Source organism: Escherichia sp. HH091_1A, from assembly GCF_030295175.1.
GTDB classification, from domain to species: Bacteria; Pseudomonadota; Gammaproteobacteria; order Enterobacterales; family Enterobacteriaceae; genus Escherichia; species Escherichia coli_F.
In genome coordinates this window covers 2,984,536-3,042,206 of sequence record NZ_AP025747.1, presented here as the reverse complement: position 1 = coordinate 3,042,206, position 57,671 = coordinate 2,984,536, and the positions used below count along the sequence as shown (strand labels likewise).

The following is a 57,671-nucleotide window of genomic DNA, read 5'->3' as shown; positions in this document are numbered from 1 at the left end:
TTAAATCATTGGTGCCGATACTAAAGAAATCAACTTCTTTGGCTAAATGACGTGCAATTGTTGCGGCCGCTGGTGTTTCCACCATTACGCCGATTTCAATTGACTCGTCAAACGCTTTACCTTCGTCGCGCAGTTCCTGTTTGTAGATTTCGATCTCTTTGCGCAGTGCACGCACTTCTTCAACAGAGATGATCATCGGGAACATGATGCGCAATTTACCGAAAGCAGAGGCACGCAGGATAGCGCGGAGCTGATCGCGCAGGATCTCTTTACGATCCATCGCGATACGGATAGCGCGCCAGCCGAGGAACGGGTTCTCTTCTTTCGGGAAGTTCATGTATGGCAGCTCTTTGTCGCCGCCGATGTCCATGGTACGAACGATAACCGCCTGAGAGCCACACGCTTCAGCCACTGCTTTGTAAGCAGCAAACTGTTCTTCTTCAGTGGGCAGCGCGTCGCGGTCCATGAACAGGAACTCAGTACGATAAAGACCAACGCCTTCAGCGCCGTTACGCTCAGCACCTTCAACGTCACGAACCGTACCGATGTTAGCGCACACTTCTACCTGGTGACCGTCCAGCGTAATAGCTGGCAGATCTTTCAGTTTAGCAAGCTCTGCTTTTTCAGAAGCCACTTGCTCCTGAACAGCGCGCATTTTATCAATAACTTCGTTGGTTGGATTGACGTAAACCTGATTATTTACGGCATCCAGAATCAGATAGTCGTCATTTTTCACCTGAGAGGTGACGCTACCGGTACCCACGATAGCAGGCAGTTCCAGAGAACGCGCCATGATAGAGGTGTGGGAAGTACGGCCACCCGCGTCGGTGATGAAACCCAGCACCTTCTTCAGGTTCAGCTGTGCGGTTTCGGACGGCGTCAGATCAGCGGCAACCAGAATGACTTCATCCTGAATGGCGCTGAGGTCGATAATCTTCAGGCCCAAGATGTTGCGCAGCAGGCGCTTACCGATATCACGTACGTCAGCCGCACGCTCTTTCAGGTATTCATCATCCAGCTCTTCCAGGGCAGAAGCCTGACCTTCGATAACTTCATGAGCAGCTGCGTCAGCTGTCATGTGCTTATCTTTAATCAGGGCTATGATTTCCTGCTCCAGCTCCTCATCTTCGAGTAGCATAATATGCCCTTCAAAGATGGCTTCTTTTTCTTCACCGAACGTTTCACCAGCTTTCGTTTTGATCGTTTCCAGCTGGGCTGATGCCTTGGCACGACCGCTCAGAAAACGTTCAACTTCCTGATCAACCTGGTCGGCAGAAATTTTTTTCCGGTCAATGACAATTTCGTCTTCTTTCAGAAGCAGAGCTTTACCGAAAGCGATACCCGGGGATGCTAAAATGCCTGAAATCATAACCCTACCTTACTTGTGACTGATTTTTAAAAGAACCCGGGAAATTACTCGAGTTCCGCCATCAGTTTAACCAGATGTTCAACCGCTTTATGTTCGTCTTCGCCTTCTGCGGAGATAGTCACAACGGTACCTTGAGTCAGGCCCAGAGTCTGCAGTTTAAACAGGCTTTTCGCGCTGGCGCTTTTGCCGTTGGAAGTCACAGTAATTTCAGAAGTGAAGCCCTTAGCTTCTTTTACAAACTGGGCAGCAGGGCGGGTGTGCAGACCGTTCGGAGCGGTAATGGTAACTTCTTGCTGGAACATTGTATTTCCCCAACTTATAGGTTTAGTGTTGTGGAACTAAAGTCTAGCCTGGCGGTTCGACTTTAGCCTGTATTGTTAGCGCCAGTTTTTAACAGACGCGACGCACGAAGAGCGCAATACAGTCCTTTGCTGGCGGGTGTTGACCGCTGACGTTTCGTACGTCATTAAACATTATGCCGCTAAAGGAAGAATTGAACCAAATCATAAAATCGATTCAGCTATGGCTTTTCCTGTAACGATTAATTTCGCGCATCAAAATAATTAGTCTGGTTAAATACCAGTTCCGACAGGCTGAATCAATGCCAGGAGGGGCGAAAGTTTGAAGCAGGCCACAAAAAAGCACCTGAAAAGGTGCTTTTTTACGCATTTTTAACAAGCTGGCATTACTGTTGCAATTCTTTCTCAGTGAAGAGATCGGCAAACAATGCGGTGCTTAAATAACGCTCACCCGATGACGGTAGAATAACCACAATATTCTTGTTGGTAAAGCTTTCATCTTCTTGTAGTTTCAACGCTGCAGCAACAGCCGCTCCAGAAGAGATACCTGCAAGAATACCTTCCTCTTCCATCAGACGACGCGCGGTAGAAATAGCTTCTTCATTGGTGATGCCAATGACTTTATCGACCAGCTTGAGATCAAGGTTAGCCGGGATAAAACCAGCGCCAATCCCCTGAATTTTATGCGGGCCAGGTTTAATCTCTTCACCTGCCAGCGCCTGGGCGATAACCGGAGAATCGGTTGGCTCCACGGCGACAGAGATGAGATCGGTCTTGCCTTTGGTGCCTTTAATGTAGCGGCTGACGCCGGTCAGCGTACCGCCAGTCCCAACACCAGCAATAAATACATCAACCTGACCGTCGGTATCTTCCCAGATCTCCGGACCGGTGGTTTTTTCGTGAATTTCAGGGTTTGCCGGATTGCTGAATTGTTGCAGCAGTAGGTATTTCTCTGGATTGCTGGCGACAATTTCTTCTGCTTTTTGGATTGCGCCTTTCATGCCTTTAGCACCTTCGGTCAGCACCAGGTTTGCACCTAACGCTTTCAGCAGCTTGCGGCGTTCGATACTCATGGTTTCTGGCATGGTCAGGGTGAGTTTGTAACCGCGAGCGGCAGCCACATAGGCCAGTGCAATCCCGGTATTACCGCTGGTTGGTTCAACCAGTTCAACGCCTGGTTTCAGCACGCCGCGCTTTTCGGCATCCCAAATCATGTTGGCACCGATACGGCACTTAACGCTGAAGCTGGGGTTACGGGATTCCACCTTCGCCAGAATGCGTCCGTTACCGATGCGATTCAGGCGAACCAGCGGCGTCTGACCGATAGTCAGCGAGTTATCTTCAAAAATCTTACTCATGGCCTGTCCTTAACTGTATGAAATTGGGATACAACAGGTAGCATACCCGCTCAGAGAATATGCGGAAGTAAGGATTTAGCATATCTATATGCAGAAGGGAAATAATGAAATGCAAGATGGAATAAGGGGTGGCATAAGCCACCCCTGTTTCACACAAACGGTTTACAAAATAACCGGTAGATTGTTACCGCCACATCGCGTGTTTATCGCGATAGCAATCGACCCACATAGCTGTCGCGCCACAAACGGCAACGGGCATGATGAACAGGTTAAGCAACGGGATCATCGTAAACAGGCTGGTTAAAGCACCAAACTGCATATTGGTGATTTTGCGTGTGCGCAGGGCGGTACGCATCTCTTTAAACGGCACTTTGTGGTTATCGAAGGGGTAATCGCAATACTGGATGGCTAACATCCAGGCACTAAACAGGAACCACAGTACCGGCGCGACGGTTTGCCCAATGCCAGGGATGAAGTAAAGAATTAGCAATACAATTGCGCGCGGCAGATACCAGGCAAATTTTTGCCATTCGCGTTTCATGATTCGCGGCACATCTTTCATGATACCGAAAATTCCGGTATCTGGCGGTGTAGCGCCAGTCAGTCTTGCTTCCAGTTGTTCAGCCAATAAACCGTTGAACGGAGCAGCAATCCAGTTAGCAATCGTTGAGAAGAAATAGCCAAACACTAACAGCACAGAGATGACAGCCAGGGGCCACAACAGATAGCTCAGCCATTGTAACCAGTCCGGAACGTAACTCATGAGCGTCGGGATCCAGACATCGAGCTGCGTAAAGAGCCACCAGAATGCGCCCCCCATCAACAAAATATTGACCAACAGCGGTAAAATAACAAAACGCCGAATCCCAGGTTGCGAGACGAGCTTCCAGCCTTGCGCAAAATAGTAAAAACCGCTGCGTGGGGCAGATGTGAATGATGAAACCATAATCAGGATGAGCTCCTTTTGACCAATCCCAGGAAAATTCTGCGTATTTTACCGGGTAATTGCGCAATGGACAGTTAGGATATGTTCGAAAAAACAGCAAAAAGCACGATTTCATCTATCTTTGTGCTGTGAAAGTTAATAGTGCACTTGCACTTGAGGTAATCGGCAAATACTCTTAGTGAGTAAATGTTTGCCGTGGTGGCAAGGTGTTAGAACAACAGAGAATATAATGATGCAGGATTTGCGTCTGATATTAATCATTGTTGGCGCGATCGCCATAATCGCTTTACTGGTACATGGTTTCTGGACCAGCCGTAAAGAACGATCTTCTATGTTCCGCGATCGGCCATTAAAACGAATGAAGTCAAAACGTGACGACGATTCTTATGACGAGGATGTCGAAGATGATGAGGGCGTTGGTGAGGTTCGTGTTCACCGCGTGAATCATGCCCCGGCTAACGCCCAGGAGCATGAGGCTGCTCGTCCGTCGCCGCAACACCAGTACCAACCGCCTTATGCGTCTGCGCAGCCGCGTCAACCGGTCCAGCAGCCGCCTGAAGCGCAGGTACCGCCGCAACATGCTCCGCGTCCAACGCAGCCGGTGCAGCAACCCGTGCAGCAGCCTGCCTATCAGCCTCAGCCTGAACAGCCGTTGCAGCAGCCAGTTTCGCCACAGGTCGCGTCAGCGCCGCAGCCAGTGCATTCAGCACCGCAACCGGCACAACAGGCTTTCCAGCCTGCAGAACCTGTAGCGGCACCACAGCCTGAGCCTGTAGCGGAACCGGCTCCAGTTATGGATAAACCGAAGCGCAAAGAAGCGGTGATTATCATGAACGTCGCGGCGCATCACGGTAGCGAGTTAAACGGTGAACTGCTTCTTAACAGCATTCAACAAGCGGGCTTCATTTTTGGCGATATGAATATTTACCATCGTCATCTTAGCCCGGATGGCAGCGGCCCGGCGTTATTCAGCCTGGCGAATATGGTGAAACCGGGAACCTTCGATCCTGAAATGAAGGATTTCACTACTCCGGGTGTCACTATCTTTATGCAGGTACCGTCTTACGGTGACGAGCTGCAGAACTTTAAGCTGATGCTGCAATCTGCGCAGCATATTGCCGATGAAGTGGGCGGTGTAGTGCTTGACGATCAGCGCCGTATGATGACTCCGCAGAAATTGCGCGAGTACCAGGACATCATCCGCGAAGTCAAAGACGCCAACGCCTGATACACTTAAGGCAAATTAACTCCTCTTCGAACCCCCGCTTGTCGGGGGTTTTTAGCATTGATGGTGCGATATGGAATCAATCGAACAACAACTGACAGAACTGCGAACGACGCTTCGCCATCATGAATATCTTTATCATGTGATGGATGCGCCGGAAATTCCCGACGCTGAATACGACAGGCTGATGCGCGAACTGCGCGAGCTGGAAGCCAAACATCCAGAGCTGATTACACCTGATTCACCTACCCAACGTGTAGGTGCTGCGCCGCTGGCGGCTTTCAGCCAGATCCGCCATGAAGTGCCCATGTTGTCGCTGGATAACGTCTTTGATGAAGAAAGCTTTCTTGCTTTCAACAAACGCGTACAGGACCGTCTGAAAAGCAACGAAAAAGTGACCTGGTGCTGTGAGCTGAAACTGGATGGTCTTGCCGTCAGCATTCTGTATGAAAATGGCGTTTTAGTCAGTGCAGCGACCCGTGGCGATGGCACTACCGGCGAAGACATTACATCAAACGTGCGTACTATTCGCGCCATTCCGCTGAAGCTTCACGGCGAGAATATCCCGGCGCGTCTGGAAGTTCGTGGTGAAGTGTTCCTGCCGCAGGCCGGCTTCGAAAAGATCAACGAAGATGCGCGACGCACAGGCGGGAAAGTGTTTGCTAACCCGCGTAATGCGGCTGCAGGTTCACTGCGTCAGCTTGATCCGCGTATTACAGCGAAGCGACCGCTCACTTTTTTCTGCTATGGCGTCGGTGTTCTGGAAGGTGGCGAGCTACCGGATACTCATCTTGGCCGTTTACTGCAATTTAAAAAGTGGGGATTACCGGTCAGCGATCGGGTAACGCTTTGTGAATCGGCGGAAGAGGTGCTGGCGTTCTACCACAAAGTGGAAGAAGACCGCCCGACGCTGGGCTTTGATATCGACGGCGTGGTAATTAAGGTCAACTCACTGGCACAGCAGGAACAGCTTGGCTTTGTCGCGCGTGCCCCGCGCTGGGCAGTAGCGTTTAAATTTCCGGCGCAGGAACAGATGACCTTTGTGCGTGACGTCGAGTTTCAGGTTGGGCGTACTGGCGCGATTACGCCTGTTGCGCGTCTGGAACCTGTCCATGTTGCTGGTGTGCTGGTGAGTAACGCCACACTGCATAATGCTGACGAAATCGAACGTCTTGGTTTACGCATTGGCGATAAAGTGGTGATTCGCCGCGCTGGCGACGTGATCCCGCAGGTGGTTAACGTCGTGCTTTCTGAACGCCCGGAAGATACCCGTGAGGTTGTATTCCCGACGCATTGTCCGGTATGTGGTTCTGACGTCGAGCGTGTGGAAGGTGAAGCGGTTGCCCGCTGTACCGGTGGCCTGATTTGCGGTGCTCAGCGTAAAGAGTCGCTGAAACACTTTGTTTCCCGCCGTGCGATGGACGTTGACGGTATGGGCGACAAAATCATCGATCAACTGGTTGAAAAAGAATATGTCCATACCCCGGCGGATCTGTTCAAACTCACCGCAGGCAAACTGACCGGACTGGAGCGCATGGGGCCGAAATCGGCACAAAATGTGGTTAACGCGCTGGAAAAAGCGAAAGAAACCACCTTTGCCCGCTTCCTCTATGCACTTGGCATCCGTGAAGTCGGCGAGGCCACCGCAGCAGGTCTGGCGGCATATTTCGGCACGCTGGAAGCGCTGGAAGCCGCTTCGATTGAAGAGCTGCAAAAGGTGCCTGATGTTGGCATTGTCGTTGCCTCCCACGTTCACAACTTCTTTGCCGAAGAAAGCAACCGCAATGTCATCAGCGAGCTGTTGGCGGAAGGCGTTCACTGGCCTGCGCCGGTGGTGATTAACGCGGAAGAGATTGACAGCCCGTTTGCTGGTAAAACCGTGGTGCTCACGGGCAGCTTAAGCCAGATGTCGCGTGATGACGCTAAAGCTCGACTGGTCGAACTGGGGGCGAAAGTCGCGGGCAGCGTGTCGAAGAAAACCGATCTGGTGATAGCGGGTGAAGCTGCAGGATCTAAACTGGCGAAGGCGCAGGAACTGGGCATTGAAGTCATCGACGAAACGGAAATGCTGCGTTTGCTGGGTAGCTGAGATGGAAAAAGAGCAGCTGATTGAAATAGCCAATACGATAATGCCGTTTGGCAAATACAAAGGGCGTCGATTAATCGACCTGCCGGAGGAGTATCTTCTGTGGTTTGCCCGCAAAGATGAGTTCCCGGCAGGGAAGCTCGGTGAGCTAATGCAAATCACGCTGCTGATTAAAACCGAGGGGCTGACGCAACTGGTCCAGCCCCTGAAACGCCCACTTTAAGCTTTATCGGCGCTGCTTTCCTGCTGCGCCTGTAACTGTTCGGTCTGGCGTTTGTATCGACGCGCCAGCACCGCACAGACCATCAATTGGATCTGATGGAAAATCATCAGAGGCAGCACCATCATACCGATCACCGATGTGGGGAACAGAATGTTTGCCATCGGGATGCCATTTGCCAGACTCTTTTTCGAACCACAAAAGACGATAGTAATTTCATCTGCCTTATTGAAGCCTAGTCGGCGTGCCATAAAGACGTTAACTACAATCACGATAGCCAGAAGAACGCAACTGACCACCACGATAAACAGCAATGATCCCCAGCCAACTTTGTGCCAGATACCGTTAACGACGGCTTCGCTGAATGCCGTATAAACCACCAACAGAATGGACGTCTGGTCAGTTTTCGCAATCCATTTTTTATTACGCGACACCCAGTCACCAATCCACGGCCGCGAAAGATGCCCCAACACAAATGGCAGCAGCAGTTGCAGCATTATCTTACCTACCAGCTCAAGGCTGCCCCCTGCACCGTGAACATTCATCACCAGGCCAACCAGCAACGGTGAAAGGAAAATCCCCAGTAGGCTGGATGCTGACGCAGAACAAACCGCCGCCGCGACGTTACCGCCCGCCATTGACGTGAAGGCGATTGCAGACTGCACGGTCGCGGGGAGAATGCACAAGTAGAGAAAACCGGAGTAGAGCATCGGGTCGACATTTACCGGTTTCCACCACGCAAACAGCACGCCCAGAATCGGAAACAGCACGAAGGTGCTGCACATTACCCATAAATGCAGTCGCCAATGACCACCGCCTGCAATAATGGCCTCTCGCGATAACTTCGCGCCGTGCATAAAGAACAGCAGAGCAATGGCTGCGGTAGTCAGATTTTCAAAGAAGGGAACGAAATCGCCCCTGGCCGGAAAGAAAGAGGCCAGCAACACCACCGTGATCAGGGTTAAGGTGAAAGGATCGAGGATACGAAAAAGTTTCATAAAGACTCCAGATGATCGATGGTTCTATTGTGCTTCTTCCAGTTTGAGAAATAAAATTGATTTATTGCATCCATTCATGAAGAAAACAGATGAATTATTCTTTAAAGCAATTAAAGGTTTTCGTCACAGTAGCGCAGGAGAAAAGTTTTAGTCGTGCAGGAGAGCGTATCGGCCTGAGCCAGTCGGCAGTGAGTCACAGTGTGAAGGAGCTGGAAAATCATACTGGTGTTCGCCTGCTGGACAGAACCACGCGTGAAGTGGTGCTTACAGATGCAGGGCAGCAGTTGGCTTTGCGTCTTGAGCGACTGCTGGATGAACTTAACAGCACGTTGCGCGATACCGGGCGTATGGGGCAACAACTGAGCGGAAAAGTTCGGGTCGCTGCCAGCCAGACCATTTCCGCGCATCTTATTCCGCAATGCATTGCTGAAAGCCATCGCCGCTATCCAGATATTCAGTTTATCCTCCACGATCGTCCGCAGCAGTGGGTGATGGAAAGTATTCGCCAGGGAGATGTCGATTTTGGCATCGTCATCGATCCAGGCCCAGTGGGCGATCTGCAATGTGAAGCGATTCTTTCCGAGCCTTTCTTTCTGCTTTGCCATCGCGATAGCGCTTTGGCCGTGGAAGATTATGTACCCTGGCAGGCATTACAGGGAGCGAAATTGGTGTTGCAGGATTACGCGTCAGGCAGCCGACCGCTGATTGACGCAGCGCTGGCGCGCAATGGTATTCAGGCGAATATTGTGCAGGAGATTGGTCATCCGGCGACGCTGTTCCCGATGGTAGCCGCAGGCATCGGCATCAGTATTCTTCCCGCACTGGCGCTACCATTGCCTGAAGGTAGCCCGCTGGTGGTAAAGCGCATTACGCCGGTGGTTGAACGCCAGTTGATGCTGGTGCGCAGGAAGAACCGTTCACTTTCCACCGCCGCTGAAGCGTTATGGGACGTAGTACGAGACCAGGGCAATGCGCTAATGGCTGGGCGGGAAGGGGATCCGTTGTATCAGATATAGAGTGAATTCATACTGCCGGGAGCTCCGGCAGTAATCAATCAGAAATTAAATTTGATGGAGTAGATTATCGCATCCTGGTAAAAATCTTCGCCCAGTTTGTCATCCGCATAACGATACTGAATCCCTGTGGTGATGTGTGAAGTTGCATTCCACCAAAGTGCGACGGCACCATTCAGACCTTCTTTGCCGCCATTACCTGCCGCGTAGGTGGCATCACGATCAAACTCGTACTCGTTCCAGTTGGTGAGGGTGAATTTCTCACTGCCCAGCATAAAGCTGTAACCTGCAACCCAACCGGCGACATAACCGTTATCGCCGGTATAATAGGTTTGGTCTGTATAGCGTTTTGCAAAGAACGGTTTGAACCACCAACCGCTGCCGGTGAAATTGTAGCCGATCCCGTAAAGGAACATATCGTCATGGAAATTCACACGATTCGCAGAACCGTAGGTGCCATACGCATGCAAGTAGAGATTAAATCCGGTGTCACCCAGGTAAATACGGTTGGTATTTTTAAATGTATAACGCTGCTCGCTACCCTGTTTATCATGACGATCATTATAAAAGTTTTCCCAGTCGAAGAACCCGTACATTTCTCCCCAACTAAAGTTAGCGCCGCCTTCCAGTTCCAGATATCCAAAATCATCTTTGTGTGATTTGGTCGACGATTTCTCAGTGGTTCTGCTAGTCCAGTCAAGATAATGAATACCTATATCAGCAAAACCGCCTTTAAATTCTGCATGGGATACTGCTGGTATCGCCAATACAGAAGAGAGTGTCAGAGTAAAAAGATGTTTTTTCATAGCATAATTCCCTATGCCGATCGTTATTAGTTGATTGCTTAATAAAAAGGTTGATTAAAAGCGGCATATTGTTAATGCAAGGGAAAGGAGAGTACCAATACAGTTTTTTCAGCCTATTAATAGTGAAAAAATATAAATATATCGATATCGAATAACTATCGGATACATGAAAAAAGTGTATTGGTATGAGGTAGGGCAATCTCGTTATAAAAAGGCGTTAGATTCCACCCTACAAAAAAAGGATATATATGTATCAGGCTCAGTTTTCTCATAACCCACTGTATTGCGTAGATATTATCAAGACTTATAAACCTGATTTCACGCCACGAGTGGCCTTTATTTTAGGTTCCGGGCTGGGCGCGCTGGCCGATCAGATTGAGAACGCGGTCGCAATTTCCTACGAAAAGCTGCCTGGGTTCCCGGTAAGTACCGTACACGGTCATGCGGGTGAGCTGGTGCTGGGTTATCTCCAGGGGGTGCCAGTGGCGTGCATGAAAGGTCGCGGACATTTCTACGAAGGTCGTGGGATGACCATCATGACGGATGCAATCCGTACCTTTAAGTTGCTGGGCTGCGAGTTGCTGTTCTGCACCAATGCGGCTGGCTCACTGCGTCCTGAAGTGGGGGCCGGCAGTCTGGTCGCATTGAAAGATCACATCAACACCATGCCGGGAACGCCGATGGTGGGTCTTAATGATGAACGTTTTGGTGAGCGCTTCTTCTCGCTGGCGAATGCCTACGATGCGGAATACCGCGCACTGTTACAAAAAGTGGCGAAAGAAGAGGGGGTCCCTCTGACGGAGGGCGTGTTCGTCTCGTATCCGGGGCCGAATTTCGAGACTGCGGCGGAAATTCGCATGATGCAAATTATTGGTGGGGATGTTGTTGGTATGTCTGTGGTGCCTGAGGTTATTTCAGCTCGCTATTGCGAACTTAAAGTCGTTGCGGTCTCTGCGATTACCAACATGGCGGAAGGTCTGAGTGACGTGAAGCTTTCTCATGCCCAAACGCTGGCAGCAGCGGAACTCTCAAAGCAAAACTTTATTAATCTTATTTGCGGCTTTCTGCGCAAAATTGCCTGAGTAAAACAACAATAAACGGCCTCACTGAGTGAGGCCATATGATGCGACAAGGAAACGATTATGAGCATCGCTTTGCGCTTAAAGGTAATGTCCTTTTTGCAATATTTTATCTGGGGGAGCTGGCTGGTTACCCTCGGTTCTTACATGATTAATACCCTTCATTTCACCGGCGCTAATGTTGGCATGGTTTACAGTTCCAAAGGGATCGCCGCGATTATTATGCCTGGTATAATGGGGATCATCGCAGACAAATGGCTGCGTGCAGAACGTGCATACATGCTGTGTCACCTGGTGTGTGCAGGCGTACTTTTTTATGCGGCATCCGTAACTGATCCAGATATGATGTTTTGGGTGATGTTAGTCAATGCGATGGCGTTTATGCCGACTATCGCGTTATCGAACAGCGTCTCTTATTCCTGTCTTGCTCAGGCAGGGCTTGACCCGGTGACCGCTTTCCCGCCCATTCGCGTTTTTGGTACGGTGGGGTTCATTGTCGCGATGTGGGCAGTAAGCCTGCTGCATCTGGAATTGAGTAGTCTGCAGTTGTATATCGCGTCCGGTGCGTCATTGCTGCTGTCGGCTTATGCGCTGACTTTGCCGAAGATTCCGGTTGCGGAGAAAAAAGCGACTACATCGCTTGCCAGCAAGCTGGGTCTGGATGCCTTCGTGCTGTTTAAAAATCCACGCATGGCTATCTTTTTCCTCTTCGCCATGATGCTGGGTGCGGTGCTGCAAATTACCAACGTTTTTGGCAACCCGTTCCTGCATGATTTCGCCCGTAATCCTGAGTTTGCTGATAGCTTCGTGGTGAAATATCCGTCCATTTTACTGTCAGTTTCACAGATGGCTGAAGTCGGTTTCATTCTGACGATACCGTTCTTTTTGAAGCGTTTCGGTATTAAAACCGTCATGCTGATGAGTATGGTGGCGTGGACGCTGCGCTTTGGCTTCTTTGCCTATGGCGATCCATCACCAACCGGGTTTATTTTGCTGTTGCTGTCGATGATTGTTTACGGTTGTGCATTCGATTTCTTCAATATTTCTGGTTCGGTCTTTGTCGAACAGGAAGTTGATTCCAGCATTCGTGCCAGCGCCCAGGGCCTTTTTATGACGATGGTAAATGGCGTCGGCGCATGGGTTGGCTCGATTCTGAGCGGTATGGCAGTGGATTACTTCTCGGTGGATGGCGTAAAAGATTGGCATACCATTTGGCTGATGTTTGCAGGGTATGCTCTTTTCCTCGCAGTGATATTTTTCTTTGGGTTTAAATATAACCATGACCCTGAAAAGATAACGCATCGTTCAGTTACACATTAAAAGGATTCGCAGCTCTGTTCCTTGGGGCTGCTTTTATGATAAAGGTTAATTAGTGAAAGATATTTTATTTTCTTCTGGCGTTGGTTTTGGCATTGGTGCTTTGTTTACAATCGTGCGATTACCTATTCCTGTTCCAAATGTATTGCCGGGTATATTATCCATCGTGTTTATGTATGTCGGATATCTGGTGGTGAAATACTTTATGCCATGATAATTTAATACGATGTATTTTTTATATGGAGCACTTAATTATGGAACGCATATATAGAACAGATCTTAAGTTGCTCCGTTATTTTCTTGCCGTAGCGGAAGAGTTGCATTTTGGTCGCGCAGCAGCGCGTTTAAATATGTCTCAGCCTCCGCTCAGTATTCATATTAAAGAGCTGGAAAATCAACTCGGCACGCAGCTTTTTATTCGCCATTCGCGCAGCGTCGTACTGACACACGCGGGCAAAATCTTGATGGAAGAATCGCGTCGATTGCTGGTGAATGCAAATAATATATTGGCTCGGGTTGAACAAATAGGTCGGGGAGAAGCAGGGCGGATTGAACTCGGGGTTGTGGGAACGGCAATGTGGGGACGGATGCGCCCGGTTATGCGGCGATTCCTTAGAGAAAATCCTAACGTTGAAGTTCTGTTTCGCGAAAAGATGCCCGCGATGCAAATGGCCTTGCTGGAACGCCGCGAACTTGATGCCGGGATCTGGCGAATGGCGACAGAACCACCGACTGGTTTTACCAGCTTACGGTTGCATGAATCGGCGTTTCTGGTGGCGATGCCTGAAGAGCATCATCTCTCATCATTTTCCACCGTCCCGCTGGAAGCGCTACGTGACGAGTATTTCGTTACAATGCCGCCCGTGTACACTGACTGGGATTTTTTGCAGCGAGTTTGCCAGCAGGTGGGATTTTCACCGGTTGTTATTCGCGAAGTTAATGAACCGCAAACGGTACTCGCCATGGTCAGTATGGGTATTGGTATCACATTGATAGCGGACAGCTACGCGCAGATGAACTGGCCCGGTGTCATATTCCGTCCGCTCAAAGAACGCATCCCGGCAGACTTATATATTGTTTATGAAACGCAGCAGGTGACGCCCGCGCTGGTTAAACTGCTGGCGGCGTTGGCGCAGTAGATGAGAGGCACGGGAACTGCCGGACATAGTTGGTCTGATAAGCGAAGCGCATCAGGCAATTTCGCAAATTGCAGATAGCAAAAAAGCGCCTTTAGGGCGCTTTTTTACATTGGTGGGTCGTGCAGGATTCGAACCTGCGACCAATTGATTAAAAGTCAACTGCTCTACCAACTGAGCTAACGACCCGAAGTGGTGGGTGATGACGGGATCGAACCGCCGACCCCCTCCTTGTAAGGGAGGTGCTCTCCCAGCTGAGCTAATCACCCACTTCGGTACTTCACATTGTTACAAGAAATCTAGCTGGCGAGAAAGTGGTGGGTGATGACGGGATCGAACCGCCGACCCCCTCCTTGTAAGGGAGGTGCTCTCCCAGCTGAGCTAATCACCCACTTCTCAATTTCTTGCTACACGGCGGAGACTACATAAAGTAGTTGGTGGGTGATGACGGGATCGAACCGCCGACCCCCTCCTTGTAAGGGAGGTGCTCTCCCAGCTGAGCTAATCACCCCCGCTGTGTGGAGTCGCATTATAGGGAGAGTTCAAAATGAGTCAACGCATTTTCTAAAGAAATTGTTCGTTCGTCGTAAATTTAAGCAAGATGATCGCAAAACAGACCGTGTTGCGCAATTTCTCAACGAAAACAATAATGCATCATGTAGCAACCCGAACTACATTGAGGAATCAGGCGGGAGTGATAGAATATCGCCCACTCAATTTTTCCAGGATTTGCCGGTTGTCGGCATCTTTCTAAACGTAAGGCCATTTCATGAAAATCAAAACTCGCTTCGCGCCAAGCCCAACAGGCTATCTGCACGTTGGCGGCGCGCGTACTGCTCTTTACTCCTGGCTTTTTGCACGTAACCACGGCGGTGAGTTCGTGCTGCGTATTGAAGACACCGATCTTGAGCGTTCCACGCCGGAAGCTATCGAAGCCATTATGGATGGTATGAACTGGCTGAGCCTGGAGTGGGATGAAGGTCCGTACTTCCAGACCAAACGTTTTGATCGCTACAACGCGGTGATCGATCAGATGCTGGAAGAGGGCACTGCCTATAAATGCTACTGCTCCAAAGAGCGTCTGGAAGCGCTGCGTGAAGAGCAAATGGCAAAAGGTGAGAAACCACGTTATGACGGTCGCTGTCGCCACAGTCATGAGCATCACGCTGATGATGAGCCGTGTGTCGTACGTTTTGCTAACCCGCAGGAAGGTTCTGTTGTTTTTGACGATCAGATCCGTGGTCCGATCGAGTTCAGCAACCAGGAGCTGGATGATCTGATTATCCGCCGTACCGATGGTTCCCCAACCTATAACTTCTGTGTGGTTGTCGATGACTGGGATATGGAAATCACCCACGTTATCCGTGGCGAAGACCATATCAACAACACACCGCGCCAGATTAACATTCTTAAGGCTCTGAAAGCGCCGGTACCGGTTTACGCGCACGTTTCTATGATCAACGGCGATGACGGTAAAAAACTGTCCAAACGTCACGGGGCGGTCAGCGTAATGCAGTATCGTGATGATGGTTATCTGCCTGAAGCACTGCTGAACTATCTGGTGCGTCTGGGCTGGTCCCACGGCGATCAGGAAATCTTCACTCGTGAAGAGATGATCAAATACTTCACTCTGAATGCCGTCAGCAAATCTGCCAGTGCGTTCAACACCGACAAGCTGCTGTGGCTGAACCATCACTACATTAACGCGCTGCCGCCGGAGTATGTTGCTACTCACTTACAATGGCACATTGAGCAGGAAAATATCGATACCCGTAACGGCCCGCAACTGGCTGATCTGGTAAAACTGCTGGGTGAACGCTGCAAGACGCTGAAAGAGATGGCTCAGAGCTGCCGTTATTTCTACGAAGATTTTGCTGAGTTCGATGCCGACGCCGCGAAAAAACATCTGCGTCCGGTAGCGCGTCAGCCGCTGGAAGTGGTTCGTGACAAACTGGCCGCGATTACTGACTGGACCGCTGAAAACGTTCATCACGCTATTCAGGCGACGGCGGATGAGCTGGAAGTGGGTATGGGTAAAGTTGGTATGCCGCTGCGTGTCGCCGTAACCGGTGCGGGGCAATCTCCGGCGCTGGATGTTACCGTTCACGCAATCGGTAAGACCCGCAGTATCGAGCGTATCAACAAAGCGCTGGCATTTATTGCTGAACGCGAAAACCAGCAGTAATTAGCGCAGAAAAGATAAACGGCAGGAGAGATCCCCCTGCCGTTTTTTATTTATTCTGATTCATCTATGTCGAGACGAGCAAGGAAATGACGAATTCCTTCACGTGACAAAAATTGCGCAACTTTTTCCTGCTCACTGTGAGTCATGTTGTCTATTGCGCTGATGATTTGCCGATAAGCAGGGGTGCGAATACCCGGTGCGTATTCGGCAAGGGGTTCTTCGGCTTCCAGAAGCATCGGCGTGTTATGGAAGGCTGGTGTATTCTGAATAAACTCGCAAACTTGCGTATCGATCAGAATAAGTCTGGCACGACCGCCTTTCACGCCGGGAAATTTTTCCGTTTTCCAGCCTTTTTCTCTGATCCAACGGTTAACAGTTTGTTTAGCCACACCGAGGCATTCCGCCAGTTCTTCGGTGGTCATTTTATTGCGTAATCTTTTCATATTATTTGCTATCGCGAATCCCTAAGCGTTGTAATAACCCGATAATCCCTTCCCGCAGAAGCAAGGATGTAAACTGTTTTTGTTCAACTGGCGTCATCTCTTTCGCCAGTGTCACCAGCAACACTTCAAGCGGCGCATCACCAGAAAGGGCTGGCGCTTCTCCCTGACCTTCCGGACGTTCAGCATTGCGAATATATTCACGAACCTGTTCATTGACGTGAACCAGTCTGGCTTTGCCACCCTGGACGCCTGGTTTTGGTGATGTCGTCCAGCCTTCCTTGCGTACCCATTTATTAATGGTCTGACGGCTATAACCGGTCAGTCTGGCAAGTTCATCTGGCGTCATCCTCTCCTTGAACATAACAATTCCCTGAATGTATGTAGGTCTATTAGCGGTTCATTTTATAACACCACTTTACAGGAAACCGTGACATGAATAACTACTGAATGCGAGCGGTTTTCCAAAATTGTTCATTTGCCTGATTTTTCAGCGATTGAAACTACACGCTGCAATTTGCCGTTGACACATTCGGGCGGAATTCATATGATGCCGCCCGTCAACTCGACAAGCTTTACGTGATGGGGCTATAGCTCAGCTGGGAGAGCGCTTGCATGGCATGCAAGAGGTCAGCGGTTCGATCCCGCTTAGCTCCACCAAATTTTGCACCCAGCAAATTTGGTACGTAAACGACTCGTGGGGCTATAGCTCAGCTGGGAGAGCGCTTGCATGGCATGCAAGAGGTCAGCGGTTCGATCCCGCTTAGCTCCACCAAATTTCAAACCCTCGCTGCAAAGCGGGGGTTTTTTGTCTCTGCCTTTTGCCGCTTTTGTAATACAGTCTACATCCTGGCAGTGCCGTGTGGTGAATGCATCACTGACTGAAAAAACAGCAACAGGCTGGCCCCTGTTTGCTTCGCGATGCGAATAAACTTATTATTTGTGTGCCTGAAAACCCCGATCAGTGAGAGTAGTGTACTCATGTTTGTGGAGCATAACCTGATAAAAAATATCAAGATATTCACACTAGCGTTTACGCTCACCGTGGTACTTATTCAGCTATCCCGTTTTATTTCGCCACTTGCCATTATCCATTCCAGTTATATCTTTCTGGCGTGGATGCCACTGTGCGTAATGCTGTCAATCTTGTTTATCTTTGGCTGGCGCGGTGTCGTTCCCGTTTTATGCGGGATGTTTTGCACCAATCTGTGGAACTTTCATCTCTCTTTTTTACAGACCGCGGTCATGCTCGGCAGCCAGACGTTTGCAGTCCTGTGTGCCTGTGCAATATTACGCTGGCAATTGGGAACGCGTTGGCGTTATGGTTTGACCAGCCGATACGTCTGGCAACGTCTCTTCTGGCTTGGTTTGGTGGCACCGATTGGCATCAAATGCAGCATGTATCTTGTGGGGAATTTCTTTGATTTTCCGCTAAAGATATCTACCTTTTTCGGCGATGCGGATGCCATTTTCACGGTCGTTGATTTGCTAAGCCTTTTCACCGCAGTGCTGATTTACAACATGCTGTTTTACTATCTCACCCGCATGATTGTAAGTCCCCACTTTGCGCAGATACTGTGGCGCAGGGATATCGCTCCGTCGTTGAGCAAAGAGAAACGCGCATTTACCTTAAGCTGGCTGGCAGCTCTTAGCGTGCTGCTACTTCTGATGTGTACACCGTATGAAAATGACTTCATTGCCGGTTACCTGGTACCTGTTTTCTTTATCATCTTTACCCTCGGGGTCGGTAAGCTTCGCTATCCGTTTTTAAATCTCACCTGGGCTGTTTCAACGCTTTGCCTGCTGAATTACAACCAGAACTTTTTGCAAGGGGTACTAACCGAATATTCGCTGGCATTTATTCTCGCAGTGCTGATTTCCTTTAGTGTTTGCCTGCTCTATATGGTGCGCATTTATCATCGTAGTGAATGGCTTAACCGACGCTGGCATTTGCAGGCGCTGACCGATCCGTTAACGCTCTTACCCAACTTTCGCGCGTTGGAACAAGCACCAGAGCAAGAGGCTGGCAAGAGTTTTTGCTGCCTGCGTATTGATAACCTTGAGTTTATGAGTCGTCATTACGGGTTAATGATGCGCGTTCACTGTATCCGCTCAATTTACCGTACGTTAATGCCGCTGATGCAGGAAAACGAAAAGTTGTATCAATTGCCGGGGAGTGAACTGCTATTAGTACTGAGCGGGCCGGAAACGGAAGGGCGACTCCAGCATATGGTTAACATCCTGAATAGTCGGCAAATTCACTGGAACAATACCGGGCTGGATATGGGCTATGGTGCTGCCTGGGGGCGTTTTGATGGAAATCAGGAAACCCTGCAACCCTTGTTGGGGCAGTTAAGCTGGCTGGCGGAGCAATCCTGCGCACATCATCATGTGCTGGCGCTGGATAGCAGAGAGGAGATGGTTTCCGGGCAGACCACTAAACAGGTGCTATTGCTGAATACCATTCGCACGGCGTTAGATCAGGGGGATTTGCTGCTCTACGCCCAGCCAATTCGCAACAAAGAGGGTGAAGGTTATGATGAGATCCTCGCGCGACTGAAATATGACGGCGGCATTATGACCCCGGATAAGTTTCTGCCCCTTATTGCTCAGTTTAACCTTAGCGCGCGTTTTGATTTGCAAGTGCTGGAATCCTTGTTGAAGTGGCTGGCCACACACCCTTGCGACAAAAAAGGCCCGCGCTTTTCAGTTAATTTAATGCCGCTCACGCTGCTACAAAAGAATATTGCCGGGCGGATTATTCGTCTGTTTAAGCGTTATCACATCTCCCCGCAGGCGGTCATTCTTGAGATCACCGAGGAGCAGGCGTTTTCTAACGCAGAAAGCAGCATGTACAACATCGAGCAGCTGCATAAGTTTGGTTTCCGGATTGCGATTGATGATTTTGGCACCGGCTATGCCAACTACGAACGGTTAAAGCGTTTGCAGGCTGATATCATCAAAATCGATGGCGTCTTTGTGAAAGATATCGTCACGAACACGCTGGATGCGATGATTGTGAGATCAATTACCGATCTGGCGAAAGCGAAGTCATTGAGTGTGGTCGCGGAGTTTGTCGAGACGCCACAGCAGCAGGCGCTATTGCATAAGCTCGGGGTGCAATATCTGCAAGGGTATTTGATTGGTCGCCCTCAGCCATTAACTGATTAACAGGCGTAAAAAAAGCAGGGAATTATCCCCGGCTTTTGTGGCTGATGACAAACAGAAAAATGCCTGATGCGCTACGCTTATCAGGCCTTGTATTATCCCTCCTGTGCAGAGAAAATCGGCCAGTTTTCTCTGCCTGCAGTCCGCATGCCGTATCGGGCCTTAGGTTTTCAACCTGTTGCGTAGATTTATGCAGCGGACTGCCTTTCTCCCAAAGTGATAAACCGGACAGTATCATGGACCGGTTTTCCCGGTAATCCGTATTTGCAAGGTTGGTTTCACGATGGAACATGAACTTCATTATATCGGTATCGACACCGCTAAAGAGAAACTGGATGTCGATGTGTTGCGTCCTGATGGTCGTCATCGCACCAAAAAATTCGCTAACACCACTAAAGGGCACGATGAGCTGGTGAGCTGGCTGAAGGGTCACAAGATTGACCATGCGCATATCTGCATCGAAGCGACCGGCACCTATATGGAACCTGTCGCAGAGTGCCTTTACGATGCAGGCTACATAGTGTCAGTCATTAATCCTGCGTTGGGTAAAGCTTTCGCTCAGAGTGAAGGACTGCGTAACAAGACTGATACCGTGGATGCGCGCATGCTGGCAGAGTTCTGTCGTCAGAAGCGCCCTGCAGCCTGGGAAGCGCCTCACCCGCTTGAACGCGCGTTGCGTGCCCTGGTAGTACGCCACCAGGCGCTGACAGATATGCACACGCAGGAACTGAACCGCACTGAAACGGCGCGGGAAGTCCAGAGACCGAGCATTGATGCTCACCTTCTGTGGCTTGAAGCAGAGCTGAAGCGTCTTGAGAAGCAGATAAAAGACCTGACAGACGATGATCCGGATATGAAACACCGCAGGAAACTGCTGGAAAGTATCCCGGGTATCGGAGAGAAAACATCTGCGGTATTACTGGCTTATATCGGTCTGAAGGACCGCTTCGCCCATGCCAGACAGTTCGCCGCTTTTGCGGGTCTGACACCACGGCGTTATGAATCAGGCAGTAGTGTGAGAGGGGCAAGCCGGTTGAGTAAAGCCGGACATGTGTCGCTTCGCAGGGCGTTGTATATGCCTGCAATGGTAGCCACCAGTAAGACTGAGTGGGGACGGGCGTTCCGCGACCGTCTGGCGGCTAATGGCAAGAAAGGAAAAGTGATTCTCGGCGCGATGATGCGCAAGCTGGCACAGGTGGCGTATGGAGTGCTGAAGTCAGGCGTACCGTTCGATGCGTCACGGCATAATCCGGTAGCTGCGTAAAAATCGCGGAAGGGATGAAAAAAACAGCGCCTGACGGCGCTGTGTCTGGCATGCCTGCAATCTGGGAAACCAGGGTAGAAAAAAACTTGCAGGCCATAACAGTATCTACATGGAATTGAAGCCGGGGAATTATCCCCGGCTTTTTAATTAATGAATTGGACTTACAGCACCAGTGCTGCGATTGACGCAGACAGCACACTCACCAGAGTAGAGCCGTAAACCAGTTTCAGACCGAAGCGAGAAACCACGTTACCTTGCTCTTCATTCAGGCCTTTAACTGCACCTGCGATAATCCCGATAGAAGAGAAGTTAGCGAAGGAAACCAGGAACACAGAGATGATGCCTTCAGCACGCGGAGAGAGCGTGGAAGCAATTTTCTGCAGATCCATCATCGCAACGAACTCGTTGGAAACCAGTTTGGTCGCCATAATACTGCCCACTTGCAGTGCTTCACTGGAAGGAACACCCATCACCCAAGCAACCGGATAGAAGATGTAGCCCAGGATGCCCTGGAAGGAGATGCTGTAGCCAAACCAGCCAGTCACAGTGGCAAACAGTGCGTTCAGCGCAGCGATCAGGGCGATAAAGCCGATCAGCATCGCGGCAACGATAATGGCAACTTTGAAACCTGCCAGAATGTATTCACCCAGCATTTCGAAGAAGCTCTGACCTTCGTGCAGGTTGGACATCTGAATGTTTTCTTCACTGGCATCAACACGGTAAGGGTTGATCAGCGACAGCACGATAAAGGTGCTGAACATGTTCAGTACCAGCGCCGCAACGACGTATTTCGGCTCCAGCATCGTCATGTATGCACCAACGATGGACATCGACACGGTGGACATCGCCGTAGCTGCCATGGTGTACATACGATTGCGGGAGATTTTGCCGAGGATATCTTTATAGGCAATAAAGTTTTCAGACTGACCCAGAATCAGAGAGCTGACGGCGTTGAAGGATTCCAGTTTGCCCATACCGTTGACTTTGGAGAGCAGGAAACCAATTGCGCGGATAATCACCGGCAACACGCGAATGTGCTGGAGAATACCGATCAGCGCAGAGATAAAGACGATTGGGCACAGCACTTTCAGGAAGAAGAATGCCAGGCCTTGATCATTCATGCTACCAAAGACGAAGTTAGTCCCTTCGTTGGCAAATCCGAGCAGTTTCTCAAACATTTCGGAGAAGCCTTTCACGAAGCCCAAACCAACGTCGGAGTTCAGGAAGAACCACGCCAGTAACACTTCGATAACAAGCAGTTGAATAACATAACGGATACGAATTTTTTTGCGGTCGCTGCTTACCAGCAGTGCGAGAATCGCAACAACGGCAAGTGCCAGTACAAAATGAAGGACGCGGTCCATATTTGCTCCAAATATGAGGCAGGTTAAATTTCCGTGCACATTCTATGTAACATGGTTAAGGAAAACGAGATCTGACACACACTATAATGACGTCCTGTGACAAGCTTCAAAAATAGTGAGCTGTCATACATTTCTGCTATGTTGTGTATGGAAGCTGAAAGTTATGTAAATGTGCTAACATTAAACATAATCACAACATTCAAGTCATCAATCTTTTCGTCGTCATAATTCTGGTCTATCAAAGAAATCATCACAATCCACTTAAATGAATTTGATAATCATTCTCGTTTGACATAGCATGAAACATAGCAAAGGCTATGTTTTAGAGGCACAAGATGACTAACTATCGCGTTGAGAGTAGCAGCGGACGGGCGGCGCGCAAGATGAGGCTCGCATTAATGGGACCTGCGTTCATTGCGGCGATTGGTTATATCGATCCTGGTAACTTTGCGACCAATATTCAGGCCGGGGCCAGCTTCGGCTATCAGCTACTGTGGGTTGTCGTTTGGGCCAACCTGATGGCGATGCTGATTCAGATACTGTCTGCCAAACTGGGGATTGCCACCGGTAAAAACCTGGCGGAGCAGATTCGCGATCACTATCCGCGTCCCGTAGTGTGGTTCTATTGGGTTCAGGCAGAAATCATTGCGATGGCAACCGACCTGGCGGAATTTATTGGTGCGGCGATCGGTTTTAAACTCATTCTGGGTGTTTCGCTGTTGCAGGGCGCGGTGCTGACGGGGATCGCGACTTTCCTGATTTTAATGCTGCAACGTCGAGGGCAAAAACCGCTGGAGAAAGTGATTGGCGGGTTACTGCTGTTTGTTGCTGCGGCTTACATTGTAGAGTTGATTTTCTCCCAGCCTAACCTGGCGCAACTGGGTAAAGGAATGGTAATCCCGAGTTTACCCACCTCGGAGGCAGTCTTCCTGGCGGCAGGTGTGTTGGGGGCGACGATTATGCCGCACGTGATTTATTTACACTCTTCGCTGACTCAGCATTTACATGGTGGTTCGCGTCAACAACGTTATTCTGCCACCAAATGGGATGTGGCTATCGCTATGACTATTGCCGGTTTTGTCAATCTGGCGATGATGGCGACGGCTGCGGCGGCGTTCCACTTTTCCGGTCATACTGGCGTTGCCGATCTTGATGAGGCTTATCTGACGCTGCAACCGTTGTTAAGCCATGCTGCGGCAACGGTCTTTGGTTTAAGCCTGGTTGCTGCGGGACTGTCCTCAACGGTTGTGGGGACACTGGCGGGGCAGGTAGTGATGCAGGGCTTCATTCGTTTTCATATCCCGCTGTGGGTGCGTCGCACCGTTACCATGTTGCCGTCATTTATTGTCATTCTGATGGGATTAGATCCGACACGGATTCTGGTTATGAGCCAGGTGCTGTTAAGTTTTGGTATCGCTCTGGCGCTGGTTCCACTACTAATTTTTACCAGTGACAGTAGGTTGATGGGCGATCTGGTGAACAGCAAACGCGTAAAACAGATAGGCTGGGTGATTGTGGTGCTGGTAGTGGCGCTGAATATCTGGTTGTTAGTGGGAACGGCTCTGGGGCTATAGTTCAACTGGCGTCGTACCAGGCATCACTGGCGGATGCGGCGTAAAACGCCTTATCCGCCCTACACATTAAAGAGCCGGTTTGTAGGCCTGATAAGACGCGCTAGCGTCGCATCAGGCATTGTGCTCCAGTGGCGAATGTGTTTAATGGCGATGCCCATGTCCGCGGCCCTTTCCGCGATGATCATCACGATCGCGCCAGCCTTCACGATAGCCACGCTCATAGGCTTTACGCTTATCCCAGCCACGGTGGTAGCCATTATCATGACGCCACCAGCGGTTTTTACGCCATTCATAATTGCGATGCCAGTAGTCACGGTCGCGCCAGTGACCACCGTCCCAGTAATTACCGTAATGATCGCGATCGCCAATTTGTAATTTGATTGATGGCAGTAGGGTGATTTCACCTGCGTTTGCCACAAGCGGGGTAAATGCCATCAGGGCGGCCGCCAGAAACAGTGACCTGAACATTGTTATTCTCCTTCACGATCGAAGCCGTCAGCGGCCTGTTAACGCAATATTACGGGGAGGTAAAGCCCCGTATCATCGCCATAACTCTTAAATCATAAAGGAGAGCATTTTTTGCTAAATGTTATCGTGGGGTGGCTGTTGCTTCGGACGATTGACTATCATCATCGGCTTACCTGCTAATAACAGCCATGCCGGAAGCATGACGATACAGAGCAGCGGTAGCAATGTGGTATTGGGTACAACGACTGCCGCCATAAAAAGACTTAACCAGCCATCGCGTGTTACCACCAGCACGATGCCGAGAATAGCGCAGGAAACGGTTATTGCCGCTGGAACGGCGGGAACGTGCTCATGCAGCATCAATCCTAATGCCACGCCGACAAACACTGCCGGGAAGATTCGCCCACCGCGAAAGCCGCTGGCGGCAGCAACCACGAGAGCGGCAAGTTTAATCACTGCCAGCAAAAAGTAATCGCTGGTGCTGAAAGCCTGATTTGCCACCATCTGCTGCATCTCATCCAGCCCTTTAAATAGCGAAACCGGTCCAGCAATAACCCCCAGAATACCGAGAATAAATCCGCCAACTCCCAGCATTAGCACCGGATTTTTAATCTGATGCATCATCGCGTGCAACCGTGGCAGACACCATACGGCAACCATCCCTGCTGCGATGGCAATAGCCGCCACAATTGCACCGCTGAGAATATCGGTCATCTCCATCTGCCCATAATGCGCAATGGGCAGTGAAAAATGAGGATGGAAAAATAATCCGGTAGTAAGTGCACCAGCTGCTGCGGCCATTAACGGCGCAAAGAGACGGTCCCATAGCGGAACCTCATTACTGCCATTTAAGGTTTGCGAAAATATCAACGCCGCTGCAACAGGTGTGCCAAACAGCGCGCCGATGGTTCCGGCAGAGGCTAAAATAGTCCACTCCATTCGGTTGACGCGCGGTAACAGACGAGCGCCAATGGCGACGGCAAGGGCGATATTGACGGTCATGATCGGATGTTCCGGCCCGAGACTGACGCCGCCAGCAAGACCGAGAATTAATGCTACGATAAGTCCTGGTAGCGCAGAGGGCGGAACCGGTGCGCCGATCAGCGGTTCACAGGCGGGGTCTGGCCCGGCATGCCCCTGGCTGAAACGGATAACCAACCCCACCGCAATACCTGTTAGCGTTAATATGGCGATGATCCAGAAAGGTGAATCCTGGGCTATCCCCAGAGTTCCCGGCAGTCGTTGCCAGAGCAAATTCTGTAATACCGAGGCGATTTTCATCACCACAATCAGAATAAGACTGGACGCAATCCCAATTGCCACGGCGGGGAGCGATAATAACAACATGGTTCTGGCTCGCGGATGGAGCATGTTCTATTCCTTATGCAGGGTCAGATACTTAGTTTGCCCAGCTTGCAAAAAGGCATCGCTGCAATTGGTGCTGAAACGATAAAGTAATTGTGTGACCCAGATCGATATTTACAGGGAGCCTGCCTTTCCGGCGTTGTTGTTATGCCCCCAGGTATTTACAGTGTGAGAAAGAATTATTTTGACTTTAGCGGAGCAGTTGAAGAATGACAAAGTATGCATTAGTCGGTGATGTGGGCGGCACCAACGCACGTCTTGCTCTGTGTGATATTGCCAGTGGTGAAATCTCGCAGGCTAAGACCTATTCAGGGCTTGATTACCCCAGCCTCGAAGCGGTCATTCGCGTTTATCTTGAAGAACATAAGGTCGAGGTGAAAGACGGCTGTATTGCCATCGCTTGCCCAATTACCGGTGACTGGGTGGCAATGACCAACCATACCTGGGCGTTCTCAATTGCCGAAATGAAAAAGAATCTCGGTTTTAGTCATCTGGAAATTATTAACGACTTTACCGCTGTATCGATGGCGATCCCGATGCTGAAAAAAGAGCATCTGATTCAGTTTGGTGGCGCAGAACCGGTAGAAGGTAAACCTATTGCGGTTTACGGTGCCGGAACAGGGCTTGGGGTTGCGCATCTGGTTCATGTTGATAAACGCTGGGTAAGCTTGCCAGGCGAAGGCGGTCACGTTGATTTTGCGCCGAATAGTGAAGAAGAGGCCATTATCCTCGAAATACTGCGTGCAGAAATTGGTCATGTTTCGGCAGAGCGCGTGCTTTCTGGTCCTGGGCTGGTGAATTTGTATCGCGCGATTGTGAAAGCCGACAACCGCCTGCCAGAAAATCTCAAGCCAAAAGATATTACCGAACGTGCGCTGGCTGACAGCTGCACCGATTGCCGCCGCGCGTTGTCGCTGTTTTGCGTCATTATGGGCCGTTTTGGCGGCAATCTGGCGCTCAATCTCGGGACATTTGGCGGCGTGTTTATTGCCGGTGGTATCGTGCCGCGCTTCCTTGAGTTCTTCAAAGCCTCTGGTTTCCGTGCCGCATTTGAAGATAAAGGGCGCTTTAAAGAATATGTCCATGATATTCCGGTGTATCTCATCGTCCATGACAATCCGGGCCTTCTTGGTTCCGGTGCACATTTACGCCAGACCTTAGGCCACATTCTGTAAATCCTTCCTGTTATATCGGGAGGTAACTCTCCCGATAATCTTTTAAATCATACAGTTAATTCAATTTTTCTTTGTGTCTCCTCACAAGGCCGACCTGCGTCACACTTCCGTACAGCGGGATTAATTCTCCAGTAAATGCATTATTTGTCTGGTAACGGCGATTTGTTTTGCACGTTCATAATTTCACTCGTCAACTATCACTGAACGAGGAATTAACGATGAGTAAGAAACTGATTGCCTTATGTGCCTGCCCAATGGGCCTGGCTCACACCTTTATGGCCGCTCAGGCGCTGGAAGAAGCGGCGGTAGACGCCGGTTATGAAGTGAAAATTGAAACCCAGGGTGCGGACGGCATCCAGAATCGTCTGACCGCGCAGGATATCGCCGAAGCGACCATCATCATCCACTCCGTGGCGGTTACCCCGGAAGATAACGAACGTTTCGAATCACGCGACGTTTATGAAATCACTTTGCAGGACGCAATTAAAAACGCTGCGGGCATCATCAAAGAAATCGAAGAGATGATTGCCTCTGAACAACAGTAATATTCGACAGGGATAATTGTTATGGCCATTAAAAAACGCAGTGCAACCGTTGTGCCTGGCGCATCCGGTGCGGCAGCGGCAGTTAAGAATCCGCAGGCCTCTAAAACCAGCTTCTGGGGTGAACTCCCGCAGCATGTGATGTCAGGGATTTCACGCATGGTGCCGACCTTAATTATGGGCGGTGTGATCCTCGCTTTCAGCCAGCTGATTGCTTATAGCTGGCTTAAAATTCCTGCGGATATCGGCATCATGGATGCGCTTAATAGCGGGAAATTCTCCGGTTTCGACCTCTCCTTACTGAAGTTTGCCTGGCTGTCACAGTCCTTTGGTGGCGTGCTGTTTGGCTTTGCCATACCGATGTTTGCCGCTTTTGTGGCGAACTCTATCGGTGGCAAACTGGCATTCCCGGCTGGTTTTATCGGCGGCTTGATGTCTACCCAGCCGACGCAACTGCTGAACTTCGATCCCAGCACGATGCAATGGGCGACCTCTTCGCCGGTGCCGTCCACCTTCATTGGTGCCCTGATTATTTCCATCGTTGCCGGTTACCTTGTGAAGTGGATGAACCAGAAAATCCAGTTACCGGATTTCCTGTTAGCGTTCAAAACCACATTTTTGCTACCGATTCTTTCCGCCATTTTTGTCATGCTGGCGATGTACTACGTCATCACCCCCTTTGGTGGCTGGATTAACGGTGGTATCCGTACCGTGCTGACTGCCGCAGGTGAGAAGGGCGCGCTAATGTATGCGATGGGTATCGCAGCAGCGACAGCAATCGACCTTGGTGGCCCGATCAACAAAGCCGCAGGTTTCGTTGCCTTCAGCTTTACCACTGACCACGTATTACCGGTCACCGCACGTTCTATCGCTATCGTTATTCCACCGATTGGTCTGGGTCTGGCGACCATTATTGACCGTCGTTTAACCGGCAAACGCCTGTTCAACGCTCAGCTTTATCCGCAGGGTAAAACCGCCATGTTCCTTGCCTTTATGGGGATCAGTGAGGGTGCGATTCCGTTTGCGCTGGAAAGCCCCATCACCGCCATTCCGTCGTATATGGTCGGCGCGATTGTCGGCTCAACCGCCGCTGTCTGGCTGGGCGCAGTGCAATGGTTCCCGGAGTCCGCTATCTGGGCATGGCCGCTGGTCACTAACCTCGGCGTCTACATGGCGGGGATCGCGCTGGGAGCAATCATTACTGCGCTGATGGTGGTGTTCCTGCGTCTGATGATGTTCCGTAAAGGCAAATTGTTAATCGATAGCCTGTAAGAAGGAAAATCCTGATGACATTACTCGCTTCGCTGCGCGACTGGCTTAAGGCGCAACAACTGGATGCGGTGCTTCTCTCCTCACGGCAGAACAAACAACCGCATCTGGGGATCTCCACCGGATCAGGTTATGTGCTGATTAGCCGTGAAAGTGCGCACATTCTGGTGGATTCGCGCTATTACGCGGATGTAGAAGCCCGCACGCAGGGCTACCAGCTGCATTTGCTTGATGCGACGCACACGCTTACCACTATCGTCAGGCAAATCATTGCCGATGAGCAGTTGCAAACGCTCGGTTTTGAAGGCCAGCAGGTAAGTTGGGAAACCGCGCACCGCTGGCAGTCTGAACTCAATGCGAAACTGGTAAGCGCCACGCCGGATGTGCTGCGGCAAATCAAAACGCCAGAGGAGGTGGAGAAAATCCGCCTCGCCTGTGGGATTGCCGATCGCGGTGCAGAGCATATTCGCCGCTTTATTCAGGCCGGGATGAGCGAATGCGAGATAGCCGCTGAACAGGAGTGGTTTATGCGCCAGCAGGGCGCAGAAAAAGCCTCTTTTGACACCATTGTCGCCAGCGGCTGGCGTGGGGCGCTGCCGCACGGCAAAGCCAGCGACAAGATTGTTGCAGCGGGCGAGTTTGTCACTCTCGATTTCGGTGCGCTGTATCAGGGCTACTGCTCTGATATGACGCGCACCTTGCTGGTGAATGGCGAAGGGGTGAGCGCCGAATCTCACCCACTGTTTGATGTGTATAACATTGTCCTGCAGGCACAGCTCGCGGCAATCTCCGCGATTCGCCCCGGCGTGCGCTGCCAACAGGTTGACGACGCCGCGCGCCGGATCATTACAGAAGCCGGTTATGGTGACTATTTTGGTCACAACACTGGTCATGCCATCGGCATTGAAGTCCATGAAGAGCCGCGTTTTTCACCGCAGGACACCACGACGCTACAGCCAGGGATGTTACTGACCGTGGAGCCGGGGATTTATTTGCCAGGGCGAGGTGGCGTGCGCATCGAAGATGTCGTGCTGGTTACCCCGCAAGGCGCGGAAGTGCTCTACGCCATGCCAAAAACAGTGTTGCTCACGGGAGAGGCATAATGGATTTATCGCTATTAAAAGCGTTGAGCGAGGCAGATGCGATCGCCTCCTCGGAACAGGAAGTGCGGCAGATCCTGCTGGAAGAAGCGGATCGCCTGCAAAAGGAGGTGCGATTTGATGGCCTGGGATCGGTGCTGATCCGCCTCAATGAATCGACAGGTCCGAAGGTGATGATCTGTGCGCATATGGACGAAGTGGGATTTATGGTGCGTAGCATCTCCCGCGAAGGGGCGATTGATGTCCTGCCAGTTGGCAATGTGCGCATGGCTGCCCGCCAGCTTCAGCCAGTACGGATCACTACTCGTGAAGAGTGCAAAATTCCCGGTTTGCTCGATGGCGAGCGGCAGGGGAATGACGTCAGCGCCATGCGCGTGGACATTGGTGCGCGCTCGTATGACGAAGTGATGCAGGCAGGTATTCGTCCGGGCGATCGTGTCACGTTTGATACCACTTTTCAGGTTCTCCCTCACCAGCGAGTGATGGGTAAAGCCTTTGATGACCGCCTCGGTTGCTACCTGCTGGTGACGTTACTACGTGAGCTGCACAACGCCGAGCTGCCTGCGGAAGTGTGGCTGGTGGCAAGTTCCAGCGAAGAGGTGGGATTACGCGGCGGGCAAACCGCCACCCGCGCGGTGTCGCCGGACATCGCCATTGTGCTTGATACCGCCTGCTGGGCGAAAAACTTTGATTATGGCGCGGCTAACCATCGCCAGATTGGTAACGGCCCGATGCTGGTGTTAAGCGACAAGTCGCTGATTGCGCCGCCAAAACTTACCGCGTGGATCGAAACCGTGGCGGCAGAAATTGGCGTGCCGTTACAGGCGGATATGTTCAGCAACGGCGGCACGGATGGCGGGGCGGTACATTTAACCGGCACTGGCGTACCCACAGTGGTGATGGGGCCAGCAACCCGCCACGGACATTGCGCCGCATCGATTGCCGACTGCCGCGACATTTTGCAGATGCAGCAGCTTTTATCTGCCCTTATTCAACGTCTTACCCGTGAGACGGTTGTTCAACTGACGGATTTCAGATGATCTCCTGATTAACCCGGAGCGGTTATGTTAACGATTCAATTTCTCTGTCCTTTGCCAAACGGCCTGCATGCTCGTCCGGCGTGGGAACTTAAAGAGCAGTGCAGCCAGTGGCAAAGCGAAATCATCTTCATTAACCATCGCCAGAACGTAAAGGCCGATGCCAAAAGTTCGCTGGCGCTGATTGGCACCGGCACCTTATTTAATGACAGTTGCAGCCTGAACATTAGCGGCAGCGATGAAGAGCAGGCGCGGCGCGTGCTGGAAGAGTACATCCAGGTGCGCTTTATCGACAGCGACAGCGTCCAGCCGACGCAGGCAGAACTGACGGCACATCCACTGCCGCGTTCATTAAGCCGCCTGAACCCTGATTTACTGTACGGCAATGTGCTGGCAAGCGGCGTCGGCGTGGGTACGTTGACCCTGCTACAGAGCAACAGCCTCGACAGTTATCGGGCAATCCCGGCCAGTGCGCAAGACTCCACCTGGCTGGAACACAGCCTGGCAACGCTTGCCGAGCAACTGAACCAGCAGTTGCGCGAGCGTGACGGCGAAAGCAAAACTATCCTCAGCGCCCATTTATCGCTGATTCAGGATGATGAATTTGCAGGGAATATCCGTCGCCTGATGGCAGAACAGCATCAGGGGCTGGGGGCGGCGATCATCAGCAATATGGAGCAGGTTTGCGCCAAGCTTTCTGCCTCTGCCAGCGATTATCTGCGCGAGCGGGTCAGCGACATTCGTGATATCAGCGAACAATTGCTGCATATCACCTGGCCGGAACTGAAGCCGCGTAATAATCTGGTGCTCGAAAAACCGACCATTCTGGTGGCAGAAGATTTAACCCCTAGCCAGTTTTTGAGCCTCAATTTAAAAAATCTTGCGGGCATGATTCTGGAGAAAACCGGGCGCACCTCGCATACTCTGATTCTGGCCCGCGCCTCGGCGATCCCCGTACTGAGCGGCCTGCCGCTGGATGTCATTGCTCGCTATGCCGGGCAACCGGCGGTGCTTGACGCCCAGTGCGGCGTGCTGGCGATTAATCCTGATGACGCGGTGAGCGGTTATTATCAGGTTGCGCAGACGCTGGCGGATAAACGCCAGAAACAACAGGCGCAGGCCGCCGCGCAGCTGGCCTATTCCCGTGATAACAAGCGCATTGATATCGCGGCGAATATTGGCACCGCTCTGGAAGCGCCTGGCGCGTTTGCCAACGGCGCGGAAGGTGTCGGGCTGTTTCGTACCGAAATGCTCTATATGGAGCGCGACAGTGCGCCGGACGAACAGGAACAGTTTGAAGCATACCAACAGGTGCTACTGGCGGCGGGCGACAAGCCGATTATTTTCCGCACGATGGACATCGGCGGCGATAAAAGCATTCCTTACCTCAACATTCCCCAGGAAGAGAACCCGTTCCTCGGCTATCGCGCGGTACGTATTTACCCGGAATTTGCTGGTCTGTTCCGCACTCAATTGCGGGCTATTTTGCGCGCTGCCAGTTTCGGTAATGCCCAGTTAATGATCCCAATGGTCCACAGCCTCGATCAGATCTTATGGGTGAAGGGCGAGATCCAAAAAGCGATCGTTGAGCTTAAGCGCGATGGCCTGCGTCATGCAGAGTCGATTACGCTGGGTATCATGGTGGAAGTACCGTCGGTGTGCTACATCATCGACCACTTCTGCGATGAGGTCGATTTCTTCAGTATCGGTTCTAACGATATGACCCAGTATCTGTATGCGGTCGATCGTAATAACCCGCGCGTATCGCCGCTGTATAACCCGATTACGCCATCGTTCCTGCGCATGTTGCAGCAGATTGTTACCACTGCGCATCAGCGCGGCAAATGGGTAGGTATTTGCGGTGAACTGGGCGGTGAAAGTCGTTATCTGCCGCTACTGCTTGGACTGGGCCTGGATGAGCTGAGTATGAGTAGCCCGCGTATTCCGGCGGTGAAAAGCCAGCTTCGTCAACTGGATAGCGAGGCGTGTCGGGAATTGGCTCGTCAGGCATGTGAATGCCGCAGTGAGCAGGAAATTGAAGCGTTACTCACCGCCTTTACGCCGGAAGAAGACGTTCGCCCACTGCTGGCGCTGGAGAATATCTTTGTTGATCAGGCCTTTAGCAATAAAGAGCAGGCGATCCAGTTCCTGTGCGGCAACCTTGGCGTTAACGGGCGTACTGAACATCCGTTTGAGCTGGAAGAAGATGTCTGGCAGCGGGAAGAGATTGTTACTACTGGCGTTGGTTTTGGCGTGGCGATCCCGCACACCAAATCACAGTGGATCCGTCATTCCAGTATCAGCATTGCCCGGTTGGTGAAACCGGTTGACTGGCAGTCAGAAATGGGCGAAGTCGAACTGGTGATCATGCTGACGCTGGGCGCTAACGAAGGGATGAATCATGTGAAAGTCTTCTCGCAGCTGGCGCGTAAACTGGTGAATAAAAACTTCCGCCAGTCGCTGTTTGCCGCACAAGATGCACAAAGTATTCTGACGCTGCTGGAAACGGAATTAACCTTCTGACGTTAGCCCTGAAAACGTGCGCTATACTCTCCCGGCGTCAGACCAAACTGACGCCGGAAAACGCGACAAAAATAGTCGCTATCCGGAAACCCGCAACGCTGCGCCACTTCATGAATCGACAGATGATATTTCTGCAAAATCATCCTCGCCTTCGCCATTCGCACCCAACGCACATATTCGATAAAACGCATTGTTCCATGCTGCGCAAACAGTTTTGACAGATGATTGGGCGTGATATTAAAAAACTGCGCCACGTTCTCACGGGTGAGCGGCTGGGCATAATTATCCTGAACCCAGTTACAAATGCTGTGATAGAGAAAATCGCCGCGCGGCTGCGAATTACCCGGCGGCATATTCACCACGTTGCGGCAGAGATGCAGCAAACTTAACACCAGCGGCTGAATGATATTCTGCTCCAGCGGCGAACGGCTAAGATGGGTGAGGGCAGTAAGCATTGCTTCACCTTCGCCGCGTTGCAGGCTGGGAAGTTGGATCTGGCGAACTGGATGCAACAACGACGTGGTGCGGCTATCGTAATACGATAAACCAAGCCAGGTCGGCGCGAACACCAGACTTAACAGCATTACCGGTTTGTTGTTGACCGGTAAATTAGCCGCGCGCGCCGGAATAAACAGCATTTCTCCTTCCACTATATGTTGCTGCTTTGCTTCCAGCAGATTGCCGTATTCGCCGCGCAGCACGATATCCAGACGGGGAAAATCAATACATAAACTGCCCACCGGCAACGAGGCCGGCTGGCTGGCAAACCAGACGCGCCCCAGTAGTTGCGGGTTAAGCACCAGGCCGCTGAACAGATCGGCGAAAAATTGTTGATCGGCGGGCAAGCCTGTTGCTTTCATGAAAATCCCGATTACAGATGCATTAACTGCCTGAATTCTTTTACTTTGCTACGGCTGACCGGTACTTCAAAATCCAGATCTTTCAGTCGCAGAATGTAGGTGTTATTAAACCACGGTTCGATTTCGCGGATTTTGTTCAGATTGACACAAAATGAGCGATGGCAGCGGAAAAAATGTGACGGCGGCAGCTTGCTGCAAAATTCAGTAATGTTCATTGGCATTACGTAGGATTCACGCCGCGTATAGACAAAGGTCATTTTCTCGTGCGCTTCGGCGTAATAGATATCGTTAATTGGCGTGACGATGATTCGCTCATCTTTCACCAGATTAATGGTGTCATTCTCACGCGTTACCATTGCGGCAGGCGTACTGCTGGTTTGCTGTTGCTGCCAGGCTGCTTCCAGCTTTTGCAGCATTCCTGTAATGCGTGATTCCTGATACGGTTTGAGAATGTAGTCAAACGCCTCCAGCTCAAACGCTTCTACCGCATGTTCTTTCCACGCAGTGATGAACACAATAAACGGTTTATGGGCAAACTGGCTGATGTTTTGCGCCAGCAACACGCCATCCAGCGACGGAATATTGATATCCAGAAAAATGGCGTCGACGCGGTTATGCTGCAAAAACTTCAACACGTCCAGACCATCGTCAAAGGTGCCGACAATCTCCATCTGGCTGTGCTCTTTAATCAGCCAGCTCAGTTCCTGTTGTGCCAGGAATTCGTCTTCAACAATGATGACTTTCACAATATCACTCCGGCTCAAAGCAATAACGTAGCCTGTGAGGCGACAGGGGGGCGTTGGTTAGGAATGTAAAATGCGATTTCCGTCCCAGGCTCCAGACGACGAATATGCAGCCCTTCGCCATATAACAACTTCACGCGGTGATGGACATTAAGCAGGCCAATTTTATTGCCTGGCATTTCATTCGCTTCGACCCGTTCAATCACCTTTGGATCGATGCCGTGCCCGGTGTCTCGCACCGCAATGCGTACCCGATTGCCGCACTCTGCAACGCTGATGGTGACAACGCCTTTTCCCTTACAAGGCTGAATACCGTGGACAATGGCGTTCTCCACTAAAGGCTGGATCAGCAGGCTGGGAATGTAGCAATTCACCTCTTCATCAATATCATAGATAACCGTCAGCTTGTCGCCAAAGCGGGCCTGCTCAATGGCAATATAGTCTTTAATTTGGTACAGCTCTTTTTTGATATCGATTTGCTCATCGTCTTTTAATTCAATGTTATAGCGCAGATAACGCGACAGATTAAAGATTAACTGGCGAGCGGTATCCGGATTCAGACGGATCGACGATGAGATAGCATTCAGAGCATTAAACAGGAAATGGGGATTAATTTTGCTTTGCAGAGCGCGAAGCTCTGCCTTATTTGCCATTTCACGTAGCTGCTCGGCGCGTGAAACCTCCAGTTGGGTGGAGATGATTTGAGACAGACCGACAGCCATTTCCTGTAATGACGAGGTGATCTGATGCGCGTGGCAGTAGTAAATTTTCAGTGTTCCTGTCACCACGCCTTTCTCCCACAATGGGATCACCAGCATCGAATGAATCTCTGGCGTGCGGTGGGCTTCATCATTGTTTTTAATAATGATTTTTCCGTAATTCATTGCCTGACGCGTTGTTGGGCTAATGAAATCATCGCCATTCTGATAGTTGTGCTCACCTACGCCAACATAGGCCAGCACATGATCGGTGTTGGTAATCGCTACCGCATCGGCGTGAATATCATCGCGGATAATTTCACAAACTTTGCGTAATGACTCGCTATTGACATGGCGAAACAGCGGCAGCGTTTTGTTGGCGATATCCAGCGCCAGCTTGGCCTGCCGCGCGGCGCTGGCCTCTTTTTCGCCCTCAACGCTTTGTACCAGCAACACAATAAAGCCGATACAAACGCTGCCGAGGATCATCGGAATCCCGATTTTGGAGACGATATCAATCCCCAGGGCAGTGGTGGGCGCCCAGACAATCACCAGAATCATCGTCAACGTTTCACATAACATGCCACCGAGAATACCGACGCGCCAGCGCTGTGCTTTGGGGATTTTCAGGTTGATCCAGCCTGATATGCAACCCGCGAGAATACTGGTGATAAAGCACGGAATTGCCGTCACGCCGCCGATGTCAATTAAATAACGGTGAATACCCGCAATCACACCGGTAATGATGCCTACCCACGGGCCAAATAGAATTCCGCCTGACATCACCGCGATAATGCGCACATTAACCAGCGAGCCTTCTACGGGCACGCCGGACCAGGTGCTGAACAGGGCGAACAGCGAGAAAATGGCGGTAACGGCGAGCAGCTCTTTTGGGGAGTGCGCCGACTTGTGCAACAGTTCGCGAAACAGGCGGATACGGATGAGAAAGAACAGGCAGATAAGCATTAACGCTGCCCGATCGAAGACCGCCAGCAGCATATTGAATATTTCGTGCACGGGTGACTCTGAATAAGGATTAAACCTCTATGATAGGTAACCTGAAGACCGATGACCAGCAGGCCGTTTTTGAGGAAAAACCACAATTTTAAAAGGGGATTGAAAGATAAATGGTGTATTAGCAATGCATCTCTTGAAAATGCACATCTGGTTGGTAAATTTATTGAAATTATAATGTTAATAAATTGAGTGGTAATTTTCTTGTTAGCGTAGATAAATTTCCCGTTTTTAAGGCGGAGTTCCTCATTTAAATCCATTAACAAAAATGTTCTAAAACGCTGGACAGACAGAAATTAATCAGGCTATTTTCAAAACAGCCACCATCGTGGCAGCGTCGCTCGGACGGTCCGGGCGCTCACGTTAATCTGAGGAAATTATGGCTGACACTCGCCCTGAACGTCGCTTTACGCGTATTGATCGTCTCCCACCCTACGTTTTTAACATTACCGCTGAACTGAAAATGGCTGCGCGTCGGCGCGGCGAAGATATTATCGATTTCAGTATGGGTAACCCGGACGGTGCGACCCCGCCGCATATCGTCGAAAAATTATGTACGGTGGCCCAGCGACCGGACACGCATGGTTACTCCACCTCGCGTGGTATTCCGCGGTTACGTCGCGCCATTTCCCGCTGGTATCAGGATCGTTACGACGTCGAGATCGACCCGGAATCAGAGGCTATCGTCACCATTGGCTCGAAAGAGGGGCTGGCGCATCTGATGCTGGCGACGCTGGATCACGGTGACACTGTACTGGTGCCTAATCCAAGCTACCCGATTCATATTTACGGCGCGGTGATTGCCGGAGCGCAGGTACGCTCAGTGCCGCTGGTGGAAGGTGTCGATTTCTTCAACGAACTGGAACGCGCTATCCGTGAAAGTTATCCGAAACCGAAGATGATGATCCTCGGCTTCCCGTCGAACCCAACCGCGCAATGCGTGGAACTGGAATTCTTTGAGAAGGTTGTGGCGCTGGCGAAACGCTACGATGTGCTGGTGGTCCATGACCTGGCCTATGCCGATATCGTCTACGATGGCTGGAAAGCGCCGTCAATCATGCAGGTGCCAGGTGCACGCGATGTGGCGGTAGAGTTCTTTACGCTGTCGAAAAGCTACAACATGGCGGGCTGGCGTATCGGCTTTATGGTCGGTAACAAAACGCTGGTCAGCGCGTTGGCACGTATTAAAAGCTATCACGATTACGGTACTTTTACGCCGTTGCAGGTGGCGGCGATTGCGGCGCTGGAGGGAGATCAACAGTGCGTTCGCGACATTGCCGAACAGTACAAACGCCGCCGCGATGTACTGGTTAAAGGGCTGCATGAAGCGGGCTGGATGGTCGAAATGCCGAAGGCTTCGATGTATGTCTGGGCGAAAATCCCGGAACCATATGCGGCCATGGGCTCACTGGAATTTGCCAAGAAACTGCTTAACGAAGCGAAGGTCTGTGTCTCTCCAGGGATTGGCTTTGGCGACTACGGCGACACCCATGTTCGCTTTGCGCTGATTGAAAACCGCGATCGTATTCGCCAGGCGATTCGTGGAATTAAAGCGATGTTCCGTGCCGACGGTTTACTACCCGCCAGCAGCAAACATATTCACGAAAACGCGGAATAAACACCATCGCCAGAAATGCAAACAGGAGCCAGATGGCTCCTGTTTTTCATTGCACAGTTTGCTTTTAGATCATCAGGGCAAAAGTACCGGCCCAAACGATGACCATAAAAGAAATGCCCATAAAGAAATATTTCACTTTACATCTCTCCGCGTAATTACTGTTACGCCTGAATGACTTCATTACACCTGATACAGTGAGTTGACACCGGGCAAAACGACATTGAAAGTCCGTATTTTACCGTGGGCATCACCCCAGAATTCTGAGCTAAACTGCTCGAGACGGCGCTAATGTACGCCTAAAACTGAAACGAGACAAGAGGCATTTTCTTATTTACTTTTAGTAACTTACAGGTGTCTCATATCGGCGACAGTTTAATTTCTGACGGTAATAATTAGAGATTCAGCGAAGGAAAAAACCTTAAGAAAAAAGCCATAAAAACCATGAGGTTAATATGGCTGATTTGAGGAGGGAAAGAGTAGAAGCAATTTGTTAAATGTATAACGACGATTCTCCCACCGGGCGCGTTTTAAAGCGACGGTGGATCCAGAGGTACTGCTCAGGTGCGCGCATAATCTCTTTCTCGATAATCTTGTTCATATAGGCAGCGGCTTGATTTTCATCTGCCGGGTAGCCTTCCATTTCAGGGGTGATGAACAACCGATATCCGCTGTAATCCGTTTTTCTGACCATCGTTACGGTCAACATGGCTGCGCCAGAGAGACGAGAGAGGACATAGGTGCCATTTGTTGTGGCAACATTTTCTACCGCAAAGAACGGTGCGAAGGAGCTACCTTTACGACCATAATCCTGATCGGGAGCAAACCATACGGCTTCACCTTTCTTCAGCGCACCGACAATACCGCGCAGATTATTTCTGCCGATCATCGCTTTGTTAGAGCGCATGCGACCACGGGTCTGCACCCATTCCATCAGCTGATTATTATGTGGACGATAGGTGGCCATCATTGGCTGACATAGTCCCATCACGCGGCCGCCCAATTCCAGCGACATAAAATGGACGCCGACAACCATCACGCCACGATTTTGCAGTTGTGCGCGTTTGAGGTTATCCAGCCCTTCAACATCAAACCATTTACGTACGCGACTGTCGGGCCAGAACCATGCCATGCCGGTTTCTACCAGCGCCATGCCGAGTGAACGAAAGTTTTCGGCAATCATCTTCTCGCGCTCTTCAGCAGAATGCTGTGGGAAACAAAGTTCCAGGTTCTTACGGGCGATAGATTCACGACGTTTCAGGAATGGTCGCGCCATCGTGCCGATACGCGTGCCGAGAAAACAGAGAACAGGGTAAGGAAGCTGTACCCAAAGCCAGAGTACACCAAGCCCAAACCACGTGAGCCAGTAGCGAGGATGTAGAAACTCGCGGGAAAATTTGCATTTTGGAAACATAGTTACCTTCTGTAGATACGAATTGTTGTATCGCAGAAGATTCCATGTCGACAGCGGTACACTCAATTGATTGGGCCATCATGTACGACAATGGTTCCTGTAAAGAGTGTAAAGACTAGTCAGGACATAACCACGAGGAGCATGAATGCGGTGCTTTTACTTTATCACTGGCTGACTGCTTTCAGCTACTGATTATTTATCGTGCAAAGTAAATATTTTTTCGCACATTACAGTCTTGCATTTAACGTGCTGTTTTCATTAATACTTAGCAAAAATTGCCAGAGGTTAAGGATTGTCTTACTATTAAAGTGACTGAAGTTACAGGTTTTTTAGCGCGGCAGGAGGTTGAGCTATGATTTATTTATGGATGTTTCTCGCCCTGTGTATTGTCTGCGTAAGCGGATACATCGGTCAGGTACTGAACGTGGTCTCGGCGGTCTCTTCTTTCTTCGGCATGGTGATCCTCGCTGCACTCATTTACTACTTCACCATGTGGTTAACTGGCGGTAATGAACTAGTGACGGGGATATTTATGTTTCTTGCCCCGGCTTGTGGCTTGATGATTCGCTTTATGGTGGGGTATGGCAGGCGGTAGTAGTTCAGGATGGATCATTTGGGCAGGTGCTCACATCATCAACAGATATGATTGTTCACCTGCCATGTGACAGACGCTATCGCACAGGATGAATAAGATAATTCGCCTTTGTCGGAAAAGGGGGCGTGATGTCTTCTGTGAGATTTAATGGTGGCGCATCTTCTCTCATCTTAAACAAAATCGCCTGTGATGGTTGAAGTTTTGTAGAATGAGTTGTCGTCATCACTGACGTTTTTTCTGTCTCTTTATAGCTCGTCTCACTTCCGCCACCAGAAATGGAAAATGCAAAAACATTGCATGCCATAATAGAGACCAATAAAAATAAGCTAAAAAGCATTAAGTTTACTTTCATAGAAAGTTATCCTGAGAATGGCTCACTGAGAACCTACGATGTTATGGCTGTATTTACATTTAATTAATCAGTATTTACATCGATATAATAAATGACATCTCTTTGTGGTATATAAGAATAGTTCTCTGCGACAGGAAGCATATTCCTACAATTGTAAGACTAAAATACTTCTTGCGATAATAACTACAACTGTAAGATAACCCTTTCAAAATGACCGTTGCTCTCTGATTTCTCATTTCATGCTCACCCAATATGATGGCGGCGTTTTCTAAAACTGTTAAAGAATGAGGTAAGTATGAAACGTTTAATTATGGCTACGATGGTCACAGCAGTTCTGGCATCTTCAACTGTATGGGCTGCTGATAATGCACCGGTAGCAGCACAACAGCAAACTCAGCAAGTTCAGCAAACCCAGAAAACGGTAGCAGCAGAGCGTATCTCTGAACAGGGTTTATATGCGATGCGTGACGTGCAGGTAGCGCGCCTGGCTCTGTTTCATGGCGATCCGGAAAAGGCAAAAGAACTGACCAATGAAGCTTCCGCTTTGCTGTCAGATGACAGTACTGAATGGGCAAAGTTCGCTAAGCCAGGTAAAAAGACCAATATCAATGATGACCAATATATTGTCATTAATGCATCTGTCGGAATTTCTGAGAGTTATGTAGCGACACCCGAAAAAGAAGCAGCGATAAAAATTGCGAATGAAAAAATGGCGAAAGGGGATAAAAAGGGAGCAATGGAAGAGCTTCGCCTGGCCGGTGTTGGCGTAATGGAAAACCAATATCTGATGCCGCTTAAACAGACTCGTAATGCACTTGCTGATGCGCAGAAACTGCTTGATAAAAAGCAATACTACGAGGCAAACCTGGCGCTTAAAGGTGCGGAAGATGGAATCATCGTCGATAGCGAAGCACTGTTTGTGAACTAATGCTGACAGGCAGCATATTGAAGTAAAAGATTTTACTCCCTCCAGGCGACAATTTTTTATGACCACAATACGACCGATTGTGGTCATAAAATTATTTGGCGCTCGCGGTTCTATAAACACGCATTATCTATTCCTCAAAGTAAACATCAATAATCCCGTGTCATCACGAAATCATTGTTTATGTTATGTTTTATGGTACGATTTAAAAATCGTAATCATTTCCCTCACTGTAAATCACAATCGCTTCTTACAGTTGTAAGAATAACATCACAAATGTCGCGGCTCTCTCTGATTACCGCAAACCAATATTTATCATATTCTTCTTTTCGTCCTCACTACTTACCATGCAAAAAGGAATTGGTAGTGGCGATGAAATGATTTCCAGCACTTGATACAGGAATTTAAAAATATCGAGTGCAGCTACGACGATATTTTGCGGATTATTTATAGAGGGCGTTATGCCTTAAATAAACGCTAAATTAACATATATTTAATTAACTAATAGGTATTGCTATGTCAACTCCACTTCAAGGAATTAAAGTTCTCGATTTCACCGGTGTGCAATCTGGCCCATCTTGTACTCAGATGCTGGCGTGGTTTGGCGCTGACGTCATTAAAATTGAACGTCCCGGCGTTGGTGACGTAACGCGTCGCCAGCTGCGAGATATTCCTGATATCGATGCACTTTACTTCACCATGCTTAACAGCAACAAACGTTCTATTGAATTAAATACCAAAACAGCGGAAGGCAAAGAGGTAATGGAAAAGCTGATCCGCGAAGCTGATATCTTGGTCGAGAACTTTCATCCAGGGGCTATTGATCACATGGGCTTCACCTGGGAGCATATTCAGGAAATCAACCCACGTCTGATTTTTGGTTCGATCAAAGGGTTTGATGAGTGTTCGCCTTATGTGAATGTAAAAGCCTATGAAAACGTTGCTCAGGCAGCGGGTGGCGCGGCATCCACTACGGGTTTTTGGGACGGCCCGCCGCTGGTAAGCGCTGCAGCGTTGGGTGACAGCAACACCGGAATGCATTTGCTGATCGGTTTACTTGCTGCTTTGCTGCATCGCGAAAAAACGGGGCGTGGGCAACGAGTTACCATGTCAATGCAGGATGCCGTGTTGAACCTTTGCCGCGTGAAATTACGCGACCAGCAGCGCCTCGATAAGCTGGGTTATCTGGAAGAATACCCGCAGTATCCGAATGGCACATTTGGTGATGCAGTTCCCCGCGGTGGTAATGCGGGTGGTGGCGGTCAGCCTGGCTGGATCCTGAAATGTAAAGGCTGGGAAACCGATCCTAATGCCTATATTTATTTCACTATTCAGGAGCAAAACTGGGAAAACACCTGTAAAGCTATCGGCAAACCAGAATGGATTACCGATCCGGCATATAGTACAGCTCATGCCCGACAGCCACATATTTTCGATATTTTTGCTGAAATCGAAAAATACACTGTCACTATTGATAAACATGAAGCGGTGGCCTATTTGACTCAGTTTGATATTCCTTGTGCACCGGTTTTAAGTATGAAAGAAATTTCACTCGATCCCTCTTTGCGCCAAAGTGGCAGTGTTGTCGAAGTAGAGCAACCGTTGCGTGGAAAATATCTGACCGTTGGTTGTCCAATGAAATTCTCTGCCTTTACGCCGGATATTAAAGCTGCGCCGCTATTAGGTGAACATACCGCTGCTGTATTGCAGGAGCTGGGTTATAGCGACGATGAAATTGCTGCAATGAAGCAAAACCACGCCATCTGATATTAACGGGGGCTTCTGGCTCCCAATTTATAAAAATTTCGAGGTTATTAATCATGTCAGATCAACTTCAAATGACAGATGGTATGCATATCATCGTTGAAGCATTAAAACAGAATAATATTGACACTATTTATGGTGTTGTAGGTATTCCTGTGACGGATATGGCGCGCCATGCCCAGGCGGAAGGCATTCGTTATATTGGTTTTCGTCATGAGCAATCTGCAGGCTATGCGGCTGCGGCAAGCGGTTTTCTTACCCAAAAGCCAGGGATCTGCCTGACCGTTTCTGCGCCAGGATTCCTCAATGGTTTGACCGCATTGGCCAACGCAACAGTAAATGGTTTTCCGATGATCATGATCAGCGGCTCTAGCGATCGCGCGATCGTTGATCTCCAGCAAGGTGATTATGAAGAGCTGGACCAAATGAATGCGGCAAAACCCTATGCCAAAGCGGCATTCCGCGTTAACCAGCCGCAGGATCTTGGCATTGCGTTGGCACGCGCTATCCGGGTCTCCGTTTCGGGTCGCCCTGGCGGTGTTTATCTTGATTTGCCAGCAAATGTCCTGGCTGCGACGATGGAAAAAGACGAGGCATTAGCCACTATTGTTAAAGTTGAAAACCCATCGTCAGCGTTATTGCCATGCCCGAAGTCAGTCACTAGTGCAATTTCGCTGTTAGCAAAAGCAGAACGGCCATTAATTATCCTTGGTAAAGGCGCGGCGTATTCACAAGCTGATGAGCAGCTTCGTGAGTTTATTGAAAGTACCCAGATTCCATTCCTGCCAATGTCTATGGCGAAAGGGATCCTGGAAGATACGCATCCACTTTCTGCGGCGGCTGCGCGTTCGTTTGCGCTGGCAAATGCTGATGTTGTCATGCTTGTTGGGGCGCGACTGAATTGGTTACTGGCGCACGGTAAAAAAGGATGGGCGGCAGATACACAGTTTATTCAACTGGATATAGAACCGCAGGAAATTGACAGCAACCGCCCCATTGCTGTGCCAGTCGTTGGTGATATTGCATCCAGTATGCAAGGTATGCTGGCAGAACTGAAACAAAACACATTTACGACTCCACTGGTGTGGCGCGATATTTTAAATATCCACAAGCAGCAAAATGCGCAAAAAATGCATGAAAAGTTAAGTACAGATACCCAACCATTAAATTACTTTAATGCATTGAGTGCGGTGCGCGATGTATTGCGCGAGAACCAGGATATTTATTTAGTTAATGAAGGGGCAAATACCCTGGATAATGCACGAAATATTATTGATATGTATAAACCACGTCGTCGTCTGGATTGTGGCACCTGGGGTGTCATGGGCATCGGTATGGGCTATGCCATCGGTGCTAGCGTGACCTCTGGTTCTCCGGTTGTCGCCATTGAAGGTGATAGTGCTTTTGGTTTCAGTGGGATGGAGATTGAAACGATTTGTCGATATAACCTGCCGGTGACGATCGTTATTTTTAATAATGGCGGCATCTACAGAGGAGACGGTGTTGATCTCAGTGGCGCTGGTGCACCATCACCAACAGATCTATTGCACCATGCAAGGTATGACAAATTAATGGATGCATTTCGTGGCGTTGGATATAACGTCACCACGACAGATGAGCTTCGTCATGCGTTAACCACCGGTATTCAGTCGCGCAAACCGACCATTATTAATGTGGTCATCGACCCAGCAGCAGGAACTGAAAGTGGCCATATTACCAAACTTAACCCAAAACAAGTCGCTGGTAATTAAATACTGACATCGTCTCCTCTTGCCAACTCATTATCGATGGTGAGGGGACCCTTATCGGAAATACTATTATGCTAACATTTTTTATTGGCGATTTATTGCCTATTATCGTAATCATGCTGTTGGGTTATTTTAGCGGCAGACGAGAAACTTTTTCAGAAGATCAAGCCCGGGCATTTAATAAACTGGTATTAAACTACGCTCTTCCTGCGGCCCTATTTGTTTCTATTACCCGGGCAAACAGGGAAATGATTTTTGCGGACACTCGCCTGACCCTTGTATCACTTGTAGTTATTGTCGGATGTTTCTTTTTCTCCTGGTTTGGTTGCTACAAATTTTTTAAACGTACCCATGCAGAAGCAGCAGTATGTGCATTAATTGCAGGTTCACCTACCATTGGATTCCTGGGGTTTGCAGTTCTCGACCCTATTTATGGTGATTCCGTATCAACAGGTTTAGTGGTAGCAATTATTTCTATTATTGTTAACGCAATTACTATTCCTATTGGTCTGTATTTGCTGAATCCCTCCTCAGGAGCGGATGGTAAGAAGAATAGCAATCTGAGCGCGTTAATCTCTGCGGCAAAGGAGCCAGTCGTATGGGCACCTGTTCTGGCAACGATCCTGGTGTTGGTTGGGGTAAAAATTCCGGCAGCATGGGATCCAACCTTTAATCTGATTGCGAAGGCTAACTCAGGGGTAGCGGTATTCGCTGCGGGGTTGACTCTGGCTGCACATAAATTCGAGTTCAGTGCTGAAATTGCTTATAACACCTTCCTGAAGCTGATTCTGATGCCACTGGCACTGCTTCTCGTTGGTATGGCATGTCATTTGAACAGCGAACATCTGCAGATGATGGTACTGGCAGGCGCATTACCGCCGGCATTCTCCGGAATCATTATTGCCAGCCGGTTTAATGTCTACACCCGCACTGGTACAGCGTCATTGGCTGTTAGTGTGCTGGGTTTTGTCGTCACGGCTCCCTTGTGGATTTATGTCAGTCGACTGGTTTCATAATTAATCATGTTATTAATTTTCATAAATGCCGAAGAGTCTTTTCACCTTCGGCTTTTTTTCAAGGCATAAGCAAATGACCAATAATGAATGCAAAGGGCCGTTTGAAGGCTTATTAGTTATCGATATGACGCATGTCCTTAATGGGCCTTTCGGAACTCAACTTCTTTGTAATATGGGCGCAAGGGTCATTAAAGTTGAGCCGCCAGGTCATGGTGATGATACCCGCACATTTGGTCCCTATGTGGATGGACAGTCACTCTATTACAGTTTTATTAATCATGGCAAAGAGAGCGTGGTTCTTGATTTAAAGAATGATCACGATAAAAGCATATTTATAAATATGCTTAAACAAGCGGATGTATTAGCTGAGAATTTTCGCCCAGGTACAATGGAAAAACTGGGATTTTCGTGGGAAACGCTACAAGAAATCAACCCACGCCTCATATATGCTTCATCGTCAGGTTTCGGACATACCGGTCCGCTAAAAGATGCTCCGGCCTACGATACCATTATTCAGGCAATGAGTGGAATAATGATGGAAACGGGATATCCTGATGCTCCGCCAGTGCGTGTTGGCACCTCTCTTGCAGATCTCTGTGGCGGTGTCTATTTATTCAGTGGAATCGTGAGTGCGCTTTATGGCCGCGAAAAGAGCCAGCGAGGGGCGCATGTCGATATCGCGATGTTTGATGCCACTCTGAGTTTTCTGGAGCATGGACTGATGGCATATATCGCGACAGGGAAGTCACCACAACGCCTGGGAAATCGCCATCCCTACATGGCTCCTTTTGATGTTTTCGATACTCAGGATAAACCAATTACTATTTGTTGTGGTAATGACAAGCTTTTTTCTGCGTTATGCCAGGCACTGGATCTGACGGAACTTGTTGATGATCCCCGATTTAACAGCAATATTTTACGTGTACAAAATCAAGCTATTCTTAAACAATATATTGAGCGGACGTTAAAAACGCAGGCAGCTGAAGTTTGGTTAGCCAGAATAAATGAAGTTGGTGTGCCTGTAGCGCCGCTATTAAGTGTGGCTGAGGCCATTAATTTGCCACAAACTCAGGCGAGAAATATGTTGATTGAAGCCGGGGGAATAATGATGCCGGGTAATCCGATAAAAATCAGCGGCTGCGCGGACCCGCATGTTATGCCGGGAGCGGCAACGCTCGACCAGCATGGGGAACAAATTCGCCATGAGTTCTCATCATAAATGTAAGATGTGCTGGTAAATAGCTCCCACATTTGAACCTTGTGGGAGCCGCTATTTAGCCATTTTGCTGACAGAAAACAGCAATCTCCTGGTCCAGTTCTGCAATGTGTTCTTTAACGGAGTTCAGCAGCTGAATAATTTCAGGCTTACTGCCATCTGAAACAGGTGTTATTTCTAACTGGTGGCTAATATTAATCAACTTTTGCAAATTCAGGATGTTAGCCGCACCGTGGATGCGATGAATACACTGATGGAAAGTTCTGTTATCGCCAGCTTCTAGCGCATGAAACGCAGCGGATAGATCTTTATGCGTTTCATGCTGGAAAGTCATGAGAATCTCCTGCATTAGTTGCAGATCGTTCGCCGTATTATTTTTCAGGGCTTCGATATCAAGATGGCGATACAGGGGAGCAATATGCGCAACCTGTTGTAACTGACTTAAATGTGTTTTTAGTACATCCAGGGTCAATGGTTTGAATAAGCATAGATCCATGCCACAACTTAACCCTTTGTCGCGTTCATTAGCCTGTGCGTTGGCCGTAAGCCCCCAGACGGGTAAAGAATAATGTTGCTCACGGAGTTTGCGGGTCAACTCAAAACCATCCATATTCGGCATATTAACATCAGTAATAAGCAGATCATAATGCTGCATACTGACTTTGTGTAGCGCTTGTACACCATCAGAGGCTTCATCAACATCATATCCTAATAGGTTTAGCTGGCGTTTGAGTAATAGCCTGTTGGTCGGATGATCATCCGCGATTAATATGCTCAACTTTTCAGGGAGTGTCATAGGTTGTTCTGCTTTTGCCTCGACAGTCGCCACTTGTTGGGTAATTTCTACCGGGATTGTGATCGTAAATGTCGTTCCTATGCCTGGATGACTTTCTAATGACAAATCGCCCTGCATGTTTTTAATTAATTCTTTGCAGATCATTAAGCCTAAACCAGAACCTGTTTGCTGACGACCTGCACTTGTTTGGCTATAGCGTTTAAACAGTTGTTGTTGTTCTTCCTGCGATAATCCGCTTCCGGTGTCCATAATCGTCATTTTGATAACAGCGTGGTTGTCATCAATATGAACCAGGGAAGTCGTAATTTTTACTGCCCCCTCGGTGGTAAATTTAAGGGCATTACTCAGTAAATTAGACAGCACCTGCTTAAACGCTTGAGGGTCGATTTTAACCAGGTAGCATTCAGGAAGCGTACTGCTGCAATTTAATGCGATGGATTTGCTTGCAGCAATCGCACCGAAAGAATGACAAGTGTTCTGGACTAAAGCAGGGATATCGACCCATTGTGGTTGAAGTTGATAGTTACCCGATTCAATTTTGTCGACATCAAGGATTTCACCAATTAAGCCGAGGAGTGACTGTCCGGTGGCGTAAGCAAGTGAAATCGCCTCCACACGTTGCTCCTTGCTAAGACCTGAACCCGACAGAAGTTCCAGGAAGCCCATAATGGAGCTTATTGGTGTTCTTATTTCGTGACTCATTGTTGCCAGGAACTGGCTTTTTGCGACAGTTGCATTGATCGCTTTATTTCTTTCTACTTCGAGTGCATGAATTAAATCACGCGTCTCGGTAATATCTTGCCAACCACAAATATATACTGCATTGTCACTTGCAGGTAAATTGCATAATGTATGCCAATGATTAATGCATCTTTTTTCAGTACCATTATTAATTTCAAAAACTTGGCTATATATTGTTCTGTTTTCTTTTGTTTCTGCTGTGACTTCATGCACATTAGAAAAAACATCTTTAAAGGGGGAGTCACTGTTTTCTAATGGTAACATTGCATTTTTGTAGTAATCAGCAGTGAAATAATGTTCAAATGCACTATTGTGACTAATGACATTACCTTGCCAGTTTACAACATAAGTTGGATTCGGTAAGGAATCCGAGAGTGCTTTCCGGAATGATATTTGGTTTTCTAAATCACCCTGAATTACCTTACGACGACGAACTGAGCGTAACAGGTAGAATCCCCATAAAAGGCTACTGCCAACTAATAAAACGGATAAAGTCGTAACAATGTAAAATTGCTCACTATAGAGGTCCCATGTGTCAATGGTCACATTGGGCATTTTGATCCATTTTTCCGTCAGGCGCAGAACTTCGCTTGGGGGAATTGCATTCAATGCTTTATTAATAATATCCTTAAGTTCTGGTTCTCCGCGAGGAAAAGCGAACGAAAGCGATGCATTCTCAACGCCGGGAATAAGAAAATGATAAAGTTCATTAGGATAGTAATGGTCGATCATGTAACGCGAATTTAGCTGTGTCGCGACCAGGGCATCAAGTTCACCTTCCTTAACCTTGTGAAATGCAGCGCTAGCATTATCGACTTGTATCCACTCAACCTCCGGATACATCTCTTTCAATTGCGAATGAAGCTCATAATAATATGGAATGGCAACTTTCATTCCTTTTTTTAAAGTTTGTTCACTGTCAGGCGCTTTTTGCATGACGAAAACGTAAGGCGTTGTTATGAATGCTTCAGCAAATAAAACATTATTTTCTCGATCTTCACTATAAATAGCGCCAGGTAAGATATCCCATCCATCGGGATTAAGCTGTGTTCCGGCATGGATATTGTGTGAAACGGTGATCGGAGAAAATTTTAAACCTGTTTGCAATGTAATAATATTAAGAATATCCCCCATAACGCCCCGAACCGAGCCATTTTCATCAGTCATAGAATAGGGGGGCGAGTAAGGATTTTCCAGCACCCTTAATTCGGGATGCTGCTTAATCCACAGTTTTTCATGTTCAGTGAGTTCTAATGGTTTGTTCAGAAAGGCCAGGTTCCCTGTATCAAGCCAATTTTGTGATACTTCATAGCGAACTTCATTTGTTAAAGCATCGACAAATCGATTGAGTACTTCATTAAGAACAACTGATTCTTTTCTGGTTAAGAAGAAATTATATTGGCGCGGTGTACTATAATAATTTACTACATTTAAGGAGTGAGTAAAATATCGGGAAATCATACTACTGGTAATGATGTTACTACCCATAAAGTAATCATTATGTCCGGTAGAAACGGATGCCAATGCCTGATATAAATTTGTAAAAGAGATAATTGTTGCTTTGGGAAATGATTGGTGAATTACCTCGTCGGGGGGGTAATTTGCTACTCGCGCAATATTCACTGGTTTCGGCGAGGTTAGCGGTCGCATTGAATCGTGGAGGGTGGTGACCAGCGCCGGAAAGGTAATTATCAATGGTTTGGTTGCAGCAATGTCCTCATTAACAGGCGGCGAAGCAACTAAATGTGATAACACGATATCGACTTCACCTTCTTCCAGCGCGTCCATTGCTTTTTGATGATTAGGGTATTCCCGGAGTGTTAATTTGATATTTAATGCTTTTTTTAAAAGATTTAAATAATCAGCATTAATACCACGAACCCGTTGCTGCGAATCGGTATGCAATAATGTCGCTGTTTTTGACTTGTGTACTGCAATCACAAGATTTTTTTTGCTTGCCAGCCAACGCAACTCCTTGTTGCTCAGACGCAGTGGATCAAGTGTGACACGATTGTTACTACTAATGCCACGATATTCAATGTAATCTTCGTCTGCGAAACTTATAGTCGACCAAAGACAACAAGAGAGAAGAAAGAAATAGGTTAAAAACTTCATGTGGTTAGCCGATTTTGTTACGTTGCGCAAATGTGTAAAGATCCATCAGTGATTTACATTCTAATTTTTCCATCAGGCGACTTTTATAAGTGCTGACAGTTTTGTTGCTGATGAACATTTTCTCGGCAATGTCATTGTTATCTTTGCCATCGAGGATATAGCGCATGACACTAATTTCTTGTTTCGATAAGGAGTCGAGTTTTTGCTGGTCGGACGTTAAACTTCCAACAAATCGATTGAGAGAGAAGGGGAAATAGCAGTAGCCATTTTTTGCTGCTTCAATAGCCGCAATGATATTGTTCATGCCCTCTTTTTTACTGACGAATCCATTAGCGCCAGCATCAGCACAATGTTTCCCGTAAAAATGGTCATTTTTAGCGGAGACGATAATAATAATTCCGCTATATTGGCGCTTCCTCAGTGTTTCTAACACCTGGATACCGTTAACTCCGGGGATATCGACGTCAATGATGACGATATCAGGCTTAAGTGTTTCCACCCGTTGAACGGCGCTTCCGCCTTCAGTCAACTCGGCTAAGATTTCAATATCGTTTTTGATCAATAAATTACGAATTGCTGCGATAGCAAGAGGATGGTCATCAATAATTATTGCATTCATAGATTATTCCCTTTGCAATGAAGCATCTCCCTTCTCCCTGTAGTAATACAGACATAAGGCATCATCTCATTTTCTCAATAAAAATAAGAAAATTTGCGCTTCCTTTAAGATAATTCGGTAAGTATACCATATAAATAGTCAGCATAAATAAAATGTCAACAATAAATTCAGGGATAATACCGCTAACTTATAGTTTCAAATGAGCACTATAAGGCTTCTCATTAATCCTACAGGCGTAAGAATTGTATTGCAAAAGTCACGGTTCAGTCCTCTGTTGTATCTTCTGCAACTCCTTTAAATTAGGCCTCCAACGTTCCTGGGATAATGTGTAACACATGCACTGTGTTTGATATGAAGAATGAATACTCTTTTCATTCAATTCATAAATTTCATCTATGCGAAATGAGAGATAATAGTGGAACAGATTAATTCAAATAAAAAACATTCTGACAGAAGAAAATATTTTGCTTTATTAGCAGTGGTTTTATTTATTGCGTTTTCAGGAGCCTATGCCTATTGGTCACTGGAATTAGAAGACATGATTAGTACAGATGACGCCTATGTTACGGGGAATGCTGATCCAATTTCTGCACAAGTCTCAGGCAGTGTCACTGTCGTTAATCATAAAGATACGAACTTTGTTCGACAGGGTGACATTTTAGTTTCACTGGATAAAACTGATGCTACGATTGCACTCAATAAAGCTAAAAATAATCTGGCAAATATTGTGCGACAAACGAATAAACTATACTTACAGGATAAACAATACAGTGCCGAAGTCGCTTCAGCACGTATCCAGTATCAACAATCTTTAGAAGATTATAATCGTCGTGTGCCGCTAGCAAAGCAGGGGGTTATTTCAAAAGAAACGCTGGAGCACACCAAAGATACGTTAATAAGTAGCAAAGCGGCATTGAATGCAGCTATTCAGGCTTATAAAGCGAACAAAGCCTTAGTAATGAACACACCATTAAATCGCCAGCCACAAGTTGTTGAAGCTGCGGATGCAACCAAAGAAGCCTGGTTAGCGCTTAAGCGTACGGATATTAAGAGTCCGGTTACTGGTTATATTGCCCAGCGAAGTGTGCAAGTTGGCGAAACAGTGAGTCCTGGACAATCGTTAATGGCTGTCGTACCGGCACGTCAAATGTGGGTTAATGCCAACTTTAAAGAAACACAACTCACGGATGTACGGATTGGTCAATCGGTTAATATTATCAGCGATCTTTATGGTGAAAATGTTGTGTTTCATGGTCGGGTGACAGGGATCAATATGGGAACCGGCAATGCGTTCTCCTTATTACCTGCACAAAATGCGACAGGGAACTGGATCAAAATCGTTCAGCGTGTACCGGTTGAGGTGTCTCTGGATCCAAAAGAACTCATGGAACATCCCTTGCGCATTGGTTTATCGATGACTGCAACCATTGATACCAGGAACGAAGACATTGCCGATATGCCTGATCTGGCTTCATCCGTGACGTCCATGCCTGCTTACACCAGTAAGGCCTTAGTTATCGATACCAGTCCGATAGAAAAAGAGATTAACAACATTATTTCTCATAATGGACAACTTTAATGGCAATCACTAAATCAACTCCGGCACCATTAACCGGTGGGACGTTATGGTGCGTCACTATTGCATTGTCATTAGCGACGTTTATGCAAATGTTGGACTCCACTATTTCTAACGTCGCAATACCCACAATATCTGGCTTTCTCGGAGCATCAACGGACGAAGGCACATGGGTTATCACATCGTTTGGCGTAGCAAATGCCATTGCGATCCCTGTTACCGGCAGGCTGGCACAAAGAATAGGCGAATTAAGGTTATTTTTACTATCAGTAACCTTCTTTTCGCTGTCTTCATTAATGTGTAGTCTTTCGACTAATCTTGATGTTCTTATATTTTTTAGAGTCGTCCAGGGATTAATGGCGGGACCGTTAATTCCATTGTCACAGAGTTTATTATTAAGGAATTATCCGCCAGAAAAAAGAACATTTGCTTTGGCGTTATGGTCAATGACCGTAATTATCGCTCCGATTTGTGGGCCGATATTGGGTGGCTATATTTGTGATAACTTTAGTTGGGGATGGATATTTTTAATCAATGTCCCTATGGGGATTATCGTCCTGACATTATGTTTAACTTTACTTAAAGGAAGAGAAACTGAAACTTCACCGGTCAAAATGAATTTACCAGGGTTGACCCTGTTAGTGCTCGGTGTTGGTGGCTTGCAAATTATGCTTGATAAAGGGCGCGATCTGGATTGGTTTAACTCGAGTACAATAATAATATTAACAGTAGTATCAGTTATTTCTCTGATCTCTTTAGTCATTTGGGAGTCGACCTCAGAGAACCCGATTCTTGACCTCAGTTTGTTTAAGTCGCGTAATTTCACCATTGGTATTGTGAGTATCACCTGCGCGTATTTATTTTACTCTGGAGCGATAGTACTTATGCCGCAGTTACTCCAGGAAACGATGGGGTATAATGCGATATGGGCCGGACTTGCTTATGCGCCCATCGGCATCATGCCACTATTGATTTCGCCTTTGATAGGACGTTATGGCAACAAAATAGACATGCGGGTGTTAGTGACATTTAGTTTTTTGATGTATGCGGTTTGCTATTACTGGCGTTCTGTGACATTTATGCCAACGATTGATTTCACAGGCATCATTTTGCCACAGTTTTTCCAGGGATTCGCCGTTGCCTGTTTCTTTTTACCCTTAACAACGATTTCGTTTTCAGGGTTGCCAGATAATAAATTTGCCAATGCCTCGAGTATGAGTAATTTTTTTCGTACCCTGTCAGGATCAGTTGGTACGTCGTTGACAATGACGTTGTGGGGACGACGCGAATCGTTACACCATAGTCAGTTGACAGCAACCATCGATCAATTTAACCCCGTGTTTAATTCATCATCACAAATTATGGATAAATACTATGGTTCGCTTTCAGGGGTTCTTAATGAAATTAATAATGAAATAACCCAGCAGTCACTTTCTATTTCTGCAAATGAGATTTTCCGTATGGCGGCTATTGCTTTTATCTTACTTACAGTTTTAGTTTGGTTCGCGAGACCGCCGTTTACAGCGAAAGGCGTTGGGTGATGGTAAAAAGAGGAGGCTAGAGCAGGTAAGTCCGCGGAATTTTGAACCTGTACCATCATTTTATATGGATATTATCAGGCAGCATCGCTCACCCAGGGAAAGGATGGCCATGCTGCGGTGAAACGTTATTAACGGACTTTAGCCAGATATTGCTTCATCTCTTCTTCCGGCACCATTCCACCTCCTGTCGCCCACACCAGATGAGTGGCATTACGCAGTTGTTCTGTGCTGAAACCTTGCATCTGTTGGTAAATTACTGATGCGCACACGCGCTGAGGCCCGGTCATACCCGCCAGTGCTGAAGGCTCAAGACGAATGTCTTCTTCCTGCGCCAGCCAGCCAAGCATGTCATACATGGTTTGATCGCTAAGGGTATAGAAGCCATCCAGCAGACGCTCCATTGCCCGCCCGACAAAGCCTGATGCGCGACCAACAGCAAGGCCATCCGCTGCGGTAAGGTTGTCGATACCAATATCCTGAACAGAAATCTGATCGTGTAGTCCGGTATGGACGCCTAACAGCATACAAGGGGAGTGCGTGGGTTCGGCAAAAAAGCAGTGAACATGATCGCCAAACGCTAGTTTAAGACCGAATGCGACGCCACCAGGACCACCGCCAACACCACACGGCAGATAGACAAACAGAGGGTTATCAGCATCGACGATACGACCTTGCTGAGCAAATTGCGCTTTTAGACGCTGGCCTGCGACGGAATACCCAAGGAACAACGTGCGGGAATTCTCGTCATCAATAAAGAAACAGTTCGGGTCAGACTGCGCTGCTTTACGTCCTTCCTCGACGGCAACCCCATAATCTTGCTCATATTCCACGACCGTAACGCCATGGCTGCGCAGTTTCGCTTTTTTCCATGCCCGGGCATCAGCAGACATATGCACTGTCACCTTAAAGCCAATGCGGGCGCTCATAATGCCGATTGATAACCCCAGATTTCCGGTTGAGCCCACAGCAATGTTGTATTGGCTAAAGAACTGCTTAAACTCCGGAGAAAGCAGTTTGCTGTAGTCATCTTCAAGCGTCAGCAACCCTGCTTCCAGAGCCAGTTTTTCTGCACGTGCCAGGACTTCATAAATCCCGCCGCGTGCTTTTATGGAGCCGGAAATAGGCAAATGGCTATCTTTTTTCAGTAACAGTTGCCCGCTGATCGGTTGCTGATATTCCTTTTCCAGCCGTTTTTGCATAGCCGGAATGGCAACCAGTTCTGATTCAATAATCCCTCCAGAGGCAGCCGTTTCAGGAAATGCTTTTGCCAGATAGGGGGCAAAACGAGATAAGCGCGCATGGGCGTCCTGAACATCCTGTTCGGTCAGGCCAACATAAGGTAAACCTTCAGCCAATGAGGTCGTGCCAGGATTGAACCAGGTGGTTTCTTTAAGAGCAACCAGATCCTTTACCAACGGATACTGGGCGATGAGCGAGTTCATTTTAGCGTTTTCCATAGTACGTCTCTTTGCGCTTCGATGATAAATGACAGCAGGAATGTGCCCGCCAGAGCGACGACTGAAGCGATAAATGTCGCTGTCGTATAGTATTTATATGTTTCACTGAGCGTAGCGCCGCAAAATTGTTTCATCAGCCAGAAAAGCGGGTCCGTAACGATCGTGCAGCCAATCGCAATAATTTCCGGGCTGATGTCTGGTTACAGCCACAGCACAATGATCCATATTTATATTTTTTCTCCGGGTGGGTGATGCCAGTCGGTATGTTTTACCTACTTGTCTGCATGGTGACTCGTTGGCGAGAACAGAGGCGGAATTGGTTACAATTGTCCGGGAATTCTTGTTATTTTTTACTGTATTGTCGTGTCGGGTGATAGGACGTTGAGAATATCGCGGGATCTCGCCAGTGACGTCTGTTTCTGCTACAGTGCCCGTTTTACGGCAAACGGCTTGGGTATGGCTTCATTAAAGGATGTCGCACGCCTGGCGGGAGTGTCGATGATGACTGTCTCCCGGGTGATGCATAATGCAGAATCTGTGCGTCCTGCAACGCGTGACCGCGTATTGCAGGCAATCCAAACCCTGAATTATGTTCCTGATCTTTCCGCTCGTAAGATGCGCGCTCAGGGACGTAAGCCGTCGACTCTCGCCGTGCTGGCGCAGGATACTGCTACCACTCCTTTCTCTGTTGATATTCTGCTTGCCATTGAACAAACCGCCAGCGAGTTTGGCTGGAATAGTTTTTTAATCAATATTTTTTCTGAAGATGACGCTGCCCGCGCGGCACGTCAGCTGCTTGCCCTCCGTCCGGATGGCATTATCTATACTACAATGGGACTGAGGCATATCACGCTGCCTGAGTCTCTGCATGGTGAAAATATTGTATTGGCGAACTGTGTGGCGGATGACCCAGCGTTACCCAGTTATATCCCTGATGATTACACTGCCCAATATGAAGCAACACAGCATTTGCTCGCGGCGGGCTATCGTCAACCGTTATGCTTCTGGCTACCGGAAGGTGCGTTGGCAACAGGGTATCGTCGGCAGGGATTTGAGCAGGCCTGGCGTGATGCTGGACGAGATCTGGCTGAGGTGAAACAATTTCACATGGCCATAGGTGATGATCACTACACCGATCTCGCAAGTATACTCAATGCCCACTTCCAGTCTGGAAAACCAGATTTTGATGTTCTGATTTGTGGTAACGATCGCGCAGCCTTTGTGGCTTATCAGGTTCTTCTGGCGAAGGGGGTACGTATCCCGCAGGATGTCGCCGTAATGGGCTTTGATAATCTGGTTGGCGTCGGGCATCTGTTTTTACCGCCGCTGACCACAATTCAGCTTCCACATGACATGATCGGGCGGGAAGCTGCATTGCATATTATTGAAGGTCGTGAAGGGGGAAGGGTAACGCAGATCCCTTGCCCGCTGTTGATCCGTTGTTCCACCTGATATTATGTTACCCCAGTTGCCAGAGTGCTCCATGTTGCAGCACGGCCACTCCGTGGGCGGCATAGAGCGACAGTTCCCGTTCTTCTGG

General features: G+C 48.7%; 50 protein-coding genes, 6 tRNA genes and 1 pseudogene (2 of these 57 only partly in view). 31 read left to right on the top strand and 26 right to left on the bottom strand.

Features of this window, described 5'->3' with window-relative positions:
• From ptsI to cysZ, 4 genes are all read right to left on the bottom strand, one after another.
• On the bottom strand, positions 1-1,369 hold the 5' portion of the coding sequence (gene ptsI, locus QUF14_RS15325) for a phosphoenolpyruvate-protein phosphotransferase PtsI (protein ID WP_000623136.1). 359 nt of this gene lie to the left of the window's left edge; 1,369 of the gene's 1,728 nt are visible here — the first part of the coding sequence; it begins with the start codon at positions 1,367-1,369; the stop codon falls past the left edge of the window.
• A gap of 44 nt (positions 1,370-1,413) precedes the next feature.
• Entirely contained in the window at positions 1,414-1,671 is a 258-nt protein-coding gene (gene ptsH, locus QUF14_RS15320; RefSeq protein ID WP_100733735.1) for a phosphocarrier protein Hpr, read from the bottom strand.
• A gap of 383 nt (positions 1,672-2,054) precedes the next feature.
• Positions 2,055-3,026 (bottom strand): cysteine synthase A, encoded by a 972-nt coding sequence (gene cysK, locus QUF14_RS15315; protein ID WP_100733734.1) that lies wholly within the window; start codon positions 3,024-3,026, stop codon positions 2,055-2,057.
• A 184-nt stretch (positions 3,027-3,210) separates the two neighbouring features.
• Positions 3,211-3,972 (bottom strand): sulfate transporter CysZ, encoded by a 762-nt coding sequence (gene cysZ, locus QUF14_RS15310; RefSeq protein ID WP_000254839.1) that lies wholly within the window; start codon positions 3,970-3,972, stop codon positions 3,211-3,213.
• Between the two features lie 229 nt (positions 3,973-4,201).
• Here cysZ and zipA point away from each other — a divergent pair, with 229 nt between their 5' ends.
• The 3 genes from zipA (at position 4,202) to QUF14_RS15295 (ending at position 7,506) form a co-directional block, all read left to right on the top strand.
• On the top strand, positions 4,202-5,200 hold the full coding sequence (gene zipA, locus QUF14_RS15305; RefSeq protein ID WP_001305210.1) for a cell division protein ZipA: 999 nt from the start codon (positions 4,202-4,204) through the stop codon (positions 5,198-5,200).
• A 70-nt stretch (positions 5,201-5,270) separates the two neighbouring features.
• Positions 5,271-7,286, top strand: a complete 2,016-nt coding sequence (ligA, locus tag QUF14_RS15300; RefSeq protein WP_000443657.1) for an NAD-dependent DNA ligase LigA — start codon at positions 5,271-5,273, stop codon at positions 7,284-7,286.
• 1 nt (position 7,287) lies between these two features.
• On the top strand, positions 7,288-7,506 hold the full coding sequence (locus QUF14_RS15295; protein ID WP_000410201.1) for a DUF3820 family protein: 219 nt from the start codon (positions 7,288-7,290) through the stop codon (positions 7,504-7,506).
• On the opposite strand, the gene QUF14_RS15290 is transcribed toward QUF14_RS15295, so the two are convergent.
• Complete coding sequence (locus QUF14_RS15290; RefSeq protein ID WP_100733733.1) at positions 7,503-8,501, bottom strand: bile acid:sodium symporter family protein; 999 nt, start codon at positions 8,499-8,501, stop codon at positions 7,503-7,505. The genes QUF14_RS15295 and QUF14_RS15290 overlap by 4 nt on opposite strands.
• An 89-nt stretch (positions 8,502-8,590) precedes the next feature.
• Here QUF14_RS15290 and QUF14_RS15285 point away from each other — a divergent pair, with 89 nt between their 5' ends.
• Positions 8,591-9,517 (top strand): LysR family transcriptional regulator, encoded by a 927-nt coding sequence (locus tag QUF14_RS15285; protein ID WP_001109784.1) that lies wholly within the window; start codon positions 8,591-8,593, stop codon positions 9,515-9,517.
• Between the two features lie 38 nt (positions 9,518-9,555).
• Here the strand turns inward: QUF14_RS15285 and QUF14_RS15280 are convergent, their stop codons facing one another.
• Positions 9,556-10,320, bottom strand: coding sequence for a nucleoside-specific channel-forming Tsx family protein (locus QUF14_RS15280; protein WP_000716371.1), 765 nt, complete (start codon positions 10,318-10,320; stop codon positions 9,556-9,558).
• Positions 10,321-10,568: 248 nt separating this feature from the next.
• Here QUF14_RS15280 and xapA point away from each other — a divergent pair, with 248 nt between their 5' ends.
• The 4 genes from xapA to xapR are packed head-to-tail and all read left to right on the top strand — an operon-like array spanning position 10,569 to position 13,855.
• Positions 10,569-11,402: a xanthosine phosphorylase gene (xapA, locus tag QUF14_RS15275; RefSeq protein ID WP_100733732.1), complete on the top strand. Its 834-nt coding sequence runs from the start codon at positions 10,569-10,571 to the stop codon at positions 11,400-11,402.
• 60 nt (positions 11,403-11,462) lie between these two features.
• Positions 11,463-12,719: a xanthosine/proton symporter XapB gene (xapB, locus tag QUF14_RS15270; RefSeq protein ID WP_000020390.1), complete on the top strand. Its 1,257-nt coding sequence runs from the start codon at positions 11,463-11,465 to the stop codon at positions 12,717-12,719.
• 52 nt (positions 12,720-12,771) lie between these two features.
• Complete coding sequence (locus tag QUF14_RS15265) at positions 12,772-12,930, top strand: DUF1427 family protein (protein ID WP_000651752.1); 159 nt, start codon at positions 12,772-12,774, stop codon at positions 12,928-12,930.
• A 40-nt stretch (positions 12,931-12,970) separates the two neighbouring features.
• On the top strand, positions 12,971-13,855 hold the full coding sequence (xapR, locus tag QUF14_RS15260; RefSeq protein WP_001354806.1) for a DNA-binding transcriptional regulator XapR: 885 nt from the start codon (positions 12,971-12,973) through the stop codon (positions 13,853-13,855).
• 110 nt (positions 13,856-13,965) lie between these two features.
• Here xapR and QUF14_RS15255 read toward each other — a convergent pair.
• The 4 genes from QUF14_RS15255 to QUF14_RS15240 all read right to left on the bottom strand — a co-directional run bounded on the left by QUF14_RS15255 (position 13,966) and on the right by QUF14_RS15240 (position 14,363).
• A tRNA-Lys gene (locus QUF14_RS15255) sits at positions 13,966-14,041 on the bottom strand.
• A 4-nt stretch (positions 14,042-14,045) separates the two neighbouring features.
• Positions 14,046-14,121: transfer RNA gene (locus QUF14_RS15250), tRNA-Val, on the bottom strand.
• 46 nt (positions 14,122-14,167) lie between these two features.
• Positions 14,168-14,243: transfer RNA gene (locus tag QUF14_RS15245), tRNA-Val, on the bottom strand.
• Positions 14,244-14,287: 44 nt separating this feature from the next.
• Positions 14,288-14,363, bottom strand: a tRNA-Val gene (locus QUF14_RS15240).
• A gap of 258 nt (positions 14,364-14,621) precedes the next feature.
• Here QUF14_RS15240 and gltX point away from each other — a divergent pair.
• The gene (gltX, locus tag QUF14_RS15235) at positions 14,622-16,037 is read left to right on the top strand and encodes a glutamate--tRNA ligase (RefSeq protein ID WP_000695640.1); all 1,416 of its coding nucleotides are present in this window, start codon (positions 14,622-14,624) and stop codon (positions 16,035-16,037) included.
• A gap of 50 nt (positions 16,038-16,087) precedes the next feature.
• Here gltX and QUF14_RS15230 read toward each other — a convergent pair whose 3' ends face one another.
• Complete coding sequence (locus QUF14_RS15230; RefSeq protein WP_000826488.1) at positions 16,088-16,480, bottom strand: MerR family transcriptional regulator; 393 nt, start codon at positions 16,478-16,480, stop codon at positions 16,088-16,090.
• A gap of 1 nt (position 16,481) precedes the next feature.
• A complete protein-coding gene (locus QUF14_RS15225; protein ID WP_000472021.1) occupies positions 16,482-16,841 on the bottom strand; it encodes a YfeC-like transcriptional regulator in 360 nt (119 codons plus the stop codon).
• A gap of 220 nt (positions 16,842-17,061) precedes the next feature.
• Here QUF14_RS15225 and QUF14_RS15220 point away from each other — a divergent pair.
• From QUF14_RS15220 to QUF14_RS15205, 4 genes are all read left to right on the top strand, one after another.
• A tRNA-Ala gene (locus QUF14_RS15220) sits at positions 17,062-17,137 on the top strand.
• A 39-nt stretch (positions 17,138-17,176) separates the two neighbouring features.
• Positions 17,177-17,252 (top strand) — tRNA-Ala (locus QUF14_RS15215).
• A gap of 206 nt (positions 17,253-17,458) precedes the next feature.
• On the top strand, positions 17,459-19,648 hold the full coding sequence (locus QUF14_RS15210) for a bifunctional diguanylate cyclase/phosphodiesterase (protein ID WP_001354804.1): 2,190 nt from the start codon (positions 17,459-17,461) through the stop codon (positions 19,646-19,648).
• Between the two features lie 280 nt (positions 19,649-19,928).
• Positions 19,929-20,909: an IS110-like element IS621 family transposase gene (locus tag QUF14_RS15205; protein ID WP_000399629.1), complete on the top strand. Its 981-nt coding sequence runs from the start codon at positions 19,929-19,931 to the stop codon at positions 20,907-20,909.
• A 161-nt stretch (positions 20,910-21,070) separates the two neighbouring features.
• On the opposite strand, the gene nupC is transcribed toward QUF14_RS15205, so the two are convergent.
• Positions 21,071-22,273: a nucleoside permease NupC gene (gene nupC / locus QUF14_RS15200; RefSeq protein ID WP_001317971.1), complete on the bottom strand. Its 1,203-nt coding sequence runs from the start codon at positions 22,271-22,273 to the stop codon at positions 21,071-21,073.
• Between the two features lie 298 nt (positions 22,274-22,571).
• Between nupC and QUF14_RS29070 the strand changes: the two genes are divergently transcribed.
• Together QUF14_RS29070 and QUF14_RS15195 are read left to right on the top strand one after the other, a co-directional pair.
• Entirely contained in the window at positions 22,572-22,616 is a 45-nt protein-coding gene (locus QUF14_RS29070) for a hypothetical protein (RefSeq protein ID WP_418517219.1), read from the top strand.
• The gene (locus tag QUF14_RS15195; RefSeq protein WP_000186373.1) at positions 22,609-23,847 is read left to right on the top strand and encodes an Nramp family divalent metal transporter; all 1,239 of its coding nucleotides are present in this window, start codon (positions 22,609-22,611) and stop codon (positions 23,845-23,847) included. Before QUF14_RS29070 ends, QUF14_RS15195 begins: the two co-directional genes overlap by 8 nt.
• A gap of 141 nt (positions 23,848-23,988) precedes the next feature.
• On the opposite strand, the gene ypeC is transcribed toward QUF14_RS15195, so the two are convergent.
• Positions 23,989-24,315, bottom strand: a complete 327-nt coding sequence (gene ypeC / locus QUF14_RS15190; RefSeq protein ID WP_000490084.1) for a DUF2502 domain-containing protein YpeC — start codon at positions 24,313-24,315, stop codon at positions 23,989-23,991.
• A 114-nt stretch (positions 24,316-24,429) separates the two neighbouring features.
• A complete protein-coding gene (locus QUF14_RS15185; RefSeq protein ID WP_000903120.1) occupies positions 24,430-25,686 on the bottom strand; it encodes an ion channel protein in 1,257 nt (418 codons plus the stop codon).
• A gap of 203 nt (positions 25,687-25,889) precedes the next feature.
• On the opposite strand from QUF14_RS15185, the gene glk reads away from it, so the two are divergent.
• The 6 genes from glk (at position 25,890) to ptsP (ending at position 33,326) form a co-directional block, all read left to right on the top strand.
• Positions 25,890-26,855, top strand: a complete 966-nt coding sequence (glk, locus tag QUF14_RS15180; protein WP_000170346.1) for a glucokinase — start codon at positions 25,890-25,892, stop codon at positions 26,853-26,855.
• Positions 26,856-27,073: 218 nt separating this feature from the next.
• Positions 27,074-27,400 (top strand): PTS fructose transporter subunit IIB, encoded by a 327-nt coding sequence (locus QUF14_RS15175; protein ID WP_001354802.1) that lies wholly within the window; start codon positions 27,074-27,076, stop codon positions 27,398-27,400.
• A 21-nt stretch (positions 27,401-27,421) separates the two neighbouring features.
• A complete protein-coding gene (locus tag QUF14_RS15170; protein WP_000985352.1) occupies positions 27,422-28,669 on the top strand; it encodes a PTS fructose transporter subunit IIC in 1,248 nt (415 codons plus the stop codon).
• A 14-nt stretch (positions 28,670-28,683) separates the two neighbouring features.
• The gene (ypdF, locus tag QUF14_RS15165; protein ID WP_100733839.1) at positions 28,684-29,769 is read left to right on the top strand and encodes an aminopeptidase; all 1,086 of its coding nucleotides are present in this window, start codon (positions 28,684-28,686) and stop codon (positions 29,767-29,769) included.
• Complete coding sequence (gene ypdE / locus QUF14_RS15160; RefSeq protein ID WP_000366053.1) at positions 29,769-30,806, top strand: aminopeptidase; 1,038 nt, start codon at positions 29,769-29,771, stop codon at positions 30,804-30,806. Before ypdF ends, ypdE begins: the two co-directional genes overlap by 1 nt.
• Positions 30,807-30,830: 24 nt before the next feature.
• Positions 30,831-33,326, top strand: coding sequence for a phosphoenolpyruvate--protein phosphotransferase (gene ptsP / locus QUF14_RS15155; protein ID WP_286333058.1), 2,496 nt, complete (start codon positions 30,831-30,833; stop codon positions 33,324-33,326).
• Positions 33,327-33,328: 2 nt separating this feature from the next.
• On the opposite strand, the gene QUF14_RS15150 is transcribed toward ptsP, so the two are convergent.
• The 3 genes from QUF14_RS15150 to ypdA are packed head-to-tail and all read right to left on the bottom strand — an operon-like array spanning position 33,329 to position 36,644.
• Positions 33,329-34,186: an AraC family transcriptional regulator gene (locus QUF14_RS15150; protein WP_000648314.1), complete on the bottom strand. Its 858-nt coding sequence runs from the start codon at positions 34,184-34,186 to the stop codon at positions 33,329-33,331.
• 11 nt (positions 34,187-34,197) lie between these two features.
• Entirely contained in the window at positions 34,198-34,932 is a 735-nt protein-coding gene (gene ypdB, locus QUF14_RS15145; RefSeq protein ID WP_001354801.1) for a two-component system response regulator YpdB, read from the bottom strand.
• A 14-nt stretch (positions 34,933-34,946) separates the two neighbouring features.
• Positions 34,947-36,644, bottom strand: a complete 1,698-nt coding sequence (gene ypdA, locus QUF14_RS15140) for a two-component system sensor histidine kinase YpdA (protein ID WP_000544366.1) — start codon at positions 36,642-36,644, stop codon at positions 34,947-34,949.
• A 376-nt stretch (positions 36,645-37,020) separates the two neighbouring features.
• On the opposite strand from ypdA, the gene alaC reads away from it, so the two are divergent.
• Complete coding sequence (gene alaC, locus QUF14_RS15135) at positions 37,021-38,259, top strand: alanine transaminase (RefSeq protein ID WP_000785931.1); 1,239 nt, start codon at positions 37,021-37,023, stop codon at positions 38,257-38,259.
• Positions 38,260-38,323: 64 nt separating this feature from the next.
• On the opposite strand, the gene ypdK is transcribed toward alaC, so the two are convergent.
• On the bottom strand, positions 38,324-38,395 hold the full coding sequence (gene ypdK, locus QUF14_RS15130; RefSeq protein ID WP_010723117.1) for a membrane protein YpdK: 72 nt from the start codon (positions 38,393-38,395) through the stop codon (positions 38,324-38,326).
• Positions 38,396-38,749: 354 nt separating this feature from the next.
• Positions 38,750-39,670 carry a kdo(2)-lipid IV(A) palmitoleoyltransferase gene (lpxP, locus tag QUF14_RS15125; RefSeq protein WP_000484014.1) on the bottom strand — a complete coding sequence of 307 codons (921 nt, stop codon included), beginning with the start codon at positions 39,668-39,670 and terminating at the stop codon, positions 38,750-38,752.
• Between the two features lie 352 nt (positions 39,671-40,022).
• Between lpxP and QUF14_RS15120 the strand changes: the two genes are divergently transcribed.
• The gene (locus tag QUF14_RS15120; protein ID WP_000639883.1) at positions 40,023-40,265 is read left to right on the top strand and encodes a YfdY family protein; all 243 of its coding nucleotides are present in this window, start codon (positions 40,023-40,025) and stop codon (positions 40,263-40,265) included.
• A 76-nt stretch (positions 40,266-40,341) separates the two neighbouring features.
• Here the strand turns inward: QUF14_RS15120 and ypdI are convergent, their stop codons facing one another.
• Positions 40,342-40,617 (bottom strand): colanic acid biosynthesis lipoprotein YpdI, encoded by a 276-nt coding sequence (ypdI, locus tag QUF14_RS15115; protein WP_000867670.1) that lies wholly within the window; start codon positions 40,615-40,617, stop codon positions 40,342-40,344.
• Positions 40,618-40,912: 295 nt separating this feature from the next.
• On the opposite strand from ypdI, the gene QUF14_RS15110 reads away from it, so the two are divergent.
• From QUF14_RS15110 to yfdE, 5 genes are all read left to right on the top strand, one after another.
• Positions 40,913-41,545 (top strand): YfdX family protein, encoded by a 633-nt coding sequence (locus QUF14_RS15110; RefSeq protein ID WP_000825617.1) that lies wholly within the window; start codon positions 40,913-40,915, stop codon positions 41,543-41,545.
• Positions 41,546-42,058: 513 nt separating this feature from the next.
• On the top strand, positions 42,059-43,309 hold the full coding sequence (frc, locus tag QUF14_RS15105) for a formyl-CoA transferase (RefSeq protein ID WP_000106772.1): 1,251 nt from the start codon (positions 42,059-42,061) through the stop codon (positions 43,307-43,309).
• A 53-nt stretch (positions 43,310-43,362) separates the two neighbouring features.
• The gene (gene oxc, locus QUF14_RS15100) at positions 43,363-45,057 is read left to right on the top strand and encodes an oxalyl-CoA decarboxylase (protein ID WP_001283478.1); all 1,695 of its coding nucleotides are present in this window, start codon (positions 43,363-43,365) and stop codon (positions 45,055-45,057) included.
• A gap of 68 nt (positions 45,058-45,125) precedes the next feature.
• Complete coding sequence (yfdV, locus tag QUF14_RS15095) at positions 45,126-46,070, top strand: transporter YfdV (RefSeq protein WP_000955028.1); 945 nt, start codon at positions 45,126-45,128, stop codon at positions 46,068-46,070.
• Positions 46,071-46,143: 73 nt separating this feature from the next.
• Entirely contained in the window at positions 46,144-47,289 is a 1,146-nt protein-coding gene (yfdE, locus tag QUF14_RS15090) for a CoA:oxalate CoA-transferase (protein WP_000183683.1), read from the top strand.
• 55 nt (positions 47,290-47,344) lie between these two features.
• Here yfdE and evgS read toward each other — a convergent pair whose 3' ends face one another.
• Positions 47,345-50,938, bottom strand: a complete 3,594-nt coding sequence (gene evgS, locus QUF14_RS15085; RefSeq protein ID WP_100733840.1) for an acid-sensing system histidine kinase EvgS — start codon at positions 50,936-50,938, stop codon at positions 47,345-47,347.
• 4 nt (positions 50,939-50,942) lie between these two features.
• A complete protein-coding gene (evgA, locus tag QUF14_RS15080) occupies positions 50,943-51,557 on the bottom strand; it encodes an acid-sensing system DNA-binding response regulator EvgA (protein WP_000991370.1) in 615 nt (204 codons plus the stop codon).
• Between the two features lie 415 nt (positions 51,558-51,972).
• On the opposite strand from evgA, the gene emrK reads away from it, so the two are divergent.
• Both emrK and emrY read left to right on the top strand, forming a co-directional pair.
• Complete coding sequence (gene emrK, locus QUF14_RS15075) at positions 51,973-53,136, top strand: multidrug efflux MFS transporter periplasmic adaptor subunit EmrK (protein WP_000435154.1); 1,164 nt, start codon at positions 51,973-51,975, stop codon at positions 53,134-53,136.
• Positions 53,136-54,674 (top strand): multidrug efflux MFS transporter permease subunit EmrY, encoded by a 1,539-nt coding sequence (gene emrY / locus QUF14_RS15070; protein ID WP_100733841.1) that lies wholly within the window; start codon positions 53,136-53,138, stop codon positions 54,672-54,674. Before emrK ends, emrY begins: the two co-directional genes overlap by 1 nt.
• 128 nt (positions 54,675-54,802) lie before the next feature.
• Here emrY and dsdA read toward each other — a convergent pair whose 3' ends face one another.
• The gene (gene dsdA / locus QUF14_RS15065; protein WP_000426412.1) at positions 54,803-56,131 is read right to left on the bottom strand and encodes a D-serine ammonia-lyase; all 1,329 of its coding nucleotides are present in this window, start codon (positions 56,129-56,131) and stop codon (positions 54,803-54,805) included.
• Positions 56,113-56,331 (bottom strand): annotated as a pseudogene (locus QUF14_RS15060) (GntT/GntP/DsdX family permease); the annotation flags it as partial. The gene dsdA and the pseudogene QUF14_RS15060, both read right to left, overlap by 19 nt.
• Positions 56,332-56,587: 256 nt before the next feature.
• On the opposite strand from QUF14_RS15060, the gene cscR reads away from it, so the two are divergent.
• Complete coding sequence (gene cscR, locus QUF14_RS15055) at positions 56,588-57,583, top strand: sucrose operon repressor CscR (protein WP_024212071.1); 996 nt, start codon at positions 56,588-56,590, stop codon at positions 57,581-57,583.
• Between the two features lie 7 nt (positions 57,584-57,590).
• Here cscR and cscA read toward each other — a convergent pair whose 3' ends face one another.
• Positions 57,591-57,671: the end of a sucrose hydrolase gene (gene cscA, locus QUF14_RS15050; RefSeq protein WP_000194534.1), read on the bottom strand. It continues 1,353 nt past the right edge of the window; 81 of the gene's 1,434 nt are visible here — the last part of the coding sequence; its start codon lies beyond the right edge, outside the window — the gene reads right to left on this strand; its stop codon occupies positions 57,591-57,593.

Excerpts from the sequence above, each read along its gene's own strand:
- ypdF (WP_100733839.1), top strand. The coding sequence starts at position 28,684 with ATGACATTACTCGCTTCGCTGCGCGACTGGCTTAAGGCGCAACAACTG.
- cscR (WP_024212071.1), top strand. The coding sequence starts at position 56,588 with ATGGCTTCATTAAAGGATGTCGCACGCCTGGCGGGAGTGTCGATGATG.
- yfdE (WP_000183683.1), top strand. The coding sequence starts at position 46,144 with ATGACCAATAATGAATGCAAAGGGCCGTTTGAAGGCTTATTAGTTATC.
- xapA (WP_100733732.1), top strand. The coding sequence starts at position 10,569 with ATGTATCAGGCTCAGTTTTCTCATAACCCACTGTATTGCGTAGATATT.
- oxc (WP_001283478.1), top strand. The coding sequence starts at position 43,363 with ATGTCAGATCAACTTCAAATGACAGATGGTATGCATATCATCGTTGAA.
- ypeC (WP_000490084.1), bottom strand. The coding sequence starts at position 24,315 with ATGTTCAGGTCACTGTTTCTGGCGGCCGCCCTGATGGCATTTACCCCG.
- xapB (WP_000020390.1), top strand. The coding sequence starts at position 11,463 with ATGAGCATCGCTTTGCGCTTAAAGGTAATGTCCTTTTTGCAATATTTT.
- alaC (WP_000785931.1), top strand. The coding sequence starts at position 37,021 with ATGGCTGACACTCGCCCTGAACGTCGCTTTACGCGTATTGATCGTCTC.
- QUF14_RS15195 (WP_000186373.1), top strand. The coding sequence starts at position 22,609 with ATGACTAACTATCGCGTTGAGAGTAGCAGCGGACGGGCGGCGCGCAAG.
- gltX (WP_000695640.1), top strand. The coding sequence starts at position 14,622 with ATGAAAATCAAAACTCGCTTCGCGCCAAGCCCAACAGGCTATCTGCAC.
- evgA (WP_000991370.1), bottom strand. The coding sequence starts at position 51,557 with ATGAATGCAATAATTATTGATGACCATCCTCTTGCTATCGCAGCAATT.
- QUF14_RS15225 (WP_000472021.1), bottom strand. The coding sequence starts at position 16,841 with ATGTTCAAGGAGAGGATGACGCCAGATGAACTTGCCAGACTGACCGGT.
- QUF14_RS15210 (WP_001354804.1), top strand. The coding sequence starts at position 17,459 with ATGTTTGTGGAGCATAACCTGATAAAAAATATCAAGATATTCACACTA.
- QUF14_RS15185 (WP_000903120.1), bottom strand. The coding sequence starts at position 25,686 with ATGCTCCATCCGCGAGCCAGAACCATGTTGTTATTATCGCTCCCCGCC.
- QUF14_RS15170 (WP_000985352.1), top strand. The coding sequence starts at position 27,422 with ATGGCCATTAAAAAACGCAGTGCAACCGTTGTGCCTGGCGCATCCGGT.
- glk (WP_000170346.1), top strand. The coding sequence starts at position 25,890 with ATGACAAAGTATGCATTAGTCGGTGATGTGGGCGGCACCAACGCACGT.
- QUF14_RS15285 (WP_001109784.1), top strand. The coding sequence starts at position 8,591 with ATGAATTATTCTTTAAAGCAATTAAAGGTTTTCGTCACAGTAGCGCAG.
- QUF14_RS15230 (WP_000826488.1), bottom strand. The coding sequence starts at position 16,480 with ATGAAAAGATTACGCAATAAAATGACCACCGAAGAACTGGCGGAATGC.
- xapR (WP_001354806.1), top strand. The coding sequence starts at position 12,971 with ATGGAACGCATATATAGAACAGATCTTAAGTTGCTCCGTTATTTTCTT.
- ptsP (WP_286333058.1), top strand. The coding sequence starts at position 30,831 with ATGTTAACGATTCAATTTCTCTGTCCTTTGCCAAACGGCCTGCATGCT.
- QUF14_RS15175 (WP_001354802.1), top strand. The coding sequence starts at position 27,074 with ATGAGTAAGAAACTGATTGCCTTATGTGCCTGCCCAATGGGCCTGGCT.
- emrY (WP_100733841.1), top strand. The coding sequence starts at position 53,136 with ATGGCAATCACTAAATCAACTCCGGCACCATTAACCGGTGGGACGTTA.
- QUF14_RS15110 (WP_000825617.1), top strand. The coding sequence starts at position 40,913 with ATGAAACGTTTAATTATGGCTACGATGGTCACAGCAGTTCTGGCATCT.
- ypdE (WP_000366053.1), top strand. The coding sequence starts at position 29,769 with ATGGATTTATCGCTATTAAAAGCGTTGAGCGAGGCAGATGCGATCGCC.
- cysK (WP_100733734.1), bottom strand. The coding sequence starts at position 3,026 with ATGAGTAAGATTTTTGAAGATAACTCGCTGACTATCGGTCAGACGCCG.
- QUF14_RS15205 (WP_000399629.1), top strand. The coding sequence starts at position 19,929 with ATGGAACATGAACTTCATTATATCGGTATCGACACCGCTAAAGAGAAA.
- QUF14_RS15295 (WP_000410201.1), top strand. The coding sequence starts at position 7,288 with ATGGAAAAAGAGCAGCTGATTGAAATAGCCAATACGATAATGCCGTTT.
- cysZ (WP_000254839.1), bottom strand. The coding sequence starts at position 3,972 with ATGGTTTCATCATTCACATCTGCCCCACGCAGCGGTTTTTACTATTTT.
- yfdV (WP_000955028.1), top strand. The coding sequence starts at position 45,126 with ATGCTAACATTTTTTATTGGCGATTTATTGCCTATTATCGTAATCATG.
- QUF14_RS15120 (WP_000639883.1), top strand. The coding sequence starts at position 40,023 with ATGATTTATTTATGGATGTTTCTCGCCCTGTGTATTGTCTGCGTAAGC.
- QUF14_RS15280 (WP_000716371.1), bottom strand. The coding sequence starts at position 10,320 with ATGAAAAAACATCTTTTTACTCTGACACTCTCTTCTGTATTGGCGATA.
- ypdI (WP_000867670.1), bottom strand. The coding sequence starts at position 40,617 with ATGAAAGTAAACTTAATGCTTTTTAGCTTATTTTTATTGGTCTCTATT.
- QUF14_RS15290 (WP_100733733.1), bottom strand. The coding sequence starts at position 8,501 with ATGAAACTTTTTCGTATCCTCGATCCTTTCACCTTAACCCTGATCACG.
- lpxP (WP_000484014.1), bottom strand. The coding sequence starts at position 39,670 with ATGTTTCCAAAATGCAAATTTTCCCGCGAGTTTCTACATCCTCGCTAC.
- ptsH (WP_100733735.1), bottom strand. The coding sequence starts at position 1,671 with ATGTTCCAGCAAGAAGTTACCATTACCGCTCCGAACGGTCTGCACACC.
- frc (WP_000106772.1), top strand. The coding sequence starts at position 42,059 with ATGTCAACTCCACTTCAAGGAATTAAAGTTCTCGATTTCACCGGTGTG.
- nupC (WP_001317971.1), bottom strand. The coding sequence starts at position 22,273 with ATGGACCGCGTCCTTCATTTTGTACTGGCACTTGCCGTTGTTGCGATT.
- ligA (WP_000443657.1), top strand. The coding sequence starts at position 5,271 with ATGGAATCAATCGAACAACAACTGACAGAACTGCGAACGACGCTTCGC.
- evgS (WP_100733840.1), bottom strand. The coding sequence starts at position 50,938 with ATGAAGTTTTTAACCTATTTCTTTCTTCTCTCTTGTTGTCTTTGGTCG.
- QUF14_RS15150 (WP_000648314.1), bottom strand. The coding sequence starts at position 34,186 with ATGAAAGCAACAGGCTTGCCCGCCGATCAACAATTTTTCGCCGATCTG.
- dsdA (WP_000426412.1), bottom strand. The coding sequence starts at position 56,131 with ATGGAAAACGCTAAAATGAACTCGCTCATCGCCCAGTATCCGTTGGTA.
- zipA (WP_001305210.1), top strand. The coding sequence starts at position 4,202 with ATGATGCAGGATTTGCGTCTGATATTAATCATTGTTGGCGCGATCGCC.